The 55,765-nt window shown below is 70.1% G+C and carries 55 protein-coding genes (2 of these 55 running past the window's edge); 29 read left to right on the forward strand and 26 right to left on the reverse strand.

Annotation, left to right across the window (positions count from 1 at the left end; genetic code table 11):
- From HNR30_RS23235 to HNR30_RS23265, 7 genes are all read left to right on the forward strand, one after another.
- On the forward strand, positions 1-904 hold the 3' portion of the coding sequence (locus HNR30_RS23235) for a gamma-aminobutyraldehyde dehydrogenase (RefSeq protein WP_181612199.1). 530 nt of this gene lie to the left of the window's left edge; 904 of the gene's 1,434 nt are visible here — the last part of the coding sequence; the start codon falls outside the window, past its left edge; the stop codon is at positions 902-904.
- Positions 905-906: 2 nt separating this feature from the next.
- A complete protein-coding gene (locus tag HNR30_RS23240) occupies positions 907-1,965 on the forward strand; it encodes an ABC transporter ATP-binding protein (protein ID WP_181612034.1) in 1,059 nt (352 codons plus the stop codon).
- 23 nt (positions 1,966-1,988) lie between these two features.
- Positions 1,989-3,182, forward strand: a complete 1,194-nt coding sequence (locus tag HNR30_RS23245; protein WP_246378910.1) for an ABC transporter substrate-binding protein — start codon at positions 1,989-1,991, stop codon at positions 3,180-3,182.
- A gap of 3 nt (positions 3,183-3,185) precedes the next feature.
- Positions 3,186-4,040, forward strand: coding sequence for an ABC transporter permease (locus HNR30_RS23250; protein WP_181612036.1), 855 nt, complete (start codon positions 3,186-3,188; stop codon positions 4,038-4,040).
- Complete coding sequence (locus tag HNR30_RS23255) at positions 4,037-4,801, forward strand: ABC transporter permease (protein ID WP_181612037.1); 765 nt, start codon at positions 4,037-4,039, stop codon at positions 4,799-4,801. The genes HNR30_RS23250 and HNR30_RS23255 overlap by 4 nt, the downstream gene beginning before the upstream one ends.
- Positions 4,802-4,925: 124 nt before the next feature.
- Positions 4,926-6,323 carry an NAD(P)/FAD-dependent oxidoreductase gene (locus HNR30_RS23260; RefSeq protein ID WP_181612038.1) on the forward strand — a complete coding sequence of 466 codons (1,398 nt, stop codon included), beginning with the start codon at positions 4,926-4,928 and terminating at the stop codon, positions 6,321-6,323.
- A gap of 68 nt (positions 6,324-6,391) precedes the next feature.
- A complete protein-coding gene (locus tag HNR30_RS23265; protein ID WP_181612039.1) occupies positions 6,392-6,562 on the forward strand; it encodes a KOW domain-containing RNA-binding protein in 171 nt (56 codons plus the stop codon).
- Positions 6,563-6,566: 4 nt separating this feature from the next.
- On the opposite strand, the gene HNR30_RS23270 is transcribed toward HNR30_RS23265, so the two are convergent.
- Genes HNR30_RS23270 through HNR30_RS23280 form a run of 3 tightly spaced genes read right to left on the reverse strand, consistent with a single transcriptional unit; the run spans position 6,567 to position 9,501 of the window.
- Positions 6,567-7,370: an ABC transporter ATP-binding protein gene (locus tag HNR30_RS23270; protein ID WP_312894578.1), complete on the reverse strand. Its 804-nt coding sequence runs from the start codon at positions 7,368-7,370 to the stop codon at positions 6,567-6,569.
- 32 nt (positions 7,371-7,402) lie between these two features.
- Positions 7,403-8,476 (reverse strand): FecCD family ABC transporter permease, encoded by a 1,074-nt coding sequence (locus HNR30_RS23275; RefSeq protein ID WP_181612041.1) that lies wholly within the window; start codon positions 8,474-8,476, stop codon positions 7,403-7,405.
- Positions 8,473-9,501: a FecCD family ABC transporter permease gene (locus tag HNR30_RS23280; RefSeq protein WP_312894579.1), complete on the reverse strand. Its 1,029-nt coding sequence runs from the start codon at positions 9,499-9,501 to the stop codon at positions 8,473-8,475. Before HNR30_RS23280 ends, HNR30_RS23275 begins: the two co-directional genes overlap by 4 nt.
- Before the next feature lie 82 nt (positions 9,502-9,583).
- Here HNR30_RS23280 and HNR30_RS23285 point away from each other — a divergent pair, with 82 nt between their 5' ends.
- On the forward strand, positions 9,584-10,630 hold the full coding sequence (locus HNR30_RS23285; RefSeq protein WP_181612042.1) for an ABC transporter substrate-binding protein: 1,047 nt from the start codon (positions 9,584-9,586) through the stop codon (positions 10,628-10,630).
- Here the strand turns inward: HNR30_RS23285 and HNR30_RS23290 are convergent.
- A complete protein-coding gene (locus HNR30_RS23290) occupies positions 10,614-11,426 on the reverse strand; it encodes an expansin EXLX1 family cellulose-binding protein (RefSeq protein WP_181612043.1) in 813 nt (270 codons plus the stop codon). The two genes, HNR30_RS23285 and HNR30_RS23290, sit on opposite strands and share 17 nt — an antisense overlap.
- A 111-nt stretch (positions 11,427-11,537) precedes the next feature.
- Between HNR30_RS23290 and HNR30_RS23295 the strand changes: the two genes are divergently transcribed.
- From HNR30_RS23295 to HNR30_RS23310, 4 genes are all read left to right on the forward strand, one after another.
- Complete coding sequence (locus HNR30_RS23295) at positions 11,538-12,404, forward strand: alpha/beta hydrolase (RefSeq protein ID WP_181612044.1); 867 nt, start codon at positions 11,538-11,540, stop codon at positions 12,402-12,404.
- Positions 12,405-12,524: 120 nt separating this feature from the next.
- The gene (locus HNR30_RS23300; protein WP_181612045.1) at positions 12,525-13,649 is read left to right on the forward strand and encodes a DUF418 domain-containing protein; all 1,125 of its coding nucleotides are present in this window, start codon (positions 12,525-12,527) and stop codon (positions 13,647-13,649) included.
- Between the two features lie 42 nt (positions 13,650-13,691).
- Entirely contained in the window at positions 13,692-14,582 is an 891-nt protein-coding gene (locus HNR30_RS23305) for a serine hydrolase (RefSeq protein ID WP_181612046.1), read from the forward strand.
- A gap of 128 nt (positions 14,583-14,710) precedes the next feature.
- A complete protein-coding gene (locus HNR30_RS23310) occupies positions 14,711-16,222 on the forward strand; it encodes an alpha/beta fold hydrolase (protein ID WP_181612047.1) in 1,512 nt (503 codons plus the stop codon).
- On the opposite strand, the gene HNR30_RS23315 is transcribed toward HNR30_RS23310, so the two are convergent.
- Together HNR30_RS23315 and HNR30_RS23320 are read right to left on the reverse strand one after the other, a co-directional pair.
- Positions 16,200-16,847 (reverse strand): class I SAM-dependent DNA methyltransferase, encoded by a 648-nt coding sequence (locus HNR30_RS23315; protein ID WP_312894580.1) that lies wholly within the window; start codon positions 16,845-16,847, stop codon positions 16,200-16,202. The genes HNR30_RS23310 and HNR30_RS23315 overlap by 23 nt on opposite strands.
- Positions 16,848-16,914: 67 nt before the next feature.
- Complete coding sequence (locus HNR30_RS23320) at positions 16,915-17,307, reverse strand: MerR family transcriptional regulator (RefSeq protein WP_181612048.1); 393 nt, start codon at positions 17,305-17,307, stop codon at positions 16,915-16,917.
- Positions 17,308-17,374: 67 nt separating this feature from the next.
- Between HNR30_RS23320 and HNR30_RS23325 the strand changes: the two genes are divergently transcribed.
- From HNR30_RS23325 to HNR30_RS50255, 4 genes are all read left to right on the forward strand, one after another.
- Positions 17,375-18,145, forward strand: a complete 771-nt coding sequence (locus tag HNR30_RS23325) for an MBL fold metallo-hydrolase (protein WP_246378911.1) — start codon at positions 17,375-17,377, stop codon at positions 18,143-18,145.
- A gap of 53 nt (positions 18,146-18,198) precedes the next feature.
- Positions 18,199-18,567: a type II toxin-antitoxin system RelE/ParE family toxin gene (locus HNR30_RS23330; RefSeq protein WP_181612050.1), complete on the forward strand. Its 369-nt coding sequence runs from the start codon at positions 18,199-18,201 to the stop codon at positions 18,565-18,567.
- Position 18,568: 1 nt separating this feature from the next.
- On the forward strand, positions 18,569-19,048 hold the full coding sequence (locus HNR30_RS23335; protein WP_181612051.1) for a helix-turn-helix domain-containing protein: 480 nt from the start codon (positions 18,569-18,571) through the stop codon (positions 19,046-19,048).
- 229 nt (positions 19,049-19,277) lie between these two features.
- A complete protein-coding gene (locus HNR30_RS50255) occupies positions 19,278-20,567 on the forward strand; it encodes an MFS transporter (RefSeq protein ID WP_181612052.1) in 1,290 nt (429 codons plus the stop codon).
- On the opposite strand, the gene HNR30_RS23345 is transcribed toward HNR30_RS50255, so the two are convergent.
- The 8 genes from HNR30_RS23345 to HNR30_RS23380 are packed head-to-tail and all read right to left on the reverse strand — an operon-like array spanning position 20,530 to position 29,712.
- Positions 20,530-22,002 (reverse strand): MFS transporter, encoded by a 1,473-nt coding sequence (locus HNR30_RS23345; protein WP_181612053.1) that lies wholly within the window; start codon positions 22,000-22,002, stop codon positions 20,530-20,532. The genes HNR30_RS50255 and HNR30_RS23345 overlap by 38 nt on opposite strands.
- A 34-nt stretch (positions 22,003-22,036) precedes the next feature.
- Positions 22,037-24,997, reverse strand: coding sequence for an AfsR/SARP family transcriptional regulator (locus HNR30_RS23350; protein WP_181612054.1), 2,961 nt, complete (start codon positions 24,995-24,997; stop codon positions 22,037-22,039).
- Positions 24,998-25,005: 8 nt separating this feature from the next.
- The gene (locus HNR30_RS23355; protein ID WP_181612055.1) at positions 25,006-25,743 is read right to left on the reverse strand and encodes an isocitrate lyase/PEP mutase family protein; all 738 of its coding nucleotides are present in this window, start codon (positions 25,741-25,743) and stop codon (positions 25,006-25,008) included.
- Positions 25,740-26,375 (reverse strand): cytochrome P450 family protein, encoded by a 636-nt coding sequence (locus HNR30_RS23360; protein ID WP_181612056.1) that lies wholly within the window; start codon positions 26,373-26,375, stop codon positions 25,740-25,742. Before HNR30_RS23360 ends, HNR30_RS23355 begins: the two co-directional genes overlap by 4 nt.
- Positions 26,376-26,419: 44 nt before the next feature.
- Positions 26,420-27,061 (reverse strand): DUF998 domain-containing protein, encoded by a 642-nt coding sequence (locus HNR30_RS23365; RefSeq protein WP_181612057.1) that lies wholly within the window; start codon positions 27,059-27,061, stop codon positions 26,420-26,422.
- Positions 27,058-28,266, reverse strand: a complete 1,209-nt coding sequence (locus HNR30_RS23370) for a glycosyltransferase (protein ID WP_181612058.1) — start codon at positions 28,264-28,266, stop codon at positions 27,058-27,060. The genes HNR30_RS23365 and HNR30_RS23370 overlap by 4 nt, the downstream gene beginning before the upstream one ends.
- The gene (locus HNR30_RS23375; RefSeq protein ID WP_181612059.1) at positions 28,266-29,066 is read right to left on the reverse strand and encodes a DMT family transporter; all 801 of its coding nucleotides are present in this window, start codon (positions 29,064-29,066) and stop codon (positions 28,266-28,268) included. Before HNR30_RS23375 ends, HNR30_RS23370 begins: the two co-directional genes overlap by 1 nt.
- Before the next feature lie 55 nt (positions 29,067-29,121).
- Positions 29,122-29,712 (reverse strand): DedA family protein, encoded by a 591-nt coding sequence (locus HNR30_RS23380; RefSeq protein WP_246378912.1) that lies wholly within the window; start codon positions 29,710-29,712, stop codon positions 29,122-29,124.
- A gap of 365 nt (positions 29,713-30,077) precedes the next feature.
- On the opposite strand from HNR30_RS23380, the gene HNR30_RS48050 reads away from it, so the two are divergent.
- Positions 30,078-31,181, forward strand: a complete 1,104-nt coding sequence (locus HNR30_RS48050) for a sensor histidine kinase (RefSeq protein ID WP_181612060.1) — start codon at positions 30,078-30,080, stop codon at positions 31,179-31,181.
- Between the two features lie 41 nt (positions 31,182-31,222).
- Positions 31,223-32,125 carry a hypothetical protein gene (locus HNR30_RS23390; RefSeq protein WP_181612061.1) on the forward strand — a complete coding sequence of 301 codons (903 nt, stop codon included), beginning with the start codon at positions 31,223-31,225 and terminating at the stop codon, positions 32,123-32,125.
- Here HNR30_RS23390 and HNR30_RS23395 read toward each other — a convergent pair.
- From HNR30_RS23395 to HNR30_RS23420, 6 genes are all read right to left on the reverse strand, one after another.
- Positions 32,033-32,662, reverse strand: a complete 630-nt coding sequence (locus tag HNR30_RS23395) for a VC0807 family protein (RefSeq protein WP_181612062.1) — start codon at positions 32,660-32,662, stop codon at positions 32,033-32,035. The two genes, HNR30_RS23390 and HNR30_RS23395, sit on opposite strands and share 93 nt — an antisense overlap.
- Before the next feature lie 151 nt (positions 32,663-32,813).
- Positions 32,814-33,449, reverse strand: coding sequence for a leucine efflux protein LeuE (gene leuE, locus HNR30_RS23400; RefSeq protein ID WP_181612063.1), 636 nt, complete (start codon positions 33,447-33,449; stop codon positions 32,814-32,816).
- Positions 33,450-33,458: 9 nt separating this feature from the next.
- A complete protein-coding gene (locus HNR30_RS23405; protein ID WP_181612064.1) occupies positions 33,459-34,643 on the reverse strand; it encodes a serine hydrolase domain-containing protein in 1,185 nt (394 codons plus the stop codon).
- Between the two features lie 41 nt (positions 34,644-34,684).
- Positions 34,685-35,497 (reverse strand): carbohydrate ABC transporter permease, encoded by an 813-nt coding sequence (locus HNR30_RS23410; protein WP_181612065.1) that lies wholly within the window; start codon positions 35,495-35,497, stop codon positions 34,685-34,687.
- Positions 35,494-36,336, reverse strand: a complete 843-nt coding sequence (locus tag HNR30_RS23415) for a carbohydrate ABC transporter permease (RefSeq protein WP_181612066.1) — start codon at positions 36,334-36,336, stop codon at positions 35,494-35,496. The genes HNR30_RS23410 and HNR30_RS23415 overlap by 4 nt, the downstream gene beginning before the upstream one ends.
- Complete coding sequence (locus HNR30_RS23420; protein WP_181612067.1) at positions 36,333-37,682, reverse strand: extracellular solute-binding protein; 1,350 nt, start codon at positions 37,680-37,682, stop codon at positions 36,333-36,335. Before HNR30_RS23420 ends, HNR30_RS23415 begins: the two co-directional genes overlap by 4 nt.
- Before the next feature lie 70 nt (positions 37,683-37,752).
- On the opposite strand from HNR30_RS23420, the gene HNR30_RS23425 reads away from it, so the two are divergent.
- A complete protein-coding gene (locus tag HNR30_RS23425; protein ID WP_181612068.1) occupies positions 37,753-38,964 on the forward strand; it encodes an ROK family transcriptional regulator in 1,212 nt (403 codons plus the stop codon).
- A 145-nt stretch (positions 38,965-39,109) separates the two neighbouring features.
- Here HNR30_RS23425 and HNR30_RS23430 read toward each other — a convergent pair whose 3' ends face one another.
- Positions 39,110-39,583, reverse strand: coding sequence for an Lrp/AsnC family transcriptional regulator (locus tag HNR30_RS23430; protein WP_181612069.1), 474 nt, complete (start codon positions 39,581-39,583; stop codon positions 39,110-39,112).
- Between the two features lie 93 nt (positions 39,584-39,676).
- Between HNR30_RS23430 and HNR30_RS23435 the strand changes: the two genes are divergently transcribed.
- A complete protein-coding gene (locus tag HNR30_RS23435) occupies positions 39,677-40,345 on the forward strand; it encodes a nitroreductase family protein (RefSeq protein WP_181612070.1) in 669 nt (222 codons plus the stop codon).
- Here the strand turns inward: HNR30_RS23435 and HNR30_RS23440 are convergent.
- On the reverse strand, positions 40,328-41,122 hold the full coding sequence (locus HNR30_RS23440; RefSeq protein WP_181612071.1) for an ArsR/SmtB family transcription factor: 795 nt from the start codon (positions 41,120-41,122) through the stop codon (positions 40,328-40,330). The genes HNR30_RS23435 and HNR30_RS23440 overlap by 18 nt on opposite strands.
- 144 nt (positions 41,123-41,266) lie before the next feature.
- Between HNR30_RS23440 and HNR30_RS23445 the strand changes: the two genes are divergently transcribed.
- On the forward strand, positions 41,267-41,755 hold the full coding sequence (locus HNR30_RS23445) for a nuclear transport factor 2 family protein (protein WP_181612072.1): 489 nt from the start codon (positions 41,267-41,269) through the stop codon (positions 41,753-41,755).
- Positions 41,756-41,881: 126 nt separating this feature from the next.
- Here the strand turns inward: HNR30_RS23445 and HNR30_RS23450 are convergent, their stop codons facing one another.
- Together HNR30_RS23450 and HNR30_RS23455 are read right to left on the reverse strand one after the other, a co-directional pair.
- Complete coding sequence (locus tag HNR30_RS23450; RefSeq protein ID WP_181612073.1) at positions 41,882-43,054, reverse strand: MFS transporter; 1,173 nt, start codon at positions 43,052-43,054, stop codon at positions 41,882-41,884.
- A 14-nt stretch (positions 43,055-43,068) separates the two neighbouring features.
- Positions 43,069-43,992: an EamA family transporter gene (locus HNR30_RS23455; RefSeq protein ID WP_181612074.1), complete on the reverse strand. Its 924-nt coding sequence runs from the start codon at positions 43,990-43,992 to the stop codon at positions 43,069-43,071.
- A gap of 105 nt (positions 43,993-44,097) precedes the next feature.
- On the opposite strand from HNR30_RS23455, the gene HNR30_RS23460 reads away from it, so the two are divergent.
- Positions 44,098-44,598 (forward strand): MarR family winged helix-turn-helix transcriptional regulator, encoded by a 501-nt coding sequence (locus tag HNR30_RS23460; protein WP_181612075.1) that lies wholly within the window; start codon positions 44,098-44,100, stop codon positions 44,596-44,598.
- Between the two features lie 5 nt (positions 44,599-44,603).
- A complete protein-coding gene (locus HNR30_RS23465; protein ID WP_181612076.1) occupies positions 44,604-45,260 on the forward strand; it encodes a maleylpyruvate isomerase N-terminal domain-containing protein in 657 nt (218 codons plus the stop codon).
- On the opposite strand, the gene HNR30_RS23470 is transcribed toward HNR30_RS23465, so the two are convergent.
- Positions 45,257-47,149, reverse strand: a complete 1,893-nt coding sequence (locus HNR30_RS23470) for a serine hydrolase (protein WP_220133831.1) — start codon at positions 47,147-47,149, stop codon at positions 45,257-45,259. The genes HNR30_RS23465 and HNR30_RS23470 overlap by 4 nt on opposite strands.
- A gap of 395 nt (positions 47,150-47,544) precedes the next feature.
- On the opposite strand from HNR30_RS23470, the gene HNR30_RS48055 reads away from it, so the two are divergent.
- The 3 genes from HNR30_RS48055 (at position 47,545) to HNR30_RS23485 (ending at position 52,157) form a co-directional block, all read left to right on the forward strand.
- Positions 47,545-49,212 (forward strand): carbohydrate-binding protein, encoded by a 1,668-nt coding sequence (locus HNR30_RS48055; protein ID WP_181612077.1) that lies wholly within the window; start codon positions 47,545-47,547, stop codon positions 49,210-49,212.
- Positions 49,209-50,606, forward strand: coding sequence for a carbohydrate-binding protein (locus HNR30_RS23480; RefSeq protein WP_181612078.1), 1,398 nt, complete (start codon positions 49,209-49,211; stop codon positions 50,604-50,606). The genes HNR30_RS48055 and HNR30_RS23480 overlap by 4 nt, the downstream gene beginning before the upstream one ends.
- Before the next feature lie 186 nt (positions 50,607-50,792).
- Positions 50,793-52,157, forward strand: a complete 1,365-nt coding sequence (locus HNR30_RS23485) for a putative hexosyltransferase (RefSeq protein ID WP_181612079.1) — start codon at positions 50,793-50,795, stop codon at positions 52,155-52,157.
- Here the strand turns inward: HNR30_RS23485 and erm are convergent.
- Positions 52,129-52,797 carry a 23S ribosomal RNA methyltransferase Erm gene (gene erm, locus HNR30_RS23490; protein WP_376771757.1) on the reverse strand — a complete coding sequence of 223 codons (669 nt, stop codon included), beginning with the start codon at positions 52,795-52,797 and terminating at the stop codon, positions 52,129-52,131. The genes HNR30_RS23485 and erm overlap by 29 nt on opposite strands.
- 330 nt (positions 52,798-53,127) lie before the next feature.
- Between erm and HNR30_RS23495 the strand changes: the two genes are divergently transcribed.
- The 3 genes in view from HNR30_RS23495 to HNR30_RS23505 are tightly spaced (at most 35 nt apart) and all read left to right on the forward strand, a layout consistent with a single transcriptional unit that may run on beyond the window.
- A complete protein-coding gene (locus HNR30_RS23495; RefSeq protein ID WP_181612081.1) occupies positions 53,128-54,069 on the forward strand; it encodes a serine hydrolase domain-containing protein in 942 nt (313 codons plus the stop codon).
- Between the two features lie 35 nt (positions 54,070-54,104).
- Positions 54,105-54,767: a response regulator transcription factor gene (locus HNR30_RS23500; protein ID WP_181612082.1), complete on the forward strand. Its 663-nt coding sequence runs from the start codon at positions 54,105-54,107 to the stop codon at positions 54,765-54,767.
- On the forward strand, positions 54,764-55,765 hold the 5' portion of the coding sequence (locus HNR30_RS23505; protein WP_181612083.1) for a sensor histidine kinase. The gene runs 384 nt beyond the window's last position; the window shows 1,002 of its 1,386 coding nt (coding positions 1-1,002); its start codon is at positions 54,764-54,766; the stop codon falls past the right edge of the window. Before HNR30_RS23500 ends, HNR30_RS23505 begins: the two co-directional genes overlap by 4 nt.

A 55,765-nucleotide genomic window follows, 5' to 3' on the forward strand; every position in this document is an offset into this window, starting at 1 on the left:
CGACACCACCCCGGCCTCCACCGTCAAGCTCGCCGAGATCATCGGTGAGGTCCTGCCGGCCGGCGTCTTCAACGTCGTCACCGGCGACCGCGAGACCGGCGCGCTGGTGGTCGGCCACCCGACCGCCTCGATGGTGGCCATCACGGGCAGCGTCGGCGCGGGCATGGCAGTCGCCAAGAGCGCCGCCGACGACCTCAAGCGCGTCCACCTGGAGCTCGGCGGCAAGGCGCCCGTCGTGGTCTTCGAGGACGTCAAGGACATCGCCGACGTCGCGGGCAAGATCGCCACGGCCGGCCTCTACAACGCCGGCCAGGACTGCACCGCCGCCTGCCGCGTGCTGGTGCACGAGAGCATCCACGACGAGTTCGTGGCCGCGCTGAGCGAGGCCGCGTCGGGCACCGTCACCGGCGACCTGTCCGACGAGGACGCCCTGTACGGCCCGCTGAACAACGAGAACCAGCTGGCCAGGGTCAGCGGCTTCTTCGAGCGCCTGCCCGGTCACGCCAAGGTCCTCACCGGCGGCCACCGCGTCGGCGACAAGGGCTACTTCTTCGCTCCCACCGTCGTCGACGGCCTCAAGCAGGACGACGAGATGGTGCAGAACGAGATCTTCGGCCCGGTCATCACCGTGCAGACCTTCTCCGATGAGGCCGACGCCCTGGCCAAGGCCAACGGCGTGCAGTACGGCCTGAGCGGCTCGGTGTGGACCTCCGACCACGGGCGGGCCATGCGCATGTCGAACCGCCTCGACTTCGGCGTGGTCTGGGTCAACACTCACATACCCTTCGTGAGCGAGATGCCGCACGGCGGCTTCAAGCACTCTGGTTACGGCAAGGACCTGTCGGTGTTCGGCCTGCACGACTACACCCGGGTCAAGCACGTCATGCACTACATCGGAGACTAGGTTTGCACGCGATCCAGCTTGACGGCGTCGTCAAGGAATACACGTCACACGGCGAGGTCGTCCAGGCTGTGAAGGGCGTCACGCTGGATATCGCCGAGGGGGAGTTCTTCTCCCTCCTCGGCCCCTCCGGGTGCGGCAAGACCACCACGATGCGCATGATCGCGGGCTTCGAGGAGCCCACGCGCGGGTCGGTCCGCCTGCACGGCGAGGACGTCACCAACGTCCCGCCGAACAAGCGCGACGTGAACATGGTCTTCCAGTCCTACGCGCTGTTCCCGCACATGAACGTCTGGGACAACGTCGCCTTCGGGCTGAAGCAGAAGAAGGTGCCGACGGCCGACATCCAGCGCCGGGTGGGCGAGATCCTGGAGATCGTCGACCTCAAGGGCCGCGAGAAGCGCCGTCCGCGCGAGATGTCCGGCGGGCAGCAGCAGCGGGTGGCCCTGGCCAGGGCACTGGTCAACCACCCGCGGGCCCTCCTGCTCGACGAGCCGCTCGGCGCCCTGGACCTGAAGCTGCGCCAGGCGATGCAGCTGGAGCTCAAGCGCATCCAGCGCGAGGTGGGCATCACCTTCGTCTACGTCACCCACGACCAGAGCGAGGCGCTCACCATGAGCGACCGCATCGCGGTGATGAACGACGGCCTGGTGGAGCAGCTCGCCGACCCGCGCACGATCTACGAGCGGCCCGCCAGTCCGTTCGTGGCCGGATTTATCGGCACATCCAATCTCTTGTCGGGTACGGCTGTCGCGGGCGTGGTGAAGCTCGGCGAGGGCAGGGTACTGGTGCCCGGCCAGGACGGGGATGTCACCGTCACCGTACGACCCGAGAAGATCACCATCTGCCCGGACCGGCCAGAAGGTGAAATTTCGGCCGTGCCCGGAAAGGTGGATGAAGTGGTCTACCTGGGCACATATAACAGTTACACCGTCCGCCTCGCTGACGGGGCCGAGGTAACGGTGTTTCAGCAGAATGCCGTGGATGCCACTCTGACAGCGGAGCGGGGCGACTCCGTCTGGTTGTCGTGGCAGCCGCAGCACTCGTACGTGATTGGAAGTTGATGGACCCTCTGCTCCTCCGTGGGATGACCACGCCCCGCACGCGGCGAAATGTCCTTAAGCTCGGCGGTTTGTCGGCTGCCGCTCTCGCCCTCGCCGCCTGCGGCGTCCAGGGTCAGAAGCAGGCCGCCCCCAAGCCGGACGCGGTCAAGGACTTCTGGGCCAAGCAGAAGAAGAACGGCAAGGTCGTCTTCGCCAACTGGCCCGAGTACATGCCCGAGGACCAGGCGCCGCTCAAGGCCTTCAGCCAGGCCAGCGGCATCTCCTACGAGTACAAGGAAGTCATCCAGGAGAACGCCGAGTTCTTCGGCAAGTCGCGCCCCGTCCTGGCCGCCGGCCAGTCGCTCGGCTACGACATCGTCGTCATGACCAACGGCGTCCAGCTGCAGCACATGATCGAGCTCGGCTACGCCGTACCGCTCGACCACGCGCAGCTGCCCAACTTCGCCGCCAACGCCGGCGACAAGTACAAGCAGCGCGCCTACGACCCGGGCAACCAGTACACCGTGCCCTACACCTCGGGCATCACCGGCATCGCCTACAACACCGACCACGTCAAGGAAGCTCCCACGAGCATCCAGGCGCTGTTCGACCCCAAGTACAAGGGTCGCGTCGGCATGCACAGCGACGCCCAGGAGATCGGCAACTTCGGTATGTTCGCCATCGGCGTCGACCCGGAGAAGTCGACCGAGGCCGACTGGCGCAAGGCCGGCGAGCTGCTGAAGAAGCAGCGCGAAGACGGCATCGTGCGCAAGTACTACGAGCAGAACTACATCGACGCCGTCTCCAAGGGCGACGTCTGGCTGACCATGGGCTGGTCGGGCGACGTCTTCCAGCGCCAGCTCGCCGGTGAGCCGGTCGGCTTCGTCGTGCCGCAGGAGGGCGGCACGATCTGGACCGACAACATGCTCATCCCCAAGGGCGCGGCCAACCCCGTCGACGCCCTGATGCTGATGGACTACCTCTACCAGCCGGCCGCCGCCGCGCAGCTGGAGGAGTACATCCAGTACATCTCGCCGGTCCCGGCGGTCAAGGACATCCTCACCCAGAAGCTCGGCACCGCCGAGGGTGAGGACAAGGAAGGCCTGCAGGCGATGGTCGACAGCCCGCTGATCTTCCCGACCGACGCCGACTACGCCAAGCTCCGCGCCTACCGCAGCCTGACCACCGCCGAGGAGCAGGTCTACAACGGCATCTTCCAAGCGATCACGCAGGCCTGACCCATGCGCAGCCGCCTCACCCCCTACCTGCTGGCGTTGCCGAGCTGGATCTGGCTCGGCGCCTTCCTGGTCGTGCCCCTCGCGGCCATGGCGTCGGTGTCCACCCAGTCCGGCAACGTCATCGACGGCTTCGTCCAGACCTTCAGCTTCGGCAACTACGCGGACGCCATCAGCCAGTACAGCCCGCAGCTGCTCAGATCTCTGTGGTACGGCGGGGCGGCCACGCTCGCGATGGTGCTGATCGGGTATCCGGTGGCCTACTGGATCGCCTTCCGCGGCGGCAACCGGAAGGCCACCTACCTGTTCCTGCTGCTGCTGCCGTTCTTCGTGTCGTTCGTGCTGCGCACCATCTCCTGGAACTTCATGCTCTCGGGAGACGGCATCCTGCTCGGGCCGCTGAAGGACTGGGGGCTGCTGCCGTCCGACTTCCAGATCACCGCGACGGCGTTCGCGGTGATCTCCGGGCTCACCTACAACTGGCTGCCGTTCATGATCCTGCCGATCTACGTCAGCCTGGAGCGCGTGGACCCGAGGGTCATGGAGGCCGCCCACGACCTCTACGCCTCGCGGACCACGGTCTTCCGCAAGATCGTGCTGCCGCTGTCGCTGCCCGGCGTCTTCGCCGGCGTGCTGATGACCTTCGTGCCCGCCGTCGCCGACCCGATCAACGCGGCCGTGCTCGGCGGCACCAACAACACGATGATCGGCAACATCATCTCGACGCTCTACCTGACGAACGCCAACTACCCGGCCGCCGCCGCGCTGTCCTTCAGCCTCATGGCGGTGCTGCTGGTCGGCATCTTCGTCTACGCCCGCGCGCTGGGCACCGAGAACGTGCTGGAGGCGGCGGCCCGATGAAGCTGCTCAAGGCCTACACCTGGCTCGTCATCCTCTGGCTCGCCTCGCCGATCTTCGTGATGATCCTGTTCGGCTTCAACGACACGCCGAGCAAGTCGAACACCTCCTGGCACGGCTTCACGCTCAAGTGGTACCGCGAGCTGTTCGCCATCGACGGCCTCACCGACGCGCTGATCACCTCGCTGCTCATCGCCGTCGTCTCGACGGCCATCACGGTCGTCATCGGCACCATGCTCGGCCTGGCGCTGGGCAAGCACCGCTTCAAGGGGCAGGGCGCGACCAACTTCCTGGTCTTCGCCGCCATCTCCACGCCCGAACTGGTGATGGGCGCCTCGCTGCTGTCGCTGTTCGTCTCGGCCAACCTGCCGCGCGACTCGATCACGATCATCATCGCGCACGTGCTGTTCTCCCTCGCCTTCGTGACGGTGACCGTACGAGCCCGCGTGCTGACACTCGACCCCTCCCTCGAGGAGGCGGCCAAGGACCTGGGAGCCTCGCCCTGGGGCACCTTCCGCCAGGTCACCCTGCCCGCCATCCTGCCGGGCGTGCTGGCGGGGGCCATGCTGGCCTTCGCCCTCTCCATCGACGACTACGTGGTGACGAGCTTCGTCAACGGCTCGACGATCACCTTCCCGCTGTGGATCGTAGGATCGGTGAAGACTGGGATCCCACCCCAGGTCAACGTGATGGGAACACTCATCTTCGGCATCGGTGTGCTGATCGCGATCTCGCAGTCGATCGCGGCCCGGCGCCGGGGCTAGGTTTTTCTGCAAAGAACAGGGAGGCGAGATCGGATCTAGGCGGGGGGAACCCGCGCTTGGTCAACTGACTGATCGGGCAATCAATCAACTGTCTGAATTGTGACTCACGAGGGAAGTGAGATTTGTGGATCCGCTGAAGGCGCTTGCTGATGCGGAGCGCAAGCCGTACTGGCTGGACGAAGATCCGGCCGAGCCCGAACCCCTGCCTCGCCTGTTCGGGCAGACCACTGCCGACCTGGCCATCGTCGGCGGCGGATTCTCGGGTCTGTGGACCGCGCTGCTGGCCAAGGAACGCGACCCCAAACGCGACGTCGTGCTGCTCGAAGCGCAGACCGTCGGCTGGGCCGCATCGGGACGCAACGGGGGCTTCTGCCACGCGTCGCTCACCCACGGCCTGGAGAACGGCCTCGAACGCTGGCCGCAGGAGATCTCCACGCTCTACCGGCTGGGCATCGAGAACCTCGACGAGATCGAGGAGACCATCCGCCGCTACGACATCGACTGCTCCTGGGAACGCACCGGCGAGATGAACGTGGCCACCGAGCCATGGCAGCTCGACGGCATGGAGGAGGCGTACACCATAGGGCGTGAGCTCGGCATGGACATCCAGTTCCTGGATGCCACGCAGGCCCGCGCCGAAGTCAACTCGCCCACCTACCTCGGCGGGCTGTGGGAGCGCGGCGACTGCGCCATGCTCGACCCCGCCCGTCTCGCCTGGGGACTGCGCCAGGCGTGCCTGTCGCTGGGAGTGCGCATCTACGAGCACTCCCGCGTCCTCGGCATGGACCGCGACGGCACCTCGATGGCGCTGACCACGCAGTACGGCACGCTCCAGGCCGCCAGGGTCGTCCTCGGCACCGGGGTCTTCTCGCCGCTGCTCAAGCGGCTGAGGTACTACGTCGTACCCGTCTACGACTACGCCCTGATGACCGAGCCGCTCACGGTCGAGCAGCGCGAGTCGATCGGCTGGCACAACCGGCAGGGCATGGGCGACAACGCCTACCAGTTCCACTACTACCGGATCACCGACGACAACAGCATCCTGTGGGGCGGCTACGACGCCGTCTACTACACCGGAGGCAAGATCAAGTCGTCGTACGACCAGCGCGACACCACCTTCCTCAAGCTCGCCGAGCAGTTCTACGACACCTTCCCGCAACTGGAGGACGTCAAGTTCTCCCACCGGTGGGGCGGCGTCATCGACACCTGCAGCCGCTACTCGGCGTTCTACGGCACGGCGTACGGCTCGCGGGTCGCCTACGCGGTCGGCTACACCGGACTCGGCGTCGCCGCCACGCGGTTCGGGGCCAACGTCATGCTCGACCTCCTCGACGGCAGGGAGACGGAGCGGACGCGGCTGCAGATGGTGAAGGAGAAGCCCATCCCGTTCCCGCCCGAGCCGTTCCGGTCGGCGGCCATCCAGCTCACGCGCTGGTCGATCGCCCAGGCCGACCGCAAGGAGGGAAAGCGCAACCTGTGGCTGAGGACCCTGGACCGGGTGGGGCTGGGGTTCGACTCGTAGAGTTCTGAACAGTGGTGGCTCAGGTCACGCGTGCCCTGAGCCACCACTCGGGACGAAACGGGGGAGAGATGAACGACTTCGCGATTGGCGACATCGTGCAGGTGACGGGCACCACCATGACCGGCAACGTGGGCACGGTCGTCTCCATCGACGACAAGCGCGGCAAGTACCTGGTGCGCATCAGCGACGTGACCCAGAACTACTTCACCGCCGACGAGCTGAAGCCTTTCTCGCCTTAGTGCCTTACGAGAACCGGGCAGTCGCCCGCGCACGTGTTCGAGCCTCGGGCACGATCATCGGCGTCCCCGTCTGCGGGTCGGGGATCACCTCGCACCTCACCTCGAACACCTCCTCCACGAGCCCGGGCGTGACGATCTCCATGGGATCCCCCTCCGCCACGATCCGTCCGTCCCGCATCGCGATCAGGTGCGTCGCGTAGCGGCACGCCTGGTTGAGGTCGTGCAGGACCGCCACGAGCGTGCGCCCCTCCTCGTGGAGGTCGGCGCACAGGTCGAGCACCTCGATCTGGTGGGAGATGTCCAGGAACGTCGTCGGCTCGTCGAGCAGCAGGATGGGCGTCTCCTGCGCCAGGGCCATGGCGAGCCAGGCTCGCTGACGCTGGCCGCCCGACAACTCGTCGACCCGGCGTTCGGCCAGGTCGGTGACGTCGGTGGCGGCCATGGCGGAGGCGACGGCGGCGGCGTCGGCCGACGACCACTGGCGCATGAGCCGCTGGTGCGGGTAGCGGCCGCGGCCGACGAGGTCGGCGACGGTGATGCCGTCGGGGACGACGGCGCTCTGGGGGAGCAGGCCCAGGCGCCTGGCGACCTCCTTGGTCGGCAGGGAGGTGATGAGCTGCCCGTCGAGGTGGACGGTGCCGGCCTTGGGCTTGAGCATGCGGGCCAGGGCGCGCAGCAGGGTGGACTTGCCGCAGGCGTTGGGGCCGATGATGACGGTGAAGGAACCGTCGGGGATCTCCACCGACAGGTCGGAGGCGACCAGGCGGTTGTCGTAGGCCAGGGTGAGGCCGGCGCCGGACAGTCTCACGGCGGTTCCTTTCGCAGCGGGTGCAGGCCGTGTCACCGCGGGTCTTTCCGCAGCAGGTACAGCAGGTACAGGCCGCCGAGGGCGCCGGTCATCACGCCGACGGGCAGCTGGACGGGGTCGAGCAGCCGCTGGGCGGCCAGGTCGGAGAGGGTGACCAGCAGGGCGCCGGTGAGGGCGGAGGCGGTGAGGACCACGCCGGCCGAGCCGGTCAGGCGGCGGGCGAGCTGGGGTGCGGCGAGGGCGACGAAGACGATGGGGCCGGCGGTGGCGGTGGCGGCGCCGCACAGCAGGACTCCGGCGGCGATCGCCGCGCCGCGCACCGGTTCGACGCGGACGCCGACGGCGCGGGCGGAGTCGTCGCCCAGTTCCATCATGCGCATGGGCCGCGACAGGGCGGCGCACGCGGGGATCAGGACCGCGAGCGTGGCCAGCATGGGGAGCGCGTGTTCCCAGGTGCGCCCGCCGAGGCTGCCGGTCAGCCAGGCGGCGGCGGAGGCCGATTCCCAGAGGTTGGCCCTGGTGAGCAGGTAGTTGTTGGCCGCGACGAGCAGTGCGCTGGTGCCGATGCCGACCAGGACGAGCCGGTAGCCCTGGACGCCGCCGCCGCGGGCCGACAGCACGTAGATGGCGACGGCGCAGGCGATGCAGCCCAGCATCGACCCGCCGGCGATCTGCCAGGCCGTACCTCCGAAGATGACCGCGACGATGCCGCCGGTGGCCGCTCCGGAGGTGAAGCCGATGAAGTCGGGGCTGCCGAGCGGGTTGCGGGTGAGGCTCTGGAAGATCGCGCCGCTGAGGCCGAAGGCGGCGCCGACGGCGATGCCGGTGACGACGCGGGGGGCGCGCAGCTTGTTGACGATGAGTTCGGCGACGGGGGTGCTCTGGCCGAAGACGGCGGTCATGACGTCGCCGATGGGCACGTTGAACTCGCCGACGGAGATGGCCACGATGGCCGCGCAGAACGTCAGGGCGGCCAGTGCCGTCACGACGAGGACGGTGCGCGGAGCCAGGCGGACGGACCAGGGGCCGAGGCCGAGCGAGGGCGGATTCCAGGCGGCGCGCTCACCTGCCGGGCTGGCCGTGGAGGTCTTGGGTGAGCCGCTCACAACGCCACCAGCCTTCGGCGCCGGGCCAGCAGGATGAAGACCGGCGCCCCGAGGAAGGCGGCCATGATGCCGACCTGGACCTCGCCGGGCAGGGCGATCACGCGCCCGGCGACGTCGGCCGCCAGCAGCAGGACGGGCGCCAGAACGGCGGTGTACGGCAGCAGCCACCGCTGGTCGGCTCCGACCACGGCACGCACGGCATGGGGTACGGCCAGGCCGACGAACCAGATGGGGCCCGCGGCGGCGGTGGCCGAGCCGCACAGCAGGGTGACGGCCAGGGCGGTCAGCCCGCGGGTCCGGCCGACGTTGACGCCGACGGCGCGCCCCGCCTCCTCGCCGAGTGCCAGCCCGTTGAGGGGGCGGGCGAGCAGCAGTCCCAGGACCAGCCCGACGATCATGAAGGGTGCCAGCCGTACCAGCACGTCTCCTGTCTGGGCGGCCAGCGATCCGGTCAGCCAGAAGCGCATCTTGTCGTAGGTCTTGGTGTCGATGCGCAGGATGGCCTGCGCCACGGCCAGCAACACCATGCCGACGGCGACCCCGGCCAGCGCGAGCCGTACGGGGCTGGCGCCGCTGCGGTTGGCGGTGCCGATGGAGTAGACGAGCACCGACGCGAGCGCGGCGCCCGCGAAGGCGAACCAGACGTAGAGCGCCGGGTCGGTGAGGCCGAGCAGCGCGATGGCGATGGTGACGCCGACGGCGGCGCCCTCGCTGATGCCGAGCAGGCCGGGGTCGGCCAGCGGGTTGCGGGTCAGGCTCTGGATGAGCGCGCCTGCCAGGCCGAGGCAGGCGCCGACGCCGATGCCGAGGAGCGTGCGGGGGATGCGGACTTCGCGGATGACCGTGTGGTCGGTGGAGCCGTCGGGCGCCGTCAGCGCATCGAGCACGATGGGCAGCGGGATTGAGCGCGCGCCCACCGCGACGCTGACGAGGGCGGCCACCACCAGCAGGGCCAGGGCCAGGGCGAGCCCCGTGGCCAGCGGGAGCTGCCGCCCTCGCTGAGCGGGCGGGGATGTGACGGACACGGACTCCTCTTTCCGGGTAATGCATCGGTAAGGCTAACCTAATCACATCTTCAATTAGGTAAGGCTAGCCTTAGGAGTCGTCATGACCCCGGATCACCCCCTGCCCAGGCGCGGGTTCCTCGCCGCGACGGGAGCCATGCTCCTCCTCGCCGGCTGCGGCACGAGCCAGAGCGCGAGCCCGAGCCCGAGCGCGAGCCCCGGCACAGGCCAGAGCACGGGACCCAGCCAGGCGGCCGGCCCCTGGAGCTACACCGACGACCGGGGCAAGAAGATCGAGCTGCCGCAGCGCCCGACCCGCATCGTCACGCAGGTCAGCGCGGGCGCGGCGCTGTGGGACTTCGGGGTACGCCCGATCGGCCTGTTCGGTCCGCACAAGCTCGCCGACGGCGGCAGGGACCCCGAGGCCGGTGAGATCGACGTCAGCACCGTCCAGACGATCGGCAACGTCTGGGACGAGTTCAACATCGAGAAGTACATCTCCCTCCAGCCCGAGCTGCTGGTCAGCGGCATGTACATCAAGGACCAGCTCTGGTACGTGCCGGAGAAGTCCAAGGAGCAGATCGAGGCCGTCGCGCCCACGATCGGCATCAACTTCGCCGGCCGCAGCGGCGAGGAGGTCATCGGCAAATACTCCGAGCTGGCCGGGCTGCTCGGCGCCGACCTCGGCGCGCCCGCGATCACCGAGGCGAAGGCCCGCTACGACAGGGCGCTGGCCGAGCTGAAGGCCTTCGCGTCCGCGCAGGGCGAGCTGAAGATCCTGTTCGCCGGCGCCAGCCCCGACCTGTTCTACATCTGCCACCCGCCGGAGTTCCCCGACCTCAAGCTCGTGACCGAGGGCGCCGGGGTGAAGCTGATCGTGCCGGAGACGGTCGACCAGGGCGGCTACTACGAGTCGATCAGCTGGGAGAAGATCGACAAGTACGCCGCGGACGCGCTCTTCATCGACGCCCGCGCGCAGTCGATGAAGGTCGAGGAGATGGCCAAGAAGCCCACCTGGGGCAAGCTGCCCGCGGTGAAGGCGGGCCAGGTCTACCCCTGGCGGGCCGAGGCGCGCTACAGCTACCAGGGCTACGCGATCATGCTGGAGGAGCTGGTCGCCAACCTGAAGAAGGTCAAGCGGGTGCTCTGAAGCACCGGTTCTCCGCGGCGGCCGGCTTCGGGGGAGCCGGCACGGGGGTGGGCTGTTCCAGGGGTGCCGGCCGCTCCAGGGGCCGCTCGTTCACGGCGGGTTCCGGCTTGCGCTTGGCGGTGCCGTACAGCTTGACCTTGGTGCGCTGCACGCGGCCCGGCTCCAGCTCCAGGTCGTGCACGGTGCGGCGGGAGCCGTACGCGTCGCTCACCCGCAGGTCGAAGCGCTTGCCGGCGCCCTTGGCGCTGACCCAGTAGTTGTCGGTGCCGCGTCGCAGGTCGAGCCAGTCGTCGCCGGCCCGCAGCTCCACCAGCTTGACCGGGTTGCCGTGGTCGATGACCTGCACGGCGGCCCAGCTCGTCGACGAGCCGGGCTTGACCCGGAAGGACAGCGCCTTGGCGGGCGAAGGGTCGCGGATCTGCCGGTAGGCGATGCTCTCGACGCCCTTGCCCCGGTCGGTGATGCGCTCGAAGGCGGCCTGGTTGAGATCGAGGTCGCCCAGCCGGCAGCCGGGGCACTGGTCGACGACCTGCACCCTGACGATGCCGCGCGGCCCGGCCACCGCCAGGAAGGTGCCGCAGGCCCTGGAGCCCGCGTACTCCTGGGGCGAGACCGAGGCGAACAACGTGCCCTTGGCGGCTCCGGCCAGCGAGCAGTTGCCCGTGCCGGTGTTCATGTTGAACAGGTAGGCCTTGCCCGTCCTGGTCGGCGCCGGTATCGGGTCGGCGCAGGCCGAATCCTGGTGAATGGCGAAGAGTGTCACGCTGACCGCGGTGACCAGGGACAGCCCCGTCACGCCACGGCGTCGTCTTCTGTGTTCCCCCACGATGGATACATAGGGGAATCGGCCGACTACGTTACGTACCTCGCTTTGAGCTCGGGTGGCGTGGCCGGGAGACTGTGCACCATGAGAATCGAGTTCGCGAGCGACGGTGTGACGCTCGTCGGCGACCTGCGTGTGCCCTCCGGCGACGGCCCGTTCCCCGCGCTGGTCTTCACCGGCCCGTTCACCGGGGTGCGCGACCAGGTCACCGGGCTCTACGCCGAGCGCCTCACCGCCGAGGGCTACGTCACCCTGGCCTTCGACCACCGCAACTGGGGCGAGTCGGGCGGGCAGCCGCGCAACCACGAAGACGTCCAGGGCAAGCTCCACGACCTGCGCGCCGCCGTGTCGTCGCTGCGCGCCCGCCCCGACGTCGACGGCTCGCGCATCGGCGCCGTGGGCATCTGCCTCGGCGGCGGCTACGCCCTCAAGTTCGCCGCCTTCGACCCGCGCGTGCGGACCTTCGTCGGCATCGCCGGCGCCTACAACAACCCGTACGGCATGCGGGCGGGCATGGACTACCAGAGCGCCCTGGCGAGCTTCACCGAGGTGCTGGAGCGCCAGGACCAGGGCGGGCAGGTGGAGTACCTCCCGGCGGTGGCGCAGGAGGGCGAGGCCGCCATGCCGGGCGACGAGCCCTACGCCTACTACGGCTCGACCGCCTCGCCGGCCTGGGAGAACCGGGTCACCCGGGCGAGCATCCGCGAGCTGGTCACGATGGACAACATGATGGGGGCCGACTTCCTGTCACCCAAACCCGCCCTGATCGTGCACGGCGTGATCGACCGGTTCTGCTCGCCGGAGGGCGCCGAGGAGGCCTTCAAGCGGCTCGACGAGCCGAAGAAGCTCGTGTGGCTCGATGCGCGCAAGCACATCGACCTCTACGACGGCGAGCCGTACGTCACCCAGGCCGTCGAGGCGACCGCCGCCTTCCTGCGCGAGCATCTCTGAGAGCCGCCCGAACGCGCCCCGGGTGTCTCCAAAGACGAGGGTGCCTACATCGATCGATGTAGGCCCGACTTCGCCCGCGGTGCCGAGGTTCCCGCACGATCCGCTTGCGACGCTGGAGGTATGAAGCGGATCGATGCGCTCGACGTGCTCCGCGGCGTCGCGATTCTGGGCACCCTGGGCACCAACATCTGGATCTTCACCGCTCCCGGCGGACCGGCCGACCTGCTGGGCACGCCTTCGGGAGCGGCCGAGACCTTTCTGCGCTTCCTGACCAACGGCAAGTTCCTCGGCCTGCTGACGCTGCTGTTCGGCGTCGGCCTGGAGCTGCAGTACCGCAGCGCCGTCCGTAAGGGACTGCGCTGGCCGGGCCGTTACCTGTGGCGGGCGAGCCTGCTGTTCGTCGAGGGGCTGCTGCACTACATCCTGATCTTCGAGTTCGACGTGCTCATGGGCTACGCGCTCACCTCGATGATCGTGGCGTACCTCATCGGGCGCAGCGACCGCGTCGTGCGCGGCTGGATGATCGGCGCCGGCGCGGTCCACCTGGTGATCGTCGGCCTGATCACGCTCGCGCTGCTCTACGCGCCGCCGACGGCGCCCTCCGGCACCACGCTGTTCAGCGAGGGCAGCTGGCTGGACCAGGTGCAGTCGCGCCTGCAGAACCCCGGTGTCTACCGCGTCGAGCTCATCTTCATCATCCCGATGGGCATCGTGCTCTTCCTGGCAGGCTCTCGCCTGCTGCGGGCCGGGGTCTTCGAGCCCGAGGGGGAGGCTCTGCGGCGCCGCCTGATGGTCGCCGGGCTGGGCGTGGCCGCCCCGCTCAACCTGCTGACCTCCTTCGCCGGTCCCGCGTGGTTCGCCGTCGACCGCTACATCCTGCCGCCGCTGGTGGCGCTGGGCCTGCTCGGGCTGATCACCTCGGTGGTGCTGCGCCTGCGCGGCGAGCCCGGCGTGGTCCGCAGGGGCCTGACGAACGTCGGCCGGACCGCCCTGTCGTGCTACATCTTCCAGAACCTCGTCGCGAGCTTCCTGTGCTACGGCTGGGGCCTGGGCCTGGCCGCCCGGCTCGACTGGCTGCGCCCGTGGTGGGTGCCGGTGGCCTGGGCGGGCATCTGCCTGCTGTTCATGGTGCTCGCCTCGTTGTGGCTGCGGCGCTTCTCCCGCGGACCGGCCGAACTCGCCTGGCAATGGGCATACATGGCGCCATTCCGAAAGAGTGTGACGAGCGCGGCAAGCGGGAAATGATCCCTCCGTACCCCCGAATACGGATCTTTTCGGGGGTACGGCATGCGGATCGCCATCGTGGGACTCTTCGGACTTGTGGCTGCCTGCTCCGCCACACCCTCGCCGCCCGTCACCCTCATGAAGGTCCGCGACGTCGCCGCCCCCTGCGAGGTCAGCTACCGCGACAAGGGCGCCGAGCGCACCGCCCGCACCCGCCTGGCCCGCGACCTGACACGCTACGTCTCCCGCCAGCCTGGCCGCGTCGCCTTCGCCGCCCACGACCTGGCCACCGGCGCCACCTTCGGCCACCGCGAGCACGAGAACGGCATGATCACCGCCAGCGGCTCCAAGGTCGACATCCTCACCGCCCTGATGTTGCGCCGCGACCGGCTCGGCGACCACGAACGCGACCTGGCCACCCGCATGATCCGCGAGAGCGACAACCGCGCCGCCGACGCGCTGTGGTGGCGGGTCGGCGGCGGCTACGGCATGGGCCGCTTCTACCGGCAGGCCGGGCTGCGCGAGACCGTGCCGGGGCCCTCGCGCTTCTGGGGAGGCACCAACACCAGCCCCCACGACCGGATCCGGCTGCTGAAACTCCTGGCCCGCGGCGGCAAGGGGCTCACCCCCGCCGACCGCTCGCTCATCCTGTCGCTCATGGGGCGCGTCGTGCCCGACCAGGCCTGGGGTGTCAGCGCCGCCGCCAGGCCCGGCGACACCGTGGCGCTCAAGAACGGATGGACGCCGCGGCCGTTCATCCACAACACCTGGGCGGTGACCAGTTACGGCCGCATCACCGGGCCGGGCCGCGACCTCCTGCTCGCCGTACAGACCGATCTGCAGTCGGGGGAGGGGCGCGGCATCCAGACCATCGAAGGGCTCTCGCGGCTGCTCGGCCGCCGCCTCGACGGGCTGCGCGCCACCCGCACCGTGCAGTGCCACGGGCGGCTCTGACTCCGACTCCCGATCTTCAGCAAGATCTCCTGTAGGGTGCTGTGGTCGACTCGACGTGTCCAAACGGGGGCCACGTGCGCGGTCGGGATCACGGCGGCCTGCCCCCTGATCGACGACTAGGAGCATCTGTGCGAAGAAGATCGTCGTTGTTCGCCGCGGCCCTGGTGGCCGCGCTCTCCGTTTTACCCGCCGCGCCGGTGTCCGCAGAACCGGCGGGCGCCATCACCTGGGCGCCGTGTGAGGAGGAGCCCACCACGGAGTGCGGCACGCTCGCCGTACCCATCGACTGGTCCCGGCCCGACGGGCCCACCATCGACATGGCCGTCGCCCGCCGCAAGGCCACCGACCCGTCGGCCCGCGTCGGCAGCCTGGTGATCAACCCGGGCGGTCCCGGCGGATCGGGCGTGGAGGCCGTCTACGGCGCGCCTGACTTCTTCACCGAGGAGCTGCGCAAACGGTTCGACATCGTCGGCTTCGACCCGCGCGGCGTCGGCCGCAGCCACCCGGTGATCTGCTCGGCGCCGGTGTACAACCGCATGCCGCACGCCGTCATGAAGAGCCACGCCGACTTCCTGCGCTGGACCGTCTACGCCAAGGTGCTGCGCGCCGACTGCCGCGCCCGCACCGGCCCGCTGTACGACCACGTCGACTCCCGCAACGTCGCCCGCGACATGGACGCGCTGCGCGCCGCCCTCGGCGAGGAGAAGCTCAACTACTACGGCATCTCGTACGGCACGCTGATCGGCCAGATGTACGCCGAGCTGTTCCCGAGCCGTATCCGCGCCATGGCGCTCGACAGCAACATGGACCACAGCCTGGGCGTCAAGGCCTTCCTCGACACCGAGGCCGCCGGGGTCGAGGACGCCTTCGACCAGTTCGTCGGCTGGTGCGACCAGGAGCCGAGCTGCGCGTTGTACGGCAAGGACGTGCGCGCGGTCTGGGAGCGCATCCTGGCCAAGGCCCGCGCCGGCACGCTGTACTGGCCGGGCGCGGAGGAGCAGCCGATGACCGAGCTGCAGGTGCTCTACAACGGCGTGCTCGGCACGGAAGGTCCCGCCTGGCAGCTGCTGAGCGAGGTGATGCGCATGCTCGACGGCGGCGAGCCCCCGTCGTGGATCCCGCCGCTGCCCGGCCGCCAGCCCGTGTCGGGGCCGGTCGCCGAGCTGCCGACCGCGGTGCTCTGCCAGGACTACAACCTCACCGTGCGCAGCTACCGGGAGTACGCGTCGCTGCTGCGCAGCTCCAAGCGGCTCGCACCCGACATGCGCTACAACCCGATGCCGATCGAGGACCTGCCGGTCTGCCTCAACCATCCCACCACCAACCCGCAGCACCGGCTGAACTACACCGGCGAGGCCACGATCCTGCTCGCCTCGTCGCTGCACGACCCCTCCACGCCCTACGCCTGGACCGCCAACGTGGCCAGGCAGCTCGGATCCAAGGCGCGCCTGCTGACCTACGAGGGCTGGGGCCACCGGATCTACGGCAAGGAGGAGTGCAGCACCGTCCCGATCGACAACTACCTGATCTCGCTCACCCTGCCTCCCGAGGGATACCACTGCGAGGTCGGCGGCCGTGCGGAGATGAGGTCGAGCAAGCAGCAGCGCGAGTTGTGGCCTACCGACGGGCTGCCTTTCTAGCCAGCAGACTGACGGCCGGGAAGCCCCTTCTGGGGTCCTCGGCCCCGGCGTGGACGAGCCGGGCGACCTCGGTCAGCCCGGCCTCGGCCAGCAACGCCGAGACCTCGTCGGGTGACCACCGGTAGGCGGTGGTCACCACGTGGTCGTACGGCTCCGGCGGCGCGCCCGGGTCGTCATGCCCGGCGAAACACACGAGCAGATGCCCGCCGGGAGCCAGCACGCGGCCGAACTCGGCGAAGATCGCGGGCATCCCGGCGGGCGGCGTGTGAATGATCGACCAGTGCGACAACACGCCGCCCACCGACTCGTCGGCCAGGTCGAGCGCCGACAGCTCGCCGACCGCGAAACGTATGCCCGGATAGGCCTCGCGCGCCAGCCGGATCATCTCCGGCGACAGGTCGACACCGAAGGCGTCGAGCCCGAGCGAACGCAGGTGAGCGGTGAGGTATCCGGGGCCGCACCCGAGGTCGGCCACGACGCCGCCCGGCACGAGCTCGGCGAAGGCGGCCAGGAGACCCCGATCCAGGGGGCGGTCACGCAGCATGTCGCCGAACCGCTCGGCGTACAGGGCGGAGACCTCGTCGTAGGAGGTGCGGGTGACGGTGAGGTGGGCGGAGTCGGTCACGGCACAGCACGCTAGCCGGTGCCACCGACAGGAATCGGGGCGGCCGCGGTCTTCGCCGTGCTGAGCCTCACACCGGCCGCGCCTGCCGTACGGCCTGCTTGAACTCGGGACACTCGACGACCGGGTCGTGGTCGCAGACGGCGACGTGGCGCAGGCTGTCGCGCAGCCGGGTGAGCTGCGCGATGCGGGCGTCGACCTCGCGCTCCTTGGCGGCGATGTGGGCGCGGAGCGCGGTGTCGGAAGGGCGCACGCTGAGGAACGACGCGATCTGGGCGAGGGTGAACCCGGCGTCGCGGGCGCAGCGGATCAGGTCGAGGCGTTCGATCACGCTGGGATCGTAGGCGCGGCGCAGGCCGTTGCGGGTGTCGGCGGCGATGAGGCCCTTGCGTTCGTAGAAGCGCAGGACGGAGGGGGCCAGACCGGTACGGCGGGCGACTTCGGCGATGTCGAGGAAAGTCATTGACTTGAAGCGTAGTTCAAGTAGCAGGCTGGACGCCATGCGGATTCACCACCTGAACCTCGGTTCCATGCGGAAGATCGACCCCACCTACGACGCGCTCAGCCCCGCGCCCGCCGTCTGCCACGCCCTGCTCATCGAAACAGCCTCCGACGGCCTCGTCCTCGTCGAGACCGGCCTGGGCACGGACGACGTGGAGCGGCCCGTGGAACTGCTCGACCACGAGTGGACCGACCAGGTCCAGCCCGCCCTGCTGGCGGCGGAGACCGGCGTGGAGCAGGTCGCCGGCCTGGGCTTCGACCCCGGCGACGTGCGGCACATCGTGCTGACGCACCTCGACGTCGACCACAGCGGCGGCCTGCCCGACTTCCCGCAGGCCCAGGTGCACGTCATGGCGGCCGAACTGGCGGCCGCCCGCGCGGAGGCGCCCAGCCGGCGCTACCGTCCCGGCCACTGGGCGCACGAGCCGCGCTGGGTCCTGTACGAAGAGGAAGGCGAGGACTGGCTCGGCTTCGAACGCGTCCAGCCCGTGCGCGGCCTCGGAGACGACCTGCTGTTCGTCCCGCTCGGCGGGCACTCCGCCGGCCACGCGGGGATCGCGGTACGGCAGGGCGAACGCTGGCTGCTGCACGCCGGCGACGCCTACACCTACCACCGCGAACTCGACCGGACCGACCCGCACCCGCATCCGCTCATGGACTTCGTGGCCCAGCTCGCCCAGGTCGACGCCGAACTGCGGCTGGCGAACCTGGAGCGCATGCGCGAACTGCCCAGGGACCGGGTGAACGTGATCTGCGCCCACGACCCGTGGGAGTTCGACGCCGCCGGTGGAGCACGGTGATCATGGGCTGGGTGGTTTGATAGATACCATCATTGGTATATATCATTCATAGTATGTACGAGATCGAGATGGAGCCCGAAGTCGAGGCCTGGCTGCTGACCCTGGATTTCGCCCACTACCAGCGGGTGATGTACAGCGTCGATACCTACCTCGTTGAGCGTGGCGACAGGCTCGATGGCGACCACACGAAAGCGCTGCGCGACGGCGTCCGAGAGCTTCGGGTCATTCTGGGACCGCGCGCTTGGAGGCTCACATACTGGCTGCCCGGTGGGCGCGGCCACGTGATCGTGCTGCTGACCGTGTTCTCCAAAACTCGTGAGGGACCGCAGAAGGGCGACGTGGATGCGGCGGTGAAGGCCAAACGCACATGTGAAGAGCTGCACACCGGCGAGGCTGACCACGTTTTCGAGAGGATTGAGTGATATGGCCGGACATGGCAAGTGGAACACGTTGAAGGCGAAGCGGCTGGCGGGCGAGTCGGCCGAAGAGCACCCGGAATATGTCCAGGCCGGTCTCGACATCCAGCTCGGAGACATGGTGCGGGAGCGGCGCCGGGCGCTTGGCCTGTCGCAGAAGGAGGTCGCTGAGGCTGCGGGAATCACTCAGCCTGCGCTGTCCAGGATCGAGGGTGGCGGCGGGATACCGACGCTGGCGATGCTGGATCGCATCGGCAAGGCGATGCACACGGAGTTCACGTTCAGCGTTGGTGAAACTCCAGCACGGCGCCATGCCGAGGCTGCTCCCGGTGACCTGCCTTGTCGCCACCGCGAGAGTCGCGAGCGACGTGGCGTTCGGATCGGACGCTTCCGGTGGATCGTCCGCGAGGGCAAGGCTGGCGCGAACAGGATCTTCATGGCGTCAGGGGAGGCGGAGACACGCAAGGCTCGCTCGAAATCGCTGTGAAACGTCGAGCAGGACCCGCGCCTGCTCGACCCCGCGTGCGGACGTTCGCTGCCAGAGGTCGCTCGCCACAGCAGGACCAGGGGCGGGTGGGTGGGCGGGCGGGGGGTGGGTCGAGGGGGTGATGGGATGACATCGCCTATGATGGTTGTTTGTCCTGCTAGACCGCACGGCGGCCGATATCTCGGTATCTACCCCGGTCGAACACCCAACCGACCAGGGAATCCAAGCCGTGAAGCAATACCTCGACGTCCTCGCCACGCCCGGCGCCTGGCGCTTTCTCGCGCCCGCGCTGCTGGCGCGCCTCCCCTATGCCATGCTCCAGCTGGGCGTGCTCCTGCTGGTCGAGTGGTCGACCGGTTCCTATGGCGCGGCCGGGATCGCGGCTGCGGCGGCTGCTGTGGCGCAGGCGCTGGTGGGGCCGCAGACCGGGAAGCTGGCTGACCGTTTCGGTCAGGCCAGGGTGCTGCTGCCCCAGTTGTTCGTCCATGCGGTCGCGCTCGGCTCCCTGCTGTTCCTGGCCGCGTCAAGTGCCGCCGTGCCGTACCTGGTGCTGGTGGCGGCGCTGGCGGGGGCGTCGGTGCCGCAGGTGGCGGCGATGGTGAGGGCACGCTGGTCGCACACGCTGAGCGGTTCGAGCAGGCTCGGCACGGCGTTCGCCGTGGAGTCGATCACCGATGAGCTGACCTTCACGATCGCCCCGATGTTGCTGGTGGCGCTGTCGACGGGTTTCAGCCCGGTGGTGGCGTTGCTGGGGGCGCTGGGGTTGATCGTGGTGGGCACGGTGGTGTTCGCGCTGGTGAGGCAGGGCGCGCCGGAGCCGATGCCGGTCAAGGTGCGTGCCAGCAGGGGCGTGCTGCGGGCGCGCGGGGTGGCGCTGCTGGCGGCGGCGTTCCTGGCGACGGGCGCGGTGTTCGGCGCCATGCAGGTGGGCATCACGGCGATCGCGGGTGCTCAGGCGGGCACGGTCTACGGCACGTTCTCGGCCGCCAGCATGGCGGGCGGCCTGCTGTACGGCGTGATCAGGTGGCGGGTGCCGCTCAATGTACGGCTCGGCGGGGGCCTGGCGATCCTGGCCGCCGCGACGACCGCGCTGTCGTTCGCCGACTCGACCGCCACGCTGTACGGCGCGGCGGCGCTGGCGGGTGTGATCATCGCCCCTGTGGTGATCACGGGCTATACGATCATCGACAGCCTGGTGCCCGCCGAGGTGCGGACGGAGGCCTTCACGTGGCTCAACGGCGCGATCGGTCTGGGCATCGCCACGGGCGCGGCGGTGGCCGGTCAGCTGGTGGACCGTTTCGGGCCTGATCTGGCCTTCGTGGTGCCGCCGTTGATGACCGGCCTGGCCGCTGTGCTGGTGTTCACCCGGATGCGGAGCCTGACCGCCGCGAACACGGGGGACGCGGCGAACAGCGGGACCGCCGCGAACACCGGGGACGCCGCGAACAACGACACCGCCGCGATCACCGAGGACGCCGGGGTCAGGACACCCGAGCAGACAGGATCTCCTCGGGGATGACCTTGGGCACGCCGCGCAGTCCCACGAAGGCGAGCACGGCGACGACGGCCAGGGTGGCCGCGGTCACCAGCCCGGTGACGTGCACGCCTTCGACGAAGGCGAGCCGCGCGGCCTCGATGACGGGCCGGGCCTCGTCGGCGGGCAGGGTGCCCGCGTAGGCGAGCGCGCCCGCGATGGATTCGCGTGCCTGCGCCGGCCCGGTCATGGCCGAGGTGTACACCGAGTTGAGCACGGTGCCCAGCACCGCGATGCCGAGCGCGCCGCCGAGCTCGAAGGCGGTCTCGGAGATCGCCGCCGCGGCTCCGGCCCGCTCGCGGGGCGCGGTGGCCAGCACGTTGTCGTTGTTGACGGTGAAGGTCAGCCCGATGCCGACGCCGCCGAGCATCATGACGGGCAGCAGCACCAGGTAGGTGAGCGAGGTGCCGAGGCTGGAGTAGTACAGGAACGACAGGCCGGTCAGGAACAGGCCGAGGGCGACGACGCCGTTCCTGCCGAGGTAGGAGATGAGCTTGGCGGCGAGCATGCCGCCGATGGCTCCGGCCAGGCCGCCGGGCAGCCCGGCCAGGCCCGCCTGCAGCGGCGACCAGCCCAGGACCAGCTGGAAGTACCAGGCGAAGATCAGCGACATCGACATCATGGTGAACATGGCCAGCACGTTGGTGCCGATGGAGGCGCTGAAGGCGCGGTGGCGGAAGAGCCGCACGTCGATGAGCGGCTCGGCGAGCCGGGTCTGGCGCCAGACGAACAGGGTGAGCAGCGCCAGGCCGCCCGCGAAGATCCAGCCGTAGGAGCCCTCCTTGACGGCGTAGATGACGCCCACGATGCCCGCGCACGACATGAGCACGCTGGCCAGGTCGATGCGTCCGGCGTTCTCGTTGCGCGACTCGGGCAGCACGAGCCAGCCGCCGATCAGCACGGCGGCCATGATGGGCACGTTGATGAGGAAGACGGAGCCCCACCAGAAGTGGTCGAGCAGCAGCCCGCCGACGACCGGGCCGACGGCGAAGCCGGCCGCGCTCATGCCGCTCCAGATGCCGATCGCGGTGGTGCGCTCGGTGGCGTCGGTGAAGACGTTGCGGATGATCGACAGCGTGGAGGGCATGATCGTGGCGCCGGCGACGCCCAGCAGCACGCGGGCGGCGATGAGCAGCTCGGGGCTGGGCGCGTACGCGGTCAGCACGGAGGCGGCGCCGAAGGCTGCGGAGCCGATCAGCAGGAGTTTCTTGCGCCCGATGCGGTCTCCGACGTTGCCCATGGTGATGAGCAGCCCGGCGACGGCGAATCCGTAGGCGTCGCCGATCCACAGCAGCTGCGTGGAGGTGGCGCCCAGGTCCCCGACCAGCTGGGGGAGTGCCAGGTGCAGGACTGTCAGGTCCAGCGAAAGCAGGAGCGTGGCGGTGCACGCGATGGCCAGGCAGGCCCACTTGTTCTTCATGCCGTCACTGTGCGAGGTCGCGCTGACCGCCCGCCTACCGCGCGCTGACGATCTCCAGTGCCTCGGCGGGCGAGGCGGTCAGCAGCCGCTCGGCCAGCGCGGAGTCGCCTTCGCGCCCGGCCACCTCGGCCAGTCCGCGCACGGCCTGATGGGCGGTGGGCACGATGGACTCGGCGCACCGGAGCAGCAGGCCGAGGAAGCGGTCGTGGGCGTCGCCCAGGTCGCCGCGCTCCATCGCCAGCCTGCCGAGCGCCAGCTCCGCCCTGGCCTGGATGAAGACGGAGGAGTACCAGTCGGCGGGATTGTGGGTCATCGACTGCGAGATCAGGTCCTCGGCCCTGTCGGGGTCACCGGAGATCAGGGCCAGCTCGCCCATGCCGAGTATCGCCCGCGAGAGGCTCTCGACGGAGCCCGCGCGGCGCGACAGGTCGGCCGAGCGGTGGTAGCACGATTCTGCCTGTTCGTACTCACCCAGCGCGACCAGGCAGTCGGCGCGACGGCACAGGTATTCGGCCACGTCCGCGACGGAGCCGATCTGCTCCGACAATGCCAGGGCCTCGTCGGCCAGGGCCAGCGCCCCGGCGTGGTGGCCTTCCTCGAACTCCAGGTCGATCAGGCCGGACAGGGCGAGCGTGATGCCCCAGCGGTCGCCCACCGCCCTGAAGCCCTCCAGTCCGCGCTGGAATCCCTGCCGGGCCAGGGCGTGCTGGCCGAGGTTGAACCAGACGAACGCGGGCCCCATGTGGGTGAGGGCGCCCACCCACGGCGACAGTCCTTCGCGAGGGAAGGCCGCCATGTCCTCCACGTCCAGGTCGGCCGGAGGTCCGATGAAGACCGACATGAGCATGTTGAGGATGTCGATGCCGTAGGGGAAGTGGGCCATGGAGGCGGCGAAGGGCCGCAGCCCGTCGAGCCGCTCGCGCAGTTCGCCGGTGACGCCCGCCCATGAGGCGACCAGCACGCACAGGGCGTACTCCTCCCACGCCTTCTCGGCGGGCCGGGGCACCTGGCGCAGCAGGTCGGCCGCCAGCGTGGCGCTGGTCACCCGGTGGCCGCGCAGCCACCAGTAGCACGCCAGGTTGGCCACCAGGCGCAGGCCGAAGGTGGTCCGCCCTTCCTCGATCGCCCAGCGCAGCGCGGCGTTGAGGTCGTCGCGCTCCTCGTCGAGCAGCGCCAGCGCCTCCAGCTGGTCCGCCCCGCGCAACGTCGCCTCGGTCGATTCGGCCAGGCGCAGGTAGTGGTCGGCGTGCGCCTGCCGTACGGTGGCGACCTCACCGGCGGCGGCGAGCTCCTCGGCGCAGAAGGCCCTGATGGTCTCCAGCATGCGGTAGCGCCCGTCGAGCTCCTCCACCAGCGACTTGTCGACCAGGGAGAGCAGCACCTCCTCCGGCAGGCCGCAGACCTCGGTGGCCGCCGCCAGCCGGGCGCCGCCGACGAACACGGTCAGCCGTCTGGCCATCGCCTGCTCCTCGGCGTCGAGCAGTTCCCAGCTCCACGCGACGACCGCGCGCAGCGTCTGGTGCCGTGGCATGGCCGTACGGCTGCCGCGGGCCAGCAGCCGGAAGCGGTCGTCGATCCTGGTGGCCAGCTCGGCGGGCGGCAGGGTGCGCAGCCGGGCGGCGGCCAGCTCGATGGCCAGCGGCAGCCCGTCGAGGGCGCGGCAGATGCGCAGGACCACCTCGATGTTGCCCTCGTCGAGGGTGAAACCCTGGCGTGCGGCGGCGGCCCTGTCGGCGAACAGCCGGACCGCGGGGTAGTCGAGCGCCTGGTCGGCGGGGGTGCCGGAGGCGGGCACCCGCAGCGGGCTGACCGGGTAGATGGCCTCGCCGGTGATGCCCAGCGCCTCGCGGCTGGTGGCCAGCACGCGTAGCGAGGGGCAGGCCGACAGCAGCCGGTCGGCCAGCTCGGCGGCGGCGCCGACCAGGTGTTCGCAGTTGTCGAGGACGAGCAGCAGCTTGCGTTCGGCCAGCGCGGTGACCAGCCGGGCGGTGGGGTCGAGCACCGATCGTCCCGCGGTGCCCACGGCGGCCTCGCGGATGCCCAGCGCCTCCAGGACGGCGACGGGCACCTCGGCGTCGTCGAGGACGGTCGCCAGCTCCACCACGCAGACGTCGCCCGGCGCGCGCCCGGCGGCCTCGACGGCGAGCCTGGTCTTGCCCGCGCCGCCCGCCCCGATGAGGGTGACCAGGCGGGTCTCGCCCAGCATCGTCTCGACGGTGGCCAGCTCGTCGGCGCGGCCCACGAAGCTGGTGAGCTGGGCGCGCAGGCCCTGCCTGGTCGACTTCAACGCGTTGAGCGCCGGGTCGGCGCGCAGCACCGCCAGCTGGGCCGCCGCCAATTCGGGCCCGGGTTCGACGCCCAGCTCCTCGTCGAGGATGCGCCGCCCCTCCTCGTAGCTGGCCAGCGCGTCGGCCTGGCGGCCGCTGCCGTACAGGGCGCGGATGAGCTGGGCGCGCAGGCGCTCGCGCAGCGGGTGCTCGTGCACCAGCTCGCTCAGCTCGGCCACGAGTTCGCGGTGCCTGCCGAGGTCGAGCCGGGCCTCGATGCCGTCCTCGACGACGGCGAGGCGGCGTTCTGCCAGGCGGGTGACGATCGCGGGCGCGGCCTCGGGAACGCCTCGCCACAGGTCCAGCGCCTGGCTCAGGGCGGAGTCGGCGGCGGACGGGTCGCCTTCCGCCAGCGCCCGCCGCCCCTCGGCGGCCAGTTGCTCGAAGCGGTGCAGGTCGACCTGGAGCGGGTCGACCGCCAGCCGGTAGCCCGCCGCGGTGTGCTCGACGAACTGCCTGCCCAGGGCCCTGCGCAGCCGGGAGACCTGTGACTGCAGCGCGTTGGCCGCGTCGTCGGGCGGGTGCTCGCCGTACAGGCCGTCGATGAGCTGGTCGGCGGGGATCACCCGGCCCGCCTCCATGGCCAGCAGGACCAGCAGCGCGCGCACGCGCGGTCCGCCGACCTCGAGGCCGTCCGCCCGCACCGGCCCCAGAATCTCCACCAGCATGGTCACGATTATCGCGGCAACAGACCCATGATCCGGGCGATGCTCGGCATTTCGGGCGCAGCCTCCCGATCGTGGATGGCCAGCGCCGTCTCCAGCGCTCCGCGCAGCGCCGCCCGGTAGAGCAGCGATCCCGTGCTGATCCTGGCCACTCCTGCCGCGGCCAGTTCCTCCACCGGGGGCCCCGCGGCCTGGTAGAGCACGTTGAGCGGCCGGACGGCGGCCACCTCGGCGATCGTCGCCAGGTCGGTCAGGCCGGGCACGAAGATGCCGTCGGCGAAGGAGTAGGCCTGGACCCGCTCGAAGACGTCGCCGGTGCCGAGCCAGTGGGTGTCGGTGCGGGCGTTGACGAAGACGCCGTGGCCGACGGCCGCCTGGAGGATGTCGCGCTGGTGGGTGATCTCCCTGAGCGTGCCGTCGGGGCGCCCGTCCTCGATGTTCACCCCGTGGACGCCGAGCTCCTTGAGGATCAGTACCAGCTCGGCCACCTCGTCGGGGTCGTCGCTGAAGCCCGCCTCGACGTCGACGCTGACCATGACGTCGAGGGGCCGCAGGGCCGCGGCCAGCGCGATCGTCTCGTTCATGGTGGCGCCGGCGGCGTCGCGCTTGCCGTGCACGGCGGCGACCCCGAGGCTGGTCGTGGCGACCGCCGGGAAGCCGTGGTCGGCCAGCAGCGCTGCCGAGCCGTAGTCCCAGGCGTTGGGGAGCAGGAACGGATCTCCTGGGCGGTGCAGGTCGGCGAAGGTCATGACAGCGCTCCTTCCACGATCGCCAGGGCGTGCGCCGGGGCGGGGCACGGGCGCGTGCCGTACCCGAACGTCAGCACCGGCCCCTCGCGATTGGCGGCGGCCACGTCGATGTCGGCGCCCACCCGCCGCAGCACGCGCACGGGCGGGTCGAAGCGCAGGACCTCCTCGACCGGACGCGTGCGCGCTTTGGCGATCAGCGCGCCGGTGGCGGCGTGCGCCTGCAGCAGGATGGTGGCGCGCGGCACGTCGAGCAGTTCCAGCAGGAGGGCCGCCCCCTCGTCGGCCTCCTGGTCGCGCTCGCCCGACAGGTAGCCGCGCGCCGCGCCGTCCACCGCCGTGACGAGCTCTTCGAGGTCGGCGACTCCGAAGGCCGCGCCCAGCACCAGCGCGGGCACCCGCTCGGCGGGTTCGTGCCGCAGGCCGGCAGCGGCCCTGCGCAGGTCGGCCGGGTCGAGCGTGGCGAGAACCTCCTCGACGGCCTCGCGCCGCTCGGCGTGCTCCTGGCCGCTGCTGAAGCGGCAGACCAGGGAACGCAGCCGGGCCAGCGCCCCCGGACCGTCGTCGGCGGGCGGCGGCACCGCGCCGGGATCTGACAGCAGCGCGCGTGCCTCGTCGTTGTCCGTGATCAGCATGCCCTCACGGTAGGCGCGGAACGTTTAGCCGGGGGTCGAAGTGTTCAGGCGACGAGCTTGAGCGGCGGGCGCTCCTGCGTGCCGGGCTCCTCGGCGGCCTGGGCGGCCGGGGTCCTGGCGGCCAGGGCCATCGCCACGATGACGACGATCTCGAAGGCGACCAGGCCGCGCTCCAGGAAGCCGTAGTAGGCGCCGCCGTTGATCCACGCCGAGGTGAACGCGGCCGGGTGGGCGGCCAGGTAGACCACCAGGGCGGCGGCGGAGGTCGCGCTGAGCGCGCGCACCGCGTTCCAGCGGGCCAGCGACTCCCGTCCGCGGGCCAGCACCCAGCCGGCCACGGGCAGCGCGGTGAAGAACATCGCGGCGCCCCAGCGGTGGAGCTCCCCGCCGAGCGTGTTGGCGCCGTCGTGCGGGTCGGTCGGGAACACGGCGCTGAGCATCAGGCCCGCCCCCGCCACGATGAGCAGGACCCGGGCGGCAGCGCTCTTGTTCGGCTCCCGTACGGCCAGCCCGTAGGCCAGGAACAGGCAGGCGGAGGCGAGCGCGAGCATGCCGATCATGACGGGCAGCATCCCGCCCTGGACCAGCGCGTAGTCGCTGAGCAGCGTCTGCGTGGGCAGCGCCAGATGGACGTAGGTCAACCCCAGCAACGCCATGACGCAGCCGGCGACAACCCCAATGATCATCGGGACACCTCATCGTAGATCTGTTCGAAGCGGGCGAGCGAGGCCTGGTGGTCGTGGGACATGGCCATGTCGCGGGAGACGCGGCCCATGTGCTCGCGCAGCACGTCGTTGGTGAGGATCTCGGTCAGGTGCCTGGCCAGCTCGATCACGTTGCCCGGCTGGTAGAGGTGGCCGTTGCCGCCGATCAGGTGCGGCAGCGCCATCGCGTCGGCGGCCACCACCGGCAGCCCGCTGGCCATCGCCTCCAGTGTCGCGATGCTCTGCAGCTCCGCGACGCCCGGCATGGCGAAGGCGTCGGCCGCGGCGAACGCCTGCGGCATCCGCTCGTCGGGGACGAACCCCAGGAACCTCACCCGGTCGCCGACGCCGATGCGCTGGGCCAGCTTCTCCAGGACCTCGCGCTGGTTGCCCTGTCCCACGAAGGCCGCCTGGGCGTCGGTGGTGTTGAGGATGTGCGGCAGGGCCCGCACGATCTCGTCGAGGCGCTTCTCCTCGTCGAGGCGACCCACGAACAGCACGGTGGGCCGGTCCTCCAGGTCGAAGAGCTTGCGCGCCCAGGCCTTCGGCTCGGTGTGCGGGTGGAAGCGGGTCAGGTCGATGCCGCACGAGACGGCCTCGACCTCGCGGCCGAAGCCCTGGTCCGACAGGAGTTTGGCGGCCAGCATCGTCGGCGTGGTGATGTGGTCGGCCCGGTCGAAGATGCGCGAGAAGTCCCTCCAGGCCAGCTTGCCGGCCTGGGCGCGCAGCCGGGAGGGGATGTGCGCGAACTGGAAGAGGTTGTCGGGCATGAAGTGGTTGGTCGCCACGACGGGCACCCCGCGGCGGCGGGCCGCGGCGATCGCCGCCCTGCCGACCACGAAGTGGCCCTGGGTGTGCAGCACGTCGGGGGAGATCGCCTCGAACAGCCGGTCCAGGCGGCCGGGCACGGTCACCCGCATCGTCGGGTGCAGCAGGATCGGCGCCGAGCGCAGCCGGTGTACCACCACGCCGTCGACCAGGTCGGTCTTGCGCGGGCCGTCCTCGGAGGCGCACACCACGTGCACCTCGTTGCCCCGCTCGGCAAGGCCCGTGGCCAGGCGGTGGGTGAAGTAGGCGGCGCCGTTGACGTCGGGCGGGTAGGTGTCGGTCGAGATCAGCACGCGGCGCGGCCTGGTCGGGACGGGCTGCTGAAGTTCCTCGGCGAGCGTGTGCAGCGGGATGGCCATCAGTGGGTCCTTTCCAGGGGGGTGGTTCTGGCGAGAGCGAAGGTTCCGCCCGCGGCGAGCGCGGCGGCCAGGATCGGGAGGATCCCGGAAGGCAGGGGTTCGCCCAGCAGCAGAGCGCCGAAGGCGACCGCGGTGAGCGGGTCGGCGATCTGCAGCGAGGCGAAGGAGACACCGAAGTGGCCGACGGCGTAGGCACGCTGCAGCATCATCAGCGCCAGGAAGGCGGGGATCGGCAGGGCCAGGGCGTACCACCAGTTCCAGCCGCCGTCGACGAGGACGCGCACGAGCGTGGCGGTCGCGCCGTACAGCACGCCCGAGCTGGTGGCCAGCAGGGCCGCGCGCCCGGCCAGGCCGGTGACGCGGGAGCCCGCCCACAGCAGCACCGCGGCGATGCCGGAGACGCCCAGCAGGATCACGGCGTCACGCGGGCTGAAGGAGGTCGGTCCCGTGTGCGGGGGAACCAGCATGACCAGCCCGATCAGGCCGATGGCCACCACCGCCGCGGCGACCAGTTCCTGCCTGGCGGGCCTGCGTCCGTGCAGGGCGGCCGCGATCGGCAGGGCGAACAGCAGGCTGGCCACGCCCATCGGCTGGACGACGGTCAACGGCCCCAGGCCCAGGGCCACGATGTGGAGCGCGCCGCCGGCCAGGATCGCCAGGCCGCCCAGCAGCCAGCGGGGCCTGCGCAGCAGCGCTCGCATGCTCGGCTTGCCGCTGGCCGCCTCGAACTGCTGGAAGGCGGCGCCGAGTGCGAAGAACAACGAGCCGGCGAGGGCCACGGCCGCGGCCAGCACAGTCATCGCGCACTCCTTTCACTGGGATGGTTGCCGTCGTTGATGTCCGTCAGGCGAACATTCAGGAGTCTTGAGAAGAGTTCTGGGCTGCTTCTACGAGCACCCTGGGAGAGTTCTGTGAACGCTTGCGGAACCAGCGCACGGCCTCCACCACGACGGTGATCGTGACGGCGATGCCCAGGCCCAGCAGCAGCCCCTTGATCGGGTCGTTCTCGAAGGCCATGCCGCCGAAGAAGCCGATCAGGCCGGAGTAGACCGCCCACGAGGAGGCGGCGATCACGTCGAAGAAGGTGAAGGACCGCAGCGGGTAGCGCACCGCGCCCATGGTGATCGTCGTCGCGGTACGCCCTCCGGGGATGTACCGCGCGATCACCAGGACCAGGCCGCCACGCTCGTCCAGGGCCTTGCGGGCCCAGACGAACGCCTTCTTGTCCCGCAGCCTGCCGCCCGACTTGTGCCCGATCAGGTAGGAGATGTGGTCTCCCGCCAGTGCCCCCAGGCCGGCCACCAGGATGACCAGCGCCAGGTTGGTCTGGCCGGTCGCCGCGAACACCCCGGCGGTGATCACGGAGGTCTCCGCAGGGACGATCGGGAAGAACCCGTCCAGGACCGCCAGCGCGAAGATCGCCAGGTACAACCATGGCGAGGACATCACCTGATGGAGGAGGTCCAGGATTGTTTGCGACATGCCGATGTCTCCGATCACCGTGGGAGGGTCACCCCAGCCTGGTCCGCACCCTGTTGCGCGGACATCGGGGAAGTCCCCTAGTCGCCCCCGGAGGGGTACCTGACCGAAGCTAGGTACCGCGCCGGAGGTGGGACATCGGCCGATAGGCGAGTACCGGCCCTGACTTTCGTCATCCTCACGACCACGATCCTTCCGAGCCGGAGCGTCCCGGACAGGAGTGCAGGTATCCGACTGCGGGGTGGAGCCAGCTTCACCGTCCGATAGGCAGTAACCCCCACCTGACTTTCGTCAGGGGCGGATCGTCGCAGGTGGACGCTAGGGTCGGGCGGGTGAGAAGAACGCGACGCCAGCTGCTGTCCGACGTGCTGCTGTGGGCCGTGCTGTCGGTGCTGGTGGCCGCGGCGGGCCCCGACCCGGTGACGGACCTGCCCGCCTTCCTCGGGGTGACGGGCGCCCGCGTCGCCCTGGTGGGGGTGGCCGTCGCGGTGGGCCGCCCCTGGCCGCCGGCGGCCGTGCTGCTGCTGTCGGCGGCGTTGCCGCCCAGCATGACCGAGTCGCTGGCCACCAGCGATGTGACCTGGCTCAACCCGGCGCTCGTCGACATCAAGGTCTTCCCGGTCGCGGCGATCACCCCCGGCGTGATCTGGTACTCCTACCTGACCGGGCGCCGCATGACGCGGCAGTGGCCGGCGCTCGCGGTCTTCGCCGTGGTGACCGCAGGCGGGCTGCTGATCGGCCAGTGGATCACGGTCCTGTCGGGCCTGCTGCTCGCCTACGTCCTGCCGTACGGCCTGGGCCTGCTGCGGCGCGGCCTGTCGCAGCAGCGCGAGCGCGCCACGCAGTCCGCCGAGGCGCAGGCACGCCTGCGCGAGCGCACCCGCATCGCGCACGACATGCACGACTCGCTCGGCCACGACCTGGCGCTGATCGCCGTGCGCGCGGCGGCCCTGGAGATGATGGACGGGGCGCACGCCAAGGCCGCGGGGGAGCTGCGCGAGGCCGCCTCGGCGGCGACCGAGCGGCTACGGGAGATCATCGGCCTGCTGCGCGAGGACGGCGCCGCCCCGCTCGTGCCCGTCGGCGAGGACGTCGCCGCACTGGTGGCGCGGGCTCGCGACTCCGGCATGACGATCACGCTCACCGCCGACGGCGCCGAGCCGGCACTGGCCCACCGCGTGGTCCAGGAGGGCCTGACCAACGCCGCCAAGCACGCTCCCGGCGCCCGCGTGGCCGTGTCCGTCACCGCGTCGCTGATCACCGTGCGCAACGGCCCGCCCGCCGGCCGGCACGTCGCCCGCTCCGGCGGCCTGGGCCTGGCGGGCCTGCGGGAGAGGGTACGGCTCGCGGGAGGCACGCTGGAGGCGGGCCCTGACGGCGACGGCTACCTGCTCACCGTGAAACTCCCCCATGAGGGGGAGGCGCCTCCCCGCTAGGCGGGAGGCCGGGCGGTCCCGGCGCGAGCAGGCTGGATGCCATGACAACCTCGCCCGGAAGGATCGTCGCGGGAGTCGTGGCCATGGCCGCGACCCTGCCCTACCTCACACTCAAGCTGCTCTGGCTCACCGGCACCTACGTGGGAGTGAGCAGGCCCGAGCTGTTCGCGACCGCGAAGATGATCGGAGCCAACGCGGCCACCTTCGCCCTCGACGCCGTCGGACTGGTCCTGGCGCTGGCCTTCATCACGCGATGGGGTCTGCGGTTGCCCGCCTGGCTGGTGGCGCTGCCGCTGTGGGTGGGCACCGGCCTGCTCGGCACCATCGTCGTCGGCACCCCCCTGACCGTGCTCGTGGAGGGACTGGCCCCCTTCTCCGGTGACGAGGTCATCGCGAGCTGGGTGTTCATGGTCGTCTACGGCGGCTTCATCGTGCAGGGCATCGCGCTGGCCGCCGCCTTCGCCTTCTACGCCGCCGACCGCTGGCCCGCCGCCTGGTCGGGGAGGTACGGCACGGCGCCGCCACTGCAGCGGGTGGTCGCCTGGGGTGCCCTGATCATGTGCGTCGTGGTCGGCGGGGCCAAGTTCGCCCTGGCCGAGCGCATCCCCGAGCTCGTGGCCGGAGTGCTCGCGCTGGCGGCGGGGGCCGGCTACCTGGCCCTGGTGCTGGGCAGGAGGCGCCTGCCGTACCTGATGATGGCCTGGGTCGGATCGGGATCGATGTTCGGCTGGGCCCTCTACACGCTCATCATCATGATCGTCCAGGGGGTGCCGACGACCGCCCACATGGTCGAGCTGTTCGCCCTCATGACCGGACTGGTGCTCGGGGTGGCCGGAGCCTTCCTGCTGACCTCAGGCGGGGGCGTGGTGCAGGCGGCGCAGGACCCGCTTGAACGCGACGATCGAGAAGGTGATCGCCGACCCGCTTATCAGGGCCACCACTGAGGTGCGGATCAGCATGTAGCCGCCGAGCGTCTCGTGCAGCACCAGGTAGATGCTCACCGCGGAGTTGGTCAGCATGACGAAGGCCCACAGCAGGGTGATGCGCACGAAGAACCGGCGCACCCGCTCGTGCTTGAGCACCGCCTGCGGCAGGTGGATGTAGTCGAGGGTGAGCTTCTGCACCATCGGCTTGTTGAGCCTGATGGAGGCCAGGAAGATCAGGCTCAGGCAGATGGTGCCGAGCTCGGGCTGGATGAAGAACGACTGCCAGCTGCCGAAGAAGAAGGAGACCAGCGCGCGGATGGTGACCGCCGTCGCCGCGAGGAACATCGTGGCCGGGACCTTCGTCCTGCGCACCAGCCGCACGCCCACGCAGAGGTAGACCCAGGTGATGGAGGCGACCAGGGCCAGTTCGAAGCCCAGCAGCGCCATCACGGAGTAGAACACCGCGAGGGGGGCGACCACGCCTTCGAGCAGGCGGGGCGCCGCCTGCCGCAACAAGGTGGTCAGGCGAGGGAGAGTGACCGGGGGATGGTTCAAGACTGCTCCGCGGTTCGACCGGATACCGACGACTACCCAAACATGAGGGGGTATTCACCACCGGGACGCCGGGGGTGCGCGCCGGTGGCCTACCGTACCCGACCCCGCCGGGTGCCACTGTCGCTTTCTACACGTTCGGCCTTGCAGCTCACTAACCGAGCGAGGCGGTCGCCAGCTTGGCGCCGAAGCCGAGGAAGAGCACGCCGATCCCGGAGGTGAGGGTCGCCGACAGGCGCCTGCGGGAGCGGAACTGCGAGGCCAGGAAGGTGCCGCCGAAGATCAGCGTCGACAGGTAGAGCACGCTGAACAGCTGCAGGATCACCCCGAGGATGAGGAAGGGCACCGCGGGCGTGGCGTAGGAGGTGTCGACGAACTGCACGAAGACCGAGACGATGAAGAGGATCGCCTTCGGGTTCAGCAGGCTGATCACCAGCGCCTTGCGGAACGGGCTGGGATCGGCGGCGACCTGCACCCGCTCTTCGGTCTTGTCGCGGCGCCAGGCGCCGCGGATCATCTGGAAGCCGATCCACCCCAGGTAGGCCGCGCCCGCGTACTTCACGATCGTGAACAGCAGCGGGCTCGACTGCAGCAACGACGCCGCGCCGAGCGCCGCGGCGAGCATGAGGACGGTGTCGCCGACGAACACCCCGGCCGCCGCGCGATAGCCCTCGCGCACTCCGCGCTGGGCGGCCGTGGTCAGGACGTAGATCGAGTTGGGTCCGGGCAGGAGCACGATCAGCAGCGCGGCCAGCACGTAGGCCCAGATGTTGGTGACACCGAAGAACATGGATGAATGTTAGGGCTTGTACCAGTGCGCCCCGGTTTGCCGGTATCCCAGAATGCCGTAGACGGCGTCCACCATCGCCTGGCCGCGCGGGTTGATGCCGAGTCCGATGCCCTGCTTGTTCATCGTGTACCCGAACGACAGCCGCTCGGCCGGGTCGCAGAAGCCCACGGAACCGCCCATGCCGGCATGACCGAAGGCCGTCTCCGACATCAGAGCCCCGTCGGAGTCGGCGCCCGGCAGGTAGGTGTTGTCCATCGACTTCATGTACCCCAGGCTCCAGCGGGTCGGGACCATCAGCATCGCATCGCCGCCCGCCGAGGCGGTCTGCCCCATGAGGGCCAGCTGCGCCGGTGTGACCAGGTCACCGCCGCCCTGCGCGAGCGGCTGGTACAGGCCCGCCAGCCCGCGGGCGTTGGTGATCGCCCCGACCGCGCCGAACTCCGCGGCATACGCCGCCCTGCTGTCGGACTCGGCCAGGTAGCCGGCGTTGTTGCCCAGCAGCAGCGCCTGCATCGAGGCCGGGTCGCTCATCGCCGCCGTGTAGAACGAGGACAGCTCGGCGCCTATGTCCGCGGGGATCGTCACCGCCACCCGATGATCGTGCTCCTCCGGCAGGCCCAGCCAGAACTCCAGGCCCAGCGGCTCGGCCACCTCCTCGCGGAAGAAGGTGCCCAGCGAGCGGCCGCTGATCCTCCTGACGACCTCGCCGACCAGGAAGCCGAAGGTCAGCGCGTGGTAGCCGTGGCGGGTGCCGGGCACCCAGAACGGTTCCTCCTCGGCGAGCGTGTCGACCATGAGCTTCCAGTCGTAGAAGCTGCCCTGGGCGAGCGGCGTGCGCAGTGCGGGCAGGCCCGCCTGGTGGGAGAGCAGGTGACGCACCCGCGTGCCCTCCTTGCCGCGCGTGCCGTACTCCGGCCAGTAGCGCGTGACCGGCGCGTTGAGGTCGAGCTCGCCCCGCGAGGCCAGGATGTGGGCGCACAACGCCGTGGCGCCCTTGGTGCACGACCACACGTGGCCGACGGTGTCGCGGTCCCACGCGCGCTCGCCCGCGGAGCCGCCCCACAGGTCCACGACGGTCTGACCGTCCACGATGACGCAGACGGAGGCGCCGACCTCGCCGCGCTCGGCGAGGTTGCGCTCGAACTCCTCAGCGACCTGGGCGAAGCGCGGGTCGCAGGTGCCTTGTACGGTCATTTCACGAATGGACCACGAAACTGGCCGACCGTCCAGTATGTCTAGCCCTTCACTGCTCCGCCCAGGTTGAACGAACCCGCCAGATACCGGTTGACCGCCACGTAGAGGATCACCGCCGGCGTCGTGTAGATGATCGAGAACGCCGCCAGCTCGCCATAGGCCACCTGCCCGTACTGCGTGAAGAACGTGAAGATCGTCATGGCCGCCGGTTGTTTCTCCGGCGCGTCGAGCAGGATGAGCGGCGCGAAGAAGTTGCCCCACTGCCCGACGAACACGAAGATCCCCACGACCGCGATGCCCGGCGCCATGAGCGGCGCGACGACCCTGGTGAGCGACTGCACCCACCCCGCGCCGTCGACCCACGCCGCCTCCTCCAGGCTGATCGGCACCCCGTCCATGAAGTTCTTCATCAGCCAGATCGCGAACGGCAGCGAACTGGCCGACAGGAACACGATCATCGCGGGCACCGAGCCGTAGAGGTTGAGCCTGAAGAACATCGAGTAGACCGGCACCAGGATCGCCACCACCGGCAGGCCCGTCGAGAACAGCAGCGTGAGCATGAAGTGCCGCTTGTAGCGCAGCCGGTAGCGCGACAGCGGGTAGGCCGCCAGCGCGGAGACGATCACGGTCAGGGCCGCCGTGCCACCCGAGATGATCACCGAGTTGATGAGCGGCAGGACCGTGGTCTCCCAGGTCAGCACCGCCTCGAAGTTGGTCAGGCTGAACTCCCAGGTGGGCTCGGCGGCCAGGTTCGCGCCGGGCTGCACGGAGGCGAGCAGCACCCAGGCGAACGGGCCGAGGAAGGCTGCCACGATGACGCCCAGCGCGATGGGCGGCGCCCAGCGTCCCATCATTCCTCCACCCTGATCAGCCGGAGGTAGACCAGTGAGAACAGCGCCCCGATGACCAGGAGCACCAGGGCGATCGCCGAGCCGTACCCGATCTCGAAGTACTTGAAGGCCTGCTCGTACATGTAGAGCGGGGTGGTCTGCGAGGCATTGCCCGGACCGCCTCCCGTCAGCGTGTAGATCAGGCCGAACGAGGCCAGCGTCTGTAGCGTGATCAGCATCAGGTTGGCCAGGATGGAGCGCCTGATCAGCGGCAGCGTGACGTGGACGAGCCGCTGCCGGGCCCCGGCGCCGTCGACCGCGGCCGCCTCCGTCAGGTCACGCGGCACCTCCGACAACGCCGCCGAGTAGACCAGCATCGAGAAGGCCGTGCCGCGCCAGACGTTGGCCAGCACGACCGCGAGCATCGGCGCGGTGTAGAGCCACTCCTGCTCCAGCCCGAGGACGGTGTTGAGGGTGCCGTCCTCGGACAGGAACGAGAACCAGCACAGCGCCGCCACCACCTCGGGCATCACCCAGGCGCCGATGACGACGCCGTTGACCACGCCGCGCGTCGTCCGTGAGCGGCCCCGCTGCAGCAGCGCGATGATCAGGCCCAGGGTGTTCTGGCCGATCACCGCCGAGCCGATCACGAAGACGAAGGTCAGCAGGAAGCTGTTGAGGAAGTTCTCGTCGCCGAACATGCGCACGAAGTTCGCCGTGCCGATGAACTGAGAGTCGACCGAGGCCGACCCGGTGAGCGTCTCGTTGGTGAAGGCGATGTAGACGCTCCACAGGATCGGCCCGACCATGAACAGGCCCAGCAGCACCAGCGCGGGCCCCAGGGGGAGCAGCCAGCGTCTCATCCCGTGGCGGCGACCTTGTCGGGCCCGCCCACCGCCGACGGCAGCCGTTCGGCGTAGGTCCTGGCCGCCTCCTCCGGGCTCTGCGCGCCCGTGGTGACCGCCTCCATGGCCTCCTGGATCTGGTTGGAGACCTTCGGGTACTCCTCGAAGGCCGGACGGTAGTGCGTGACCGAGGCCAGGTCGGTCCAGAACTTGATGGTCGGGTTGTCCTTGGTGTAGCTCGGGTCCTCCGCCACGTCCTTGCGCGGCGTCAGGTCACCGGTGCCGACCGAGTAGAGCAGGGTGTTGTCCTTGTTGGTGGCGGTGGTGATGAAGTCGAAGGCCTCCTGCTTGAACGTCGTGTAGGAGCTCATCGCCATCACCCAGCCGCCCGACATGCTCACCGCGCCCGGCGCCTCGCCGTTCTGGGTGGGCATCCTGGTCCAGCCGATCTTGTCCTGCCACTCGGGCCAGGGCTTGGGCGCGGTGGGCCGCCAGGCGGCCGACATCCAGGCGCCGTCGAGGGCGATGCCGAGCTCGCCCTTCGGGAACCACTCCAGCGTCACCTTGTCGCCGAGCTTGGCGTTGTGCGCGTCGGCGAGCTTGGGGCCGAGCTCCTCGCGGTAGACGGTGTTGACGAACGTCAGGGAGTCGGTGAAGCCTTTGGAGCCGGTCAGCCACTTCTTCCGCGTCTCGTCGTAGAGGGTGCCCCCGGGCGTGCCGTACAGGAGCATCTCGAAGCCCTGCATGGTCGACGCCTCGCCGTGGATCTTGGTGGAGTACATCGTGAAGGGGATCGCGCCGGGCACCTTCTGCTTGATCGCGCGGGCCGCCGTCAGGACGTCGTTCCAGGTCTTCGGCTCCCACGGCACCTGGATGCCGGCCTTGGCCAGGACGTCCTTGTGGTACCACAGGCCGCGGGTGTCGGTGCTGATCGGGACGCCGTAGATCTTGTCGTCGCCGCCCTTGGCGGCCTGCTTGACGCTGTCGGCGTACTGCGCCTGCCAGTCGGGCCACTTCGCGAGGTAGTCGTCGAGCGGGGAGAGCTTGCCCGCGGCGACGTCGGCGTTGACCTGGAAGGTGTCGTGGTAGTACAGGTCGGGCGCGGAGTCGGCGGAGCGGTTGAGCAGCGCGAGCTTGGTGTAGTACACCTCGTTGTTGCCCTGCACGGGGGTGAGCTTGATGGTCACCCCCGGGTGGGCGGCTTCGTACTGCTTCTTGGCGTTCTGCAGCATCTTCTCCAGATGTGGCCACGTGGGCTCGACCTTGTAGAGGACTTCGAGCTCCTTGACGCCCGTGGTGGACGGTTGCTCGGTGCTCGAGCAGGCTGTTAACAGGAGCAGGGAAGCAATGAGAACACGTTTCATGACGGCCTCCTTGACTAGAACGTAAATCTATTTGATTTACAAAGTCAACGATTTCTGTGACATTGACCACATGCATAAGGGCACGAACCTGCCCAAGGTCGGCAGCTTCAACCGAGCGGTGGTGCTGGAGTCCATCCAGGTCGGCGACGGCATCAGCCGGGTCCAGATCGCCGAGCGCACCGGCCTGACCGCGCAGACCGTCTCGGTGATCGTGCGGCGGCTCCTGGAGGAGGGCCTGGTCGTCGAGGACGGCCACCAGAGCTCCAGTGGCGGCAAGCCCCGCACGATCCTGCGCGTCGACCCCGCCGCGGGCTACGCGATCGGCATCCACTTCGACCCCGTCGAGATCACCTACGTCCTGGCCGACCTGGCCGGCCGTCCCGTGGTCAAGCTGCACCGCAAGGTACGGCAGGCGGTGCCCGACGCGGTGGTCAGGACCATGGCCCGTACGGCGCGGCGGCTGCTGCGCGACGCGGGTATCCCCGACTCCAAGGTGCTGGGACTCGGTCTGGCCGCCCCCGGCCCCCTCGACGCCAAGGGCGTCATCGTCAACCCGCCGAGGCTGCCAGGCTGGGACCGCGTGCCCATCCGCGAGCAGGTGGAGAGCCTCATCGGCTTCCCCGTCACCGTCGACAACGACGCCACCGCCGCCGCCATCGGCGAACGCTGGGCCGGGCTGGCCCGCAGCACGCCCGGTTTCGTCTACCTCTACCTCGGCACCGGCATCGGCGGCGGCATGTTCCTCGACAACCAGATCTACCGTGGCCGCTCGCTGAACGCCGCCGAGCTGGGCCACATCACCGTCGTGCCCGACGGGCCCGAGTGCTACTGCGGCAACCGGGGCTGCGTCGAGGCGTTGTGCTGCCCCAGCGCCATCGTCGCAGCCGCCCGCGAGCGGCTCGCCCTCGGCGCGGCGTCGTCGTTGTCGCCGCACCGGCTCACCCACGCGCGCGTGTGCGCGGCCGCCGCGGCGGGCGACCCGCTGGCGCGTTCGGTCATCGACGAGGCCGCCGCCCGCCTGGCCGACGCGGCCGTCTCGATCGTCAACATGCTCGACATCGACCTGCTCGTGCTCGGGGGTCCCGCGCTGCGCGAGGTGGGGGAGGTCTACCGGGCCGCCATCTCCGAGGCGGTCGCCGGGCGGGTGCTGGCCAGGCGGCTGCATGCCGTACGCGTGGAGGTCTCGCCCATCGCGGCCGACGCCGCCGCCATCGGCGCCGCCTCGCTCGTCTTCCACGCCACCTACGCGCCGCGGATCGACGCACTGGTCAGAGAGGCCTGAAGGGCTTTACCAACAATCCCCACTGGTTTACTATGAATTTAGAACGACTCGCCGCGGGCGCCGGGGCTGGCGGCACCACGGCGGGGCGTCGGCTGGGTCCGTACGGCTCGCGCGGCTGGGGTGGCCGCGCGAGCCGTACGCGTGCTCAGGCCTGCTCGGCCAGGGGGAGCACGCGGTACGGCACGACGGCGGACAGCGTGATCACCGTGCTGCTCCGCCGTACCCCGTCGATGGCCAGCATGCGATCGATGACCTGCTGGATGTGCTCGTGGTCGCGCCCCGCGATACGGCACCACACGTCACCGGGCCCGGTCACGATGTGCGCTTCGAGCAGTTCCGGGATGGTCTTCAGGGTCCGGGAGATGTCCGCGCGCGAACCCTGCTCGACCTCCAGGGTCGTGAACGCCTGGACGGGGTGGCCGAGGGCCTTGGGTGAGAGGTTCGGGCCGAAATCGACGATCACCTGGTCGGCGGTCATGCGGTCGAGGCGGGCCTGGACCGTGCCCCGCGCGACGCGCAGGAGCCTGGCGAGTTCGAGCAGCCCGCTCCTGGGCCGCTCGTGCACGAGTTTGAGGATCTTCAGGTCGAGATCGTCAAGCCCTTTGAGACGTGCTGGCATATCAGCCAGTTATATCCCGATATAGCTGGCTAAATGGCAGTGAAACTAGATCGGTGTTGTCAGCCGTCCAGGACCATGCCGACACTCCCTCCCGTGACCTCGCACAACCACCCCTTCGTGCCCTACCGCCCCGAGCGCCTGCCCGCCGACGAGATGATCCGCCGGGGCGAGGAGTTCTACGCCCACGTCGACAGGCGGCGCAGCGTGCGCTCCTTCTCGCCGGATCCCGTGCCGCGCGAGTGCATCGACCTGGCCGTCCTCGCCGCCAACACCGCCCCGTCCGGAGCCCACCAGCAACCGTGGAAGTTCGTGGTCATCGGCGACCCCGCCGTGAAGCGCCGCATCCGCGAGGCCGCCGAGATCGAGGAGCGGCAGAACTACGAGGGCGGACGCCTCACCCCGGAATGGCGCACCGCCCTCGCCCCGCTGGAGACCACCTCGGACAAGGGATACCTGGAGGTGGCGCCCTGGCTCGTCGTCTGCTTCGCCGAGAAGTACGGCACGCGGGAGGACGGGAGCCGGGTGAAGCACTACTACGTCAACGAGAGCGTCGGGATCGCGTGCGGCCTGTTCATCACCGCCCTGCACACGATGGGACTGTCGACGCTCACCCACACGCCCAACCCGATGGCCTTCCTCGGCACGATCTGCGAGCGGCCGGCGAACGAGCGGGCCTACATCCTGTTCCCCGTGGGCTATCCGGCGCCCGACGCGGAGGTGCCCGACCTCACCAGGAAGCCGCTCTCACGCGTCCTCGGGTAGCGGCTCGCCCGTCTCCAGCAGCGACTTCAGGCTCGCCACCACGTTCGGCCAGCCGTGGCTGACCATCTCGGCCAGGCTCGACCCCGGCTCGAAGCCGTCGTGCACGACGGTGAGCTTCACGACCTGCGACGTGGCCTCCTCGATCGTGAAGGTGACCTTCGACCTGGACTCGGCCGACAGGCGGGCGAGCAGGTCGTCGTCCCAGCCGAAGCGCGCGGCGAGCTCCGGGGTGACGGCGTGCCAGGTGTAGGACAGGCGCTTGAAGGGATCGGCCTCCAGCACGACCTGCTCGGGGTCGCTGATCGTCACGCCGTGGTTGTCCCAGGTCATCGGCGAGCCCGCCGCCCAGTCCGTGGCGAACTCCGTGGCCCAGTAGCGGCGCGTGAAGGCGGGCTCGGTGAGCGCCTGCCAGAGCTTCTGCGGGGTGGTGCGGATGTAGGTGGTGTAGACGAAGGTGGGCGCGTCCATCGGGGTCTCCTCCAAGGCGGATTTCAGGTCGGCCAGGGCCTGGACCCTGGCCTGGTCGTAGCGGCTGATCCAGCGGTGGGCGATCTCGTGCACGGGCGCGGCGTTGAGGTAGTGGAGCTTCTCGCGGCCCCGGCGCACGGTGGTGACGAGCCCGGCCTCCTCCAGCACCGTCAGGTGCTTGCTGACGGACTGCCTGGCCATGTCGAGCCCGGCGCACAGCTCGCGCAGCGTCTGCCCGTTGCGGGCGTTGAGCGAGTCGAGCAACGCGCGACGGCTCGGGTCGGCCAGTGCCTTGAACACCTCGTCCATGCTCGCCCTCTGTCATCATGCAGCCGTTTGGCTGCCTTTTCACGTTAGGCAGCCAGGTGGCTGCATGTCAAGGTGGAGTAACGCCAGGGTGGTGAAAGGCGACGTAGTCAACGAACTGTCGGCCGCACCCGACTGGGGGACGCCATGTCCGCTGACACCGAAGCCGTCGTCCGCGAGCTCCGCGAGCTCGCAGACCGGGCCGCCATCACCCAGGTCCTGCACACCTACGCCCGCCTCGTCGACGAGCGGGAGTACGACGCCGTGGCGGGACTGTTCACCGACGACTGCCTGGCCGACTACGGGCAGGGCGAGGGCGACACCCTGCGCTCGGCCAAGGAGGTCACCGACTGGCTGACCCGGCAGCTGCGCCACATGACGGTCACCAGCCACCACATCTCCAACGTGGAGATCCGCTTCACCGACGCCGACCACGCCGACACGGTGGCCTACCTGTACGCCTGGCACATCATGCCCGGCCTGGACGTCGACCCGGTCGTGATGGGGCGCTACGTCGACCGCTTCGTGCGCACCCCGGCCCACGGCTGGCGCATCGCCGAGCGGCGCCTGTTCGCGCACGGCCTGGTCGGAGTGCCGGAAGGGATCCTGAGACCGCTCCCCAGAAAGGACCTCTAGGCGCGTGTCGTGCGGGGCCCGGCGTCGATCGTCTCCCTTCCGGAGACGAAACACGCGGAGGCGATGATTCGAGCAGCTCAGCCAGGAAGGCTTCGAAGCGCGCGCGAAGTACCTGCTCAAGCGCGGCTACCGCTGGCGTTCGCGGGTGCTCCACACCGGCACCACGGTCAGCGCCGCGAGCGCCGCCGCGAACCACAGCGCCACCGTGACGTCGGCCGAGTCGACGATCAGCCCGCCCACCAGCGCGCCCAGCGCGATGGCCAGGTTGAACACCACCGTGTTGAGCACCGTCGCGGCCTCGATGCGGTCCGGCGCGGCCTTGAAGATCAGCATCTGCACCCCGACGGGCACCCCGCCGAACGCCAGGCCCCACAACAGCAGGAGGGCGATGCCGGTGACGGGCACGGTGCCCACGAGCGGGAAGAGCGCCAGCACCCCGCCGAGCAGCAGGCTGCCGGCGATGATCGTGCCCTGCGCGTTGCGCGCGGCCGCGCTCCCGGCGAGGAAGGTTCCCGCCACGCCCGCCACGCCGAACGCCAGCAACATCGGCCCGATCAGAGCGGCGTCCACCCCGGTGTGCTCCTGCAGGATCGGGCTGACGAAGGTGTAGGCCGTCATGTGCCCGCTGACGAGCAGGAAGGTGGTCAGCACGGCCGCGCGGACGACGCGGTCGCCGAACATCCCGAACAGCGCGCCCATCCTGAGCGGTTCCGCCGCCGGGATCGGCGGCAGCAGCACGAACAGGGAGACCAGGGCGGCCAGGCCGAGCCCGGCCAGGATCAGGAAGGCGACACGCCAGTCGGTGAGCCCGCCGACGAACGTCCCGGCGGGGACGCCGAACACGTTGGCGGCGGTGGCGCCGCCGAAGGCGATCGAGGTCGCCCGGCCGACGTGCGAGCCGGGCACGAGCCGTACGGCGATGCCCGCCGCCAGGGCCCAGAAGCCGCCGATGCTGATCCCGACGAGGAAGCGCGCCGTCAGCAGCATGGGGAAGCCCGAGGCCAGGAACGACAACAGGTTGGCCGCCACCATCAGGGTGACGAGCCCGAGCAGGACGACGCGGCGGTCGAGGCGCCCGATCGCGACCGGGACCAGCAGCGCGCTGACGGAGGCGACGAGGCCGGGCACGGTGACCATGAGGCCGGCCGTGCCCTCGGTGACGCCGAGGTCGCCGCCGATGGAGGTGAGCAGCCCGACGGGCAGCTGCTCGGCGGTCACCACCAGGAACGTGCCGGCCGCCACGGCCAGCACCGACAGCCAGTGCTTGAGCGTCACACGTTCTTCGTGGACGAGGGTCATGGTTCTGCTCTCCTTCAGAGTGCCGCGCCGACGCGTTCCCGGCGGGGGAGCGTGGGCGGGGTGAGGTCGACGCGGGTGCGGGCGGGTCCCTGGCCGAGCAGGGTGCCGCCGAGGGCGATGGCCATGCCCAGCACCTGGAGCGGGGTGAGGTCCTGGCCGAGTGCGGCCCAGCCGATGACGGTCGCGGAGACCGGGCTGAGCAGGGCCAGGAAGGAGACCGAGGTGGCGGGGAGGCGCGAGATGCCGCGGAACCAGTTCCAGTAGGCGAGCGCGGTGCCGATGACGCCGAGGTAGAGGTAGCCGATGACGGCCGAGCCGTCCAGGGCGGGCGGCGCGCCCTCGACGAGGAGGGCGAGGGGCACGAGCAGCAGGCCGCCGGCGGCGAGCTGCCAGCCGGCCAGGGCCAGCGGGCCCACCCCGTCCGGCCGGCCCCAGCGCTTGGCCAGCACGGTGCCGGCCGTCATGGAGGCGGCCCCGGCCAGTCCCGCGGCGATTCCCACGGCGTCGAGCGCCGCGCCGGAACGCAGCACCACCAGGCCCACGCCCAGCACCCCCGCCATCCCGGCCAGCACCTTCTGCCAGGTGGGCCGCTCGCCCAGCAGGAGGGCGGCCAGTCCGAGCGCGAACAGCGGGCCGACCGCGCCCAGCACCGCGGCCACCCCGCCGGGCAGGCGGTAGGCCGCCAGGAACAGCAGGGGGAAGAAGGCGCCGATGTTGAGCACGCCGAGCACCGCCGACCGCCAGATCCACACGCCGCGCGGCAGGACCCGGGAGACCGCCAGCAGCACCAGGCCCGCGGGCAGTGCCCGCATCAGCGCCGTGAACAGGGGGCGGTCGGGCGGGAGGAACTCGGTGGTGACGGCATAGGTGGAGCCCCAGGCGATGGGCGTCAGGGAGGTGAGGGCGACGGTGCGCCATCGTGTGACGAGAGTGGACATCGTTTGCCTCTCCATTCATAATCTCAACGTTGAGATAATCACCCACGAACGCCTCAACGTCAAGTAGATGAACGTTAAGATAGTCATCGTTGAGAGGAGTGCCCGATGGCGGACGCCGTGGACGAGGTGCTGGCGCAGTGGAAGCGAGAACGTCCCGACGTCGACGTCTGGCCCATGGGCGTCGTCGGACGCATCACCCGCCTGTCCCTGATCCTCGACAAGGAGCTGAAGGACTTCTTCGCCGGTCACGACCTCGAACGATGGGAATTCGACGTCCTGGCCACGCTGCGCCGCTCCGGCCCGCCGTACGAACTGACGGCGGGCGCGCTCAACAAGGCGGCCATGGTCACCTCGGGCGCGATCACCAACCGCATCGACCGGCTGACCGCCAGGGGCCTGGTCGAGCGCGTGCGCGACGACGCCGACCGGCGCTCGGTCCGGGTCAGGCTCACCGACCGGGGCTGGACGCTGATCGAGGAGCTCGTCCCCCTGCACGTCGCCAACGAGGCGCGCATCCTGCGGGCGCTGAGCGGGCAGGAACGGGACGACCTCGCGGGCGCCCTGCGCGACCTGCTGGAATCGCTCGGAGACACCTCGCTGGAGTAGGCAGGATGACCCTCTTCTCATCGTCGTGGGCCGCGCTGCGCGCCGCGGTCGCGGGCCTGTCCGACGACGACTTCGCACGCCCGTCGGGCTGCGCCGGCTGGCTGGTGCGCGACCTGGTCTGCCACCTGGTCATCGACGCCCAGGATGTCCTGATCACCCTGGCCACCCCGGCCGAGGGCGAGCCGACCCGCGACGCGCTCACCTACTGGGAGGTCTCCGGCACCCCGCCGACCGGCGACGACGACCTCGACGCGCTGACCGTACGGCTGGCGGCCGCCTACCGGGAGCCGCGTCTGCTCACGTTCCACCTCGACGACGTCGGCTCCGCCGCGGGACGCGCCGCGGACCTGGCCGATCCCGGCATGCGCGTCGGCACCCGAGACCAGGTGCTCACCGCGGGCGACTACCTGTCGGCCTACGTCCTGGAGTGGACGCTGCACCACCTCGACCTGATCGCGCACCTCCCGCACGTGCCCGGCCCGCCCGCCGCCGGCCTGGCCCGCTCGCGCGCGATGCTGGAGGGGATCGCCGGGGCGCCTTTCCCCGCGTCGTTCTCCGACGCCGGCGCGCTGCTGACCGGCACCGGACGGCGCGCGCCGTCCGACGCCGAGCGAGCGGAACTGGGAGGCCTCGCCGAACGGCTCCCGCTGGTCCTGGGCTAGAACAGGTTGTGCGAGGGCCAGGTCGCGACGGCCCGGTGAACCTCCCACATCATCGTGTCCAGATCGACCCGGTTGCCGTTCGACACCGCCATCCAGCAGAACTCCCCGGCCGTGCGCACCAGCACGGCCTCGGTCCCGTTGGGCGTGAGCCGCCCGGTGTGCCACCACGTGTCCGCCTTGTTGACCGCCCACCCGCAGGCGTATCCGTCGAAGACGGACGAAGGAGTGGTCATCACCCGCGTCGTGTCGGAGCGCAGCAGGTCGGGCACGGCCCCGAACCCGTCGGCCCGGACGGCGAAGCGCAGGATGTCGGTCGGTGAGGCGAGCCAGCCTCCGTGGGCGTCCATGCGCCGGGCCGGGATGGCGTACGGATCGGTCCCGTAGTAGATCACCTCGTCGGAGCGCCGCTGCGCCAGGGTGTCGCCCGCCAGATGCATGTTGGTGATCCCGCTCGGGGCCAGCACGTTGCGTCGCACGTATTCCGCGTAGCCCATCCCGCTGACCGTCTCGATGATGCGCCCGAGCAGGCAGTAGCCGAAGTTGGAGTACAGGTGCCTGGCGCCAGGCGCGTGCTTCTGGGGCTGGTTGTCGAGGGTCCAGGTGATCAGCTGGGCATGGGTCATCGCCGGGTTCTTGAACATCGGGTCGTCACCGTCGTTGGGCCAGCCTCCCGAGGTGTGCTGCAGCAGGTGCCGCACGGTGATCGCCCGCAGGTTCGCGGTGTAGGGCTTGGTGCCGAAGCGGGTGCCGAGCAGCGCGCCCTGGCCGAAGACGCGCTGGTCGAGCGTCAGCCGTCCGGCCTCGACGAGCCGCATGACGGCCACCGCGGTGATCGGCTTGGAGATACTCGCGACGCGCATCAGGTGGCGGGGCGTGACGCGCTCGCCGGTGTCCCGCCTGGCCAGGCCGTACCCCTTGGCCAGGACGAGCCGTCCGCGGCGGGCCACCGCCAGCGAGATGCCCGCGACTCCCGAGCCGGTGAGGTGGCGGTTGACGACCGTGTCGACGGCGGCGAAGTCACCCGCGGCGGGGGTCTGGTGCACCCAGATCGCGGCGAATCGTGGCGAGCCGTAGCCGCTGACCTGCAGCGGCCGGTAGCCGCGGCGCTGGTGGTCGTCGAAGGCGGCCTGGTAGGCGGCGGAGTCCAGGCCGTGCCTGGCCGACCAGCGCGGTCCGGCGCCCTGCGCCCAGATCGCGGCGTACAGATCGTTCCCGTCGACGGTGTAGCCGCTGACGTGCACGGGCCGGTAGCCCTGTGCGGTGAGGCGGGTGAACTCGGCCTGGTACTGCGCGGAGGTGAGGTTGTGGCGGGCCACCCACGGCGGGCCGGCGGTCTGCTCCCAGATGGCCGCGAACAGCGCCTGGCGGCCCGACTGGTAGCCGTCGACGCAGGTCAGCCGGTAACCCTGCCCGGTGAGACGGGTGAACTCGGCCTGGTACTGCGCGGAGGTGAGGTTGTGGCGGGCCACCCACGGCGAGCCGCCGGCGCGCTCCCAGATGGCGGCGAAGTGCGGCCGGCCGCCGACGTCGTAGCCGCTCACCTGGACGAGGCGGTACCCCTGCCCGGTGACCCGCGTGAACTCGGCCTGGTACTGCTCCGAGGTCAGCCCGTGGCGGGCGATGAGCGGCGGGCCCGGCGCCTTCTCCCAGATGCCCGCGTATCTGGCCTGGCCGCCCGCGGCGTAGCCGCTCACGTGGGCGGGCCGGTAGCCGAGGGCGGAGAGCCGGTCCCACTCGGCCTGGTACTGCGCGGAGGTGAGGTTGTGCCTGGCGACCCAGCCGGACGGGGTCCGGCCGGTCGGAGCGGTGATCCCGGCCCAGTCGAGCCCGATCGCCATGCCCAGCGCGGCACCCGCGTGGAGCACGTCGCGTCTGCTGTGAACGGTCATGTCTCCGAGCATGTGCGGCCCCGGCGGAGGCGTCATGAGCAGGCCGTACTCAAGTGGGGGATTTGGGCCTTGTGGGGGTCGGTTGTCAAGGCTACGATCGCCACAACTCTTAGGAAACTTTCCTAAAAGAAATCATGAATTGGGACTCCAGATGTCGCGATCACCCCCGCGATGGCCCCGATAGAGCTGCGGAAACCGTCTCCACGGCGCCGTTTCCTCCCGGCACGGGATGAGGACCGCCCCAACGTCTCCCTGTCGTGGGAGCGATCATGAGGCGCGCTGCTTTCTTACCTGACTTGACAGTCCCAGCAAGCCTCCGGCACCCCCTGATTCCGTACGGCTCGCGGCAGCTTGACACCCCCCACGCGAGCCGTACGGCCACCCCTGGAGCATCCATGAAATTCCGGGTCATAGCGGCGACCCTTGCCGCGCTCTGCCTGACCTCCGCCCCAGTCCAGCTCATCGCACCCCCCGCCGCGGTCGCCGCTGCGGCCTGGGCCCCGTACACCGCCTACGCCGTGGGCGCGGTGGTCACCTACAACGGCACCGACTACACCGCCATCCAGGGGCACACCTCCCTGCCCGGCTGGGAGCCGCCGAACGTCCCGGCCCTGTGGAAGGCCGGAGGCACCTCGCTCCCGGCGCCCGGCCAGCCCGGCGCGGCCACCGTGACGGCGACCGGCACCTCGATCTCCCTGTCGTGGGGCGCCTCCTCCGGGACCGTGACCGGTTACCGGGTCTACGAGGGCTCGACGCTCAAGACCACCGTGACCGGCACCAGCGCCACCATCTCCGGCCTGGCCGCCTGCGAGTCGCACACCTACACGATCAAGGCCTACAACAGCTCGGGCGAGTCCGCCGGACGTGACGCCTCCGGCTCCACCACCGGCTGCGTCAACCTGCCCGGCCAGCCGGGCACGGTGACCGCGACGGCCACGAACACCTCGATCTCCCTGTCGTGGGGCGCCTCCTCCGGGACCGTGACCGGTTACCGGGTCTACGAGGGCTCGACGCTCAAGACCACCGTGACCGGCACCAGCGCCACCATCTCCGGCCTGGGCACCTGCGAGCCGCACACCTACACCGTCAAGGGCTACAACGCCAACGGCGAGGGACCGGGCCGCGACGGCTCGGCGACCACCACCGGCTGCAACCCCGGCGGCGGCCTGCCCAAGCACTTCCTCACCGGCTACTGGCACAACTTCGTCAACCCGGCGACCGAGCTGAAGCTGTCGCAGGTCCCGAACGAGTACGACCTGATCGCCGTCGCCTTCGGCGAGGCCACCACCACCCCGGGTCAGGTCGTCTTCGCCCTGGACAGCGCGCTTGCCACCGCCGTGGGCGGCTATACCGAGGCCCAGTTCAAGGCCGACATCGCGGCGCTCAAGCAGCGCGGCAAGAAGGTCATCCTGAGCGTCGGCGGCGAGACCGGCCGGGTCCAGGTCGCCTCCAGCTCCGCGGCGAGCGCCTTCGCCTCCAGCGTGCACGGGCTCATGCAGAGCTACGGCTTCGACGGCGTCGACATCGACCTGGAGAACGGCCTCAACGCCACCTACATGGCCCAGGCGCTGCGCGACCTGCGCGGCCGCGTGGGAGCGGGCCTGATCATCACGATGGCCCCGCAGACCATCGACATGCAGTCGACCGGGATGGAGTACTTCAAGCTCGCCCTGGCGATCAAGGACATCCTCACCGTCGTCCACATGCAGTACTACAACTCCGGCTCGATGCTCGGCTGCGACCAGTCCTTCGCCTACTCGCAAGGGACCGTCAACTTCATGACCGCCCTGGCCTGCATCCAGCTGGAGAACGGGCTGCGCCCCGACCAGGTCTCCCTGGGCCTGCCCGCGGGACCCGGCGCGGCCGGCGGCGGAGTCGTCGCGCCCAGCCTGGTCAACCAGGCGCTCACCTGCCTGGCCACCAGGAACAGCTGCGGCTCGTTCGTCCCGCCCCGCGCCTACCCGGACATCCGCGGCGCGATGACCTGGTCGATCAACTGGGACGCCAGCCACAACTGGAACTTCTCCAAGACCGTCAAGCCCCACCTCCAAGGAATGCCATGAAACTCCGCGTCATAGTGGCGACGGTGGCGGCACTCTTCGCCACGAGTGCGCCGGTCGTGCTCCTCGCACCCACCGCGGCGGTCGCCGCCGCGGCCTGGGCCCCCTACACCGCCTACGCCGTCGGCGCGGTGGTCACCTACAACGGCATCGACTACACGGCGATCCAGGGGCACACCTCGCTGCCCGGCTGGGAGCCGCCTAACGTCCCGGCCCTGTGGAAGCCCGGCGGCGGCACCCCCCAGCCAGGCGTGCCCGGACAGCCGGGCGCGGCCAGCGTGACCGGCGCGACCAACAGCTCCCTCACCCTGGGCTGGGGCGCCTCCAGCGGCACCGTCACCGGCTACCGCGTCTACGAGGGCAGCACGGTCAGGAGCACGGGCAGCGGCACCAGCGCCACCATCTCCGGCCTGGGCACCTGCACCACGCACACCTACACGGTCAAGGCCTACAACAACGTGGGCGAGTCGGCGGGCCGTGACGTCACGGGCACCACCACCGGCTGCCCGACCAACCCCGACCCGACCAAGATGGCGGGCGCGCCCTACCTCTACATGGGCTGGGGCAATCCGCCCAACCCCGGCACCGTCATGGACGCCACCGGCGTGAAGTCCTTCACCATGGCCTTCATCCTGTCGAGCGGCGGCTGCACCCCGGCCTGGGACGGCAACCGGCCGCTCACCGGCGGCGCCGACCAGCAGGCGATCAACACGATCAAGTCGAAGGGCGGCAACGTCCAGATCTCCTTCGGTGGATGGTCGGGCAACAAGCTGGGCCCGAACTGCTCCACCCCGGCCGCGTTCGCCGGTGCCGTACAGCAGGTCATCAACGCGGTCGGACCCGCGGTCGTGGACTTCGACATCGAGAACACCGACGAGTTCGAGAACTACACCGTGCAGGACCGCATCCTGAACGCGCTGAAGATCGTCAAGCAGAACAACCCGAACGTCAAGGTCGTCGTGACCTTCGGCACCACCCGCACCGGGCCCAACAGCCACGGCATCCGCCTGATCAACCAGGCCAAGGCGCTCGCGGTGCCGATCGACAACTTCACGATCATGCCGTTCGACTTCGGCAGCTCCAACATCTACCAGGACACCGTCAACGCCTCCGAGGGCCTGAAGAACGCGCTGAAGTCGGCCTACGGCTACACCGACGCGCAGGCCTACGCCCGCATGGGCATCTCGGGCATGAACGGCCTGTCCGACCAGCAGGAGATGACCAGCACCGCGACCTGGACCCAGATCCGTGACTGGGCCAGGTCGAAGGGTCTGACCCGGCTGGCCTACTGGGCCGTCAACCGTGACAGGCCCTGCCCCGGCGGCGGCGTGACCTCCAACTGCAGCGGCATCTCGCAGCCTGAGTGGGAGTTCACCCGCATCACCGCGGGCTTCTGACCAGCGGTCCGCGGCGCCGGAGGTCGGGATCCGGCGCCGCGGAGCGCTTTCCCGAAGAGTTTCCTGTGAGTTGTGTCACCCGATTCTGACGTGTTATATGCGCATTGACCTGGGGTTTTGTAGGGGTATGGGATTGCTGGGACCGGTGGCGGGCTCCTTCGTGGGTACGGCAGGCTAGTGGCCACCATGGAACACGCAGTGCTCACAGGCCTGGTCCTGCTCGTCGGAGTCGCCGTCGCCCTCATCGCCCAGTGGCGTGACTGGCGGCCCTCCCTCACCGTCGCCGTCCTCCTCGGCGTCGCGGTGCGCGCGGTCATCTACTTCGCCTCCGCCGACGACGCCTTCCAGCCGGTCGACTACGAGGAGAGCTTCAGGCCGGCCGGCGAGGCGGTGCTCAACCGCCAGGATCCGGTGCTGGGCAGCGAGGGCGGCTGGCACTTCCTGCCGACGATCCCCTACATGTACGGGATCCTGCTGTGGCTCGGCCTGCCGTGGGAGTACGCCGGTCGCCTGGTGACCGTGGTCGCCGACATCGCGCTCATCCCGCTCGTGGCCAAGCTCGCCGGCGGCGCCAAGGCCAACCTGCGGGCGCTGCAGTACGCGCTCAACCCCCTCGCGCTGCTCGTCGCCGCCCACCACGGCCAGGTCGAGCCGGTGGCGCTGGCCTTCGGCGTGGCCGCCTTCGTGGTGGCGCGCGGACCCGGCTCGCCCGAGCGCACCGGCTTCACCATGCCGGTCATGGAGCGCGTGCGGATGTACGGCGTGGCGGAGGCCCCCAACCGGGCCTGGGCCTGGGTGAAACGTTCGCTGCGCCCCCTCGCCGACGACCGCGTCACGCTGAAGCGCGGCATGCTGGCGGGCCTGCTCATGGGCCTGGCGTTGTGCGCCAAGAGCTGGCCGATCTGGCTGATCCCCGGCATGTTGCTGCTCCTGCCGACCATGCGCGCGCGGATCGTCTCGCTCCTGTTCACCGGCGCGGTCCCGATCTTCTTCCTGGTCACCCTGCCGATCTTCGCGGGCACGGCCTTCCACCAGATCCCCGAGGTCATCCGCGAAATCAAGAACATCCGCCCGATCGTCGGCGAGTGGGGCTGGACCCCGTGGATCACCGGCGGCGACTGGGCGCTGATCCCGTGGGCGGCCCAGCTCGGCACCTATCTGATCTACGCCTCGGTGCTCGTCGTCATCTACCTGTGGCGCAAGGCCGATCCGATCGACATGACGATCGCCATCCTGCTGGCCTTCATGGTCGTCACGCCCCGCCTGGGCGCGCAGTACCTCATGTGGTTCATGCCCTTCCTCATCGCCAGGCCCACCCGCTTCGCCTGGCCGGCGATCCTGGCGGTGTCGGCCTGGTCGGCCTACGGCTACCTCTACATGACGCAGCTCGCCGTCGACCCCTGGTGGTACGCCCACCGCGACTGGTCACGCTTCTCGATCGTGATCCTCCCGCTGCTGGTGATGGCCATGCCGTGGGGCCGCCGCGACCCGCAGTCGCAGCGGCCCGTCCAGGCTCCCGGCGTCAGCCCCGCATTGAGCGGAACAACGTGACCCACTGATCGGGATGCACGTAGCCGACGACGGTGTCGTGGGCGATGCCCGCCTCCTGGAAGGCGTGCCTCGGCCTGCCCAGTGAGGCGTAGAGCGAGCCGCCCACTCCCTGGAAGCCGCGCTCGACCAGCTCCAGGTAGGCCCCGCGGTCCTCGGCGAGCGGCTCGGGCCGCCTGTCGACGCGCAGGATCCCGGAGTCGACCGACGGCACGGGACGGAAGCTCTCCCGGTCGATGCGACCGGCCAGCTCCCAGGTGAACCACGGCCACGAGGCCACGGTCACCAGGCTCCAGCGTCCGTAGTCGCCGGAACGTTTGCGCGCGTACTCGAGCTGGGTGACGAGCGTCGCGCTCGTCAGGTGCCGGGCGCGCAGGCACCAGTCCACGATCTTCGAGGTGGCCGAGAACGGGATGTTGCCGACGACCGAGAACGGCCGGTCGGGCGCCTTGGCGGAGGTGAAGTCGCCCTTGACCACGGTGGCTCCGGTGGCCCTGGCCCTGAGCTTGGCCGCCAGCAGCGGGTCGAGCTCGTAGGCGATTACCTCGGCCCGTTCAGCCAGTTCCCTGGTGAGGGCGCCTTCGCCGGGACCCGGTTCCAGGACGAGCCCGTGCGGGTCGGCGATCTTGACGATCTGCTTGATCGCCGTCCGGTCGGTGAGGAAGTTCTGCGAGAGTTCACGCCTGGCCCGGTCGCGAGGCGTGCGGCCTTGCGGGGAGCGCGTGGCCTTCTTCTGGGTGTGCGAATAGTTGCCGAATGCGAATGACTGCGCCACAGCTGATGCCCTTCCGGGTCGCTTCGAGAAAGAGGAGGTCTCGAAGGGCCCTGGGCACGCCAGGCGGAGCTGAGGTGTCCGCCTAGCGGGCCAGAGCCCGGCCGCGGCGGATACGAATGAAGCAGGCGCAGGTGGATGCTGTCATGCGAGAGACAATACGGAACGCTCCGTCTCGGCGCAACGTGATATCTCGGAGGCATGCGCTTACGCCGGTTCCTGCTCGTGCTGGTCCTCGCCGGGTGTTCCCCCGTCAAGCAGGTGCCCGTCGAGGCCGAGGCCCAGGCCCTGGTGAAGGCCGGTTCACCGGGCGCCGTCGTCTACGTCGCCGACGGCGGCCAGGTCTGGCAGGCCGCGGCGGGGCAGGCAGAACCGGGCATGCCCCTGCGAACCGACCACCGCTTCCGCATCGCCAGCATCACCAAGACCTTCACCGCGACGCTCCTCGCCAGACGGATCAGGGCAGGAGAGCTGAGCCTCACCGACCGCGTCGACCGGCTGCTGCCAGGCGTCACCACCTCCACGGCCACCGTCGGCGACCTGGCCAGGCACACCAGCGGCCTCCGCGACTACCTGCGCTCCACCGAGTTCGTCCGCACCATGTCGGCCGACGGCAACCACCTCAAGGAGTGGACGCCGGAGCAGCTCATCGCCTTCGCGGGCGAACCGGGCAGGCCAGGAGGCGCGTTCGCCTACTCCAACACCAACTACATCCTGCTCGGGATGATCCTGGAGAAGCTCGCGCGCAAGCCGTACAGGGAGCAGATCGCCGAGTTCGGGCTGCCCGACACCGAACTCCCGGCCGCGCTGCTGCCCGACCGGCTCGCGCACGGCACCCACCTCGACGGATCCGACGGGACCACCGACGCCAGCGCCTCGTTGTACTTCAGCGCGGGCGGCCTGGTCTCCACCGTCGCCGACATCGCGGCCTTCTACCGCGCGCTGCCGCCGATCGACTACGGCATCTTCACCGAGAGGCTGTCCTGCGGCGTCGAGGTGCACAGCCACTCCGGCATGCTGCTCGGCTACAGCGGCATCGCCCTGGTCACGCCCGACCGGCGGCGGGTGGTCGTCGTGCAGCTCAACTCCAGCCACGCGGGCTCCGCCATCGCCGCCGGGCATCGCCTCATGTGCGCGCTTTGATGCTGCCTTGAACTTCGTATGACCATGCTGGCCTCATGAAGGTACTTGTCGTCGACGACGAGCCGAACATCCGCGACCTGCTGGCCGAGACCCTGCGGCTGGTGTCGTTCGACGTGCGGACGGCGGGCTCGGGGGCCGAGGCGCTGAGCGCGGCCCGCGAGTTCGTCCCCGACCTGGTCGTGCTCGACGTGATGATGGACGACCTCGACGGCTTCGAGGTCGCCAGGCGGCTGGAGGAGCGCTACCCGGTGCTCTTCCTGACCGCCAGGGACGCGGTGGCCGACCGGGTACGCGGGCTGAAACTCGGCGCCGACGACTACGTCGTCAAGCCGTTCAGCCTGGAGGAACTGGTGCTGCGCATCCGGGCGATCCTGCGCCGCAGCGCGCCGGACGCCGGGCGCGGCGAGCCGCTTCGCTACGCCGACCTGGAACTGGACGCCGACAAACACGAGGTACGGCGGGGCGGCACGCCCGTCGAGCTGTCACCCACGGAGTTCAACCTGCTCGAATACCTGCTCACCAATGCCGGACGGGTGGTCAGCAAGGCCCAGATCCTCGACAGCGTCTGGCGCTACGACTTCGACGGCGACTCCAGCATCGTCGAGTCCTACATCTACTACCTGCGCAAGAAGATCGGCGACCCGCAGCTGATCCAGACCGTGCGCGGCGTCGGCTACTCCCTACGGCTGCCGTCATGAGCCTGCGCGCCCGCCTCGTGCTGATCGTCCTCGGGCTCACCACCGTGGCGTTCCTGCTGGCCAACGCGGTGGGCATCGCACTGCTGCGCGGCGAGCTGGTCAAGCGCGTCGACGCCCAGTTCGGCAAGCTGGAGAAGGCCTCGACGGCGCTGCCCGCCGCGGCGCTGATGTTGTCGTCGCGCAAGGACCTGCCCGCCGACCTCGTCGACGTCCTCGGCGACAGGCTCAGGGACGAGCTGCGCTTCTACCTCTTCAACGCCGACGGCACCATGCGGCCGGTCCTGTCGGCCGGGAGCCAGGGCCCCGAGCTCGGCGAGCCGCGCTTCGGCGAGCCGTACACAGTGCCGGGCACCGGCGGCCCGTCGTGGCGGGTCCGTGCCGTGCGCATGCCCGACGGCGGCGGAGCCCTGGTGATCGCCCAGTCGCTCAAGCAGGTCGAGGAGACCGAACGGTCGCTGATCGTCATCAACGTGGTCGTCCCCGCGTCCGTGCTGCTCCTGCTCGGGCTCGTCGCCGCCACCGTCGTACGGCTCGGCCTGCTGCCGCTGACACGCATGGAACGCACCGCCACCCGCATCGCCCACGGCGACTTCGGACGCCGCATGCGCCAGGCCGACCCGCGCACCGAGCCCGGCCGGCTCGGCGTCGCCATGAACGTCATGCTCGACCGGCTGGAGGAGGAGATCGCCGCCCGCACGGAGTCGGAGGCCAGGCTGCGGCGCTTCCTCGCCGACGCCTCCCACGAGCTGCGCACCCCCCTCACCTCCGTGCGCGGCTTCGCCGAACTGCACCGGCGCGGCGGCGGCGAACCCGACGAGCTGATGCGGCGCATCGAGGACGAGGCCACCCGCATGGGCGTCCTCGTCAACGACCTGCTCACGCTCGCCCAGCTCGACGAGGAACGCCCGCTGGAACGTGCACCCGTGGACCTGCTGGAGATCGCCGCCGACACCGTCCGCGACGCCCGCGCCCGCCTCCCAAGGCGATCGGTCAGGCTC

It is taken from the genome of Nonomuraea soli (assembly GCF_013761175.1).
GTDB lineage: Bacteria > Actinomycetota > Actinomycetes > Streptosporangiales > Streptosporangiaceae > Nonomuraea > Nonomuraea soli.

Coding starts and splice junctions, on each gene's coding strand:
- HNR30_RS23265 (WP_181612039.1), top strand. CDS start 6,392: ATGAACGACTTCGCGATTGGCGACATCGTGCAGGTGACGGGCACCACC.
- HNR30_RS23465 (WP_181612076.1), top strand. CDS start 44,604: ATGACCCTCTTCTCATCGTCGTGGGCCGCGCTGCGCGCCGCGGTCGCG.
- HNR30_RS23375 (WP_181612059.1), bottom strand. CDS start 29,066: ATGACTGTGCTGGCCGCGGCCGTGGCCCTCGCCGGCTCGTTGTTCTTC.
- HNR30_RS23405 (WP_181612064.1), bottom strand. CDS start 34,643: ATGACCGTACAAGGCACCTGCGACCCGCGCTTCGCCCAGGTCGCTGAG.
- HNR30_RS23380 (WP_246378912.1), bottom strand. CDS start 29,712: ATGTCCTCGCCATGGTTGTACCTGGCGATCTTCGCGCTGGCGGTCCTG.
- leuE (WP_181612063.1), bottom strand. CDS start 33,449: ATGTTCTTCGGTGTCACCAACATCTGGGCCTACGTGCTGGCCGCGCTG.
- HNR30_RS23410 (WP_181612065.1), bottom strand. CDS start 35,497: ATGATGGGACGCTGGGCGCCGCCCATCGCGCTGGGCGTCATCGTGGCA.
- HNR30_RS23295 (WP_181612044.1), top strand. CDS start 11,538: ATGAGAATCGAGTTCGCGAGCGACGGTGTGACGCTCGTCGGCGACCTG.
- HNR30_RS23390 (WP_181612061.1), top strand. CDS start 31,223: ATGACAACCTCGCCCGGAAGGATCGTCGCGGGAGTCGTGGCCATGGCC.
- HNR30_RS23480 (WP_181612078.1), top strand. CDS start 49,209: ATGAAACTCCGCGTCATAGTGGCGACGGTGGCGGCACTCTTCGCCACG.
- HNR30_RS23370 (WP_181612058.1), bottom strand. CDS start 28,266: ATGGCCATCCCGCTGCACACGCTCGCCGAGGAACTTCAGCAGCCCGTC.
- HNR30_RS23250 (WP_181612036.1), top strand. CDS start 3,186: ATGCGCAGCCGCCTCACCCCCTACCTGCTGGCGTTGCCGAGCTGGATC.
- HNR30_RS23365 (WP_181612057.1), bottom strand. CDS start 27,061: ATGATCATTGGGGTTGTCGCCGGCTGCGTCATGGCGTTGCTGGGGTTG.
- HNR30_RS23305 (WP_181612046.1), top strand. CDS start 13,692: ATGCGGATCGCCATCGTGGGACTCTTCGGACTTGTGGCTGCCTGCTCC.
- HNR30_RS23350 (WP_181612054.1), bottom strand. CDS start 24,997: ATGCTGGTGGAGATTCTGGGGCCGGTGCGGGCGGACGGCCTCGAGGTC.
- HNR30_RS23345 (WP_181612053.1), bottom strand. CDS start 22,002: ATGAAGAACAAGTGGGCCTGCCTGGCCATCGCGTGCACCGCCACGCTC.
- HNR30_RS23355 (WP_181612055.1), bottom strand. CDS start 25,743: ATGACCTTCGCCGACCTGCACCGCCCAGGAGATCCGTTCCTGCTCCCC.
- HNR30_RS23500 (WP_181612082.1), top strand. CDS start 54,105: ATGAAGGTACTTGTCGTCGACGACGAGCCGAACATCCGCGACCTGCTG.
- HNR30_RS23495 (WP_181612081.1), top strand. CDS start 53,128: ATGCGCTTACGCCGGTTCCTGCTCGTGCTGGTCCTCGCCGGGTGTTCC.
- HNR30_RS23360 (WP_181612056.1), bottom strand. CDS start 26,375: ATGCTGATCACGGACAACGACGAGGCACGCGCGCTGCTGTCAGATCCC.
- HNR30_RS23335 (WP_181612051.1), top strand. CDS start 18,569: ATGGCCGGACATGGCAAGTGGAACACGTTGAAGGCGAAGCGGCTGGCG.
- HNR30_RS23320 (WP_181612048.1), bottom strand. CDS start 17,307: ATGACTTTCCTCGACATCGCCGAAGTCGCCCGCCGTACCGGTCTGGCC.
- HNR30_RS23285 (WP_181612042.1), top strand. CDS start 9,584: ATGACCCCGGATCACCCCCTGCCCAGGCGCGGGTTCCTCGCCGCGACG.
- HNR30_RS23445 (WP_181612072.1), top strand. CDS start 41,267: ATGTCCGCTGACACCGAAGCCGTCGTCCGCGAGCTCCGCGAGCTCGCA.
- HNR30_RS23415 (WP_181612066.1), bottom strand. CDS start 36,336: ATGAGACGCTGGCTGCTCCCCCTGGGGCCCGCGCTGGTGCTGCTGGGC.
- HNR30_RS23420 (WP_181612067.1), bottom strand. CDS start 37,682: ATGAAACGTGTTCTCATTGCTTCCCTGCTCCTGTTAACAGCCTGCTCG.
- HNR30_RS23460 (WP_181612075.1), top strand. CDS start 44,098: ATGGCGGACGCCGTGGACGAGGTGCTGGCGCAGTGGAAGCGAGAACGT.
- HNR30_RS23255 (WP_181612037.1), top strand. CDS start 4,037: ATGAAGCTGCTCAAGGCCTACACCTGGCTCGTCATCCTCTGGCTCGCC.
- HNR30_RS23440 (WP_181612071.1), bottom strand. CDS start 41,122: ATGGACGAGGTGTTCAAGGCACTGGCCGACCCGAGCCGTCGCGCGTTG.
- HNR30_RS23300 (WP_181612045.1), top strand. CDS start 12,525: ATGAAGCGGATCGATGCGCTCGACGTGCTCCGCGGCGTCGCGATTCTG.
- HNR30_RS23450 (WP_181612073.1), bottom strand. CDS start 43,054: ATGACCCTCGTCCACGAAGAACGTGTGACGCTCAAGCACTGGCTGTCG.
- HNR30_RS23470 (WP_220133831.1), bottom strand. CDS start 47,149: ATGACCGTTCACAGCAGACGCGACGTGCTCCACGCGGGTGCCGCGCTG.
- HNR30_RS23430 (WP_181612069.1), bottom strand. CDS start 39,583: ATGCCAGCACGTCTCAAAGGGCTTGACGATCTCGACCTGAAGATCCTC.
- HNR30_RS23425 (WP_181612068.1), top strand. CDS start 37,753: ATGCATAAGGGCACGAACCTGCCCAAGGTCGGCAGCTTCAACCGAGCG.
- HNR30_RS23325 (WP_246378911.1), top strand. CDS start 17,375: ATGCGGAAGATCGACCCCACCTACGACGCGCTCAGCCCCGCGCCCGCC.
- HNR30_RS23455 (WP_181612074.1), bottom strand. CDS start 43,992: ATGTCCACTCTCGTCACACGATGGCGCACCGTCGCCCTCACCTCCCTG.
- HNR30_RS23245 (WP_246378910.1), top strand. CDS start 1,989: ATGACCACGCCCCGCACGCGGCGAAATGTCCTTAAGCTCGGCGGTTTG.
- HNR30_RS23330 (WP_181612050.1), top strand. CDS start 18,199: ATGTACGAGATCGAGATGGAGCCCGAAGTCGAGGCCTGGCTGCTGACC.
- HNR30_RS23485 (WP_181612079.1), top strand. CDS start 50,793: ATGGAACACGCAGTGCTCACAGGCCTGGTCCTGCTCGTCGGAGTCGCC.
- HNR30_RS48055 (WP_181612077.1), top strand. CDS start 47,545: ATGAAATTCCGGGTCATAGCGGCGACCCTTGCCGCGCTCTGCCTGACC.